The sequence below is a fragment of the Crenobacter sp. CS_VA4 genome (genome assembly GCF_055597485.1).
The window spans coordinates 1-41,968 of the sequence record NZ_JBVMAE010000030.1 but is presented as its reverse complement, the minus strand read 5'-3'; the positions used below and the strand labels follow the sequence as shown (position 1 = coordinate 41,968).

Here is a 41,968-nt window from a genome sequence, read left to right as displayed (position 1 = left end):
AAGGTCTGCGTTTCGCAATCCGCGAAGGTGGCCGTACCGTCGGCGCCGGCGTGGTTTCCAAGATCCTCGCCTAATCGGAATCGGAGAACGATATGCAAAGCCAGAAAATCCGCATCCGCCTGAAGGCGTTCGATTACAACCTGATCGACCGTTCCGCCCAGGAAATCGTTGAAACCGCCAAGCGCACCGGCGCCGTGGTCAAGGGTCCGGTGCCGCTGCCGACCAAGATCGAGCGTTTCGACGTCCTGCGTTCGCCGCACGTGAACAAGACTTCCCGCGACCAGCTGGAAATCCGTACTCACCTGCGTCTGATGGACATCGTTGACCCGACCGACAAGACCGTCGATGCGCTGATGAAGCTCGACCTGCCGGCTGGCGTGGACGTGGAAATCAAGCTGCAATAATCACACGGTTCAAGCGTCGTTCGCGCTAAGTGCTTGCGGCACTTGAATTTTCTGTGATACATTTGCGGACTTGCCATTTTGGCAAGTCCGCTTTTGTTTTAGATTGCTGGTCAATCGTAATCAGCACCTGCAAAAGGAAATAAACATGACTTTAGGTCTTGTCGGTCGCAAAGTCGGCATGACCCGCATTTTTGCTGAAGACGGCGCTTCCGTCCCGGTAACTGTGCTGGACATGTCCGCTAACCGCGTGACGCAAATTAAGAATGCCGACGTAGACGGCTACACTGCCGTTCAGGTGACCTTCGGTTCCCGCAAGGCTAATCGTGTGACCAAGGCTGAGGCCGGTCATTTTGGCAAGGCTGGCACTGAAGCCGGTCGTGGCCTGCACGAATTCGCCCTGTCGGCCGAAACCCTGGCCAACTACAAGGCTGGTGACGCCATCACCGTGGAAATCTTCACCGTAGGTCAACTGGTCGATGTGACCGGTACCTCCAAGGGTAAGGGTTTCTCGGGTGTGATCAAGCGCCACAACTTCTCTTCCAACCGCGCATCGCACGGTAACTCGCTGTCGCACAACACGCCGGGTTCCATCGGTCAGGCGCAGGATCCGGGTCGAGTTTTCCCGGGTAAGCGCATGGCGGGTCAGTACGGTAACGTCAAGAGCACGGTTCAGTGCCTTGAGGTCGTACGCATCGATGCCGAGCGTCAGCTGATTCTGGTCAAGGGCGCGGTCCCGGGCGCCAAGAACGGCGACGTGGTCGTTCGTCCTAGTGTGAAGGCGGGTGCGTGATGGAATTGAAAGTTATCAATGCACAAGGTCAGGCCGTAGAAGGTCTGCAAACGTCCGAAACCCTGTTCGGTCGTGAGTACAACGAGGCTCTGGTTCACCAGGTCGTTACCGCTTTCCTGGCAAATGCCCGTAGCGGTAACCGCGCCCAGCTGAACCGTCGCGACGTTAAGCACTCCACCAAGAAGCCGTGGCGCCAGAAGGGCACCGGTCGTGCTCGTTCCGGTATGACTTCGTCGCCGGTATGGCGTGGTGGTGGCCGTGCGTTCCCGAACAGCCCGGACGAGAACTTCGCCCAGAAAGTTAACCGTAAGATGTTCCGCGCTGGTATGGCCGCGATCCTGTCGCAGCTGGTCCGCGATGAACGTCTGATCGTTGTTGACGAGCTGTCCGTTGCATCCCCGAAAACCAAGGAATTCGCCGCGAAGGCGAAGGCCCTGGGCGTGGAGCAGGCTCTGTTCGTGACCAAAGAGATGGACGAAAATCTCTACCTCTCGTCCCGTAACCTGCCGAACGTGCTGGTGATCGAAGCCCAACAGGCTGACCCGTACAGCCTCTTGCGCTTCAAGAAAGTGGTCATCACCCGCGAAGCCGTGAAGCATCTCGAGGAGCAGTGGGCATGAATCAAGAACGTCTGATGCAAGTAATCCTTGCTCCGGTAGTCTCCGAGAAGAGCACGTTCGTTGCTGAAAAGCACCAGCAAGTTGTCTTCCGCGTGGTGACCGATGCCACCAAACCGGAAATCAAGGCAGCCGTGGAACTCCTGTTCAGCGTAAAAGTACAGGACGTGACCACTGTGAACGTCAAGGGCAAGGTCAAGCGCTTCGGCCAACGTTTTGGTCGTCGCAAGGACTGGAAGAAGGCTTATGTGAGCCTGGTTCCGGGTCAAGAACTTGACCTGAACGCCGCCGCTGCGGAGTGAGGAGATAGAGCATGCCTATCGTAAAAGTAAAGCCGACTTCAGCGGGCCGCCGTGCCATGGTCAAGGTGGTAACGCCTGACCTGCACAAGGGTGCCCCGTACGCGCCGCTGCTGGAGAAGAAGATCTCCACCGCCGGCCGCAACAACAACGGTCGTATCACCACCCGTCACATGGGCGGTGCGCACAAGAAGCACTACCGTGTGATCGATTTCCGTCGCAACAAGGACGGGATCCCGGCCAAGGTCGAGCGTCTGGAATACGACCCGAACCGTACCGCGCACATCGCGCTGCTGTGCTACGCCGACGGCGAGCGCCGCTACATCATCGCCCCGCGCGGTGTGAAGGCTGGTGCCGTGCTGCTGTCGGGCGCCGAAGCGCCGATCAAGGCCGGTAACACTCTGCCGATCCGCAACATCCCGGTCGGTACCACCATCCACTGCATCGAGATGCAGCCAGGCAAGGGCGCGCAAATCGCTCGTTCGGCCGGCGCTTCGGTAATGCTGCTGGCTCGTGATGGTTCCTACGCTCAGCTGCGTCTGCGCTCCGGCGAGATCCGCAAAGTGCACGTTGATTGCCGCGCCACCATCGGTGAAGTGGGCAACGAAGAGCACAACCTGCGCAAGATTGGTAAAGCTGGTGCCAACCGCTGGCGTGGTATTCGTCCGACCGTTCGCGGTGTGGCGATGAACCCGGTGGATCACCCGCACGGTGGTGGTGAAGGTCGTACTGGTGAAGGCCAGGTTCCGGTTAGCCCGTGGGGCACGCCGGCCAAGGGCTACCGTACCCGTCGCAACAAGCGTACGAACAATATGATCGTGCGCCGTCGCTATTCCACTAAAGGGTAATTGACATATGGCACGTTCGCAGAAAAAAGGCCCGTTTGTTGATCTGCACCTTCTGAAGAAGATCGACGCGGCGCGTGCAACCAGTGACAAACGTCCGATTAAGACCTGGTCGCGTCGTTCGACCGTCTTGCCGGACTTCATTGGCCTGACCATCGCTGTTCACAACGGTCGTACCCACGTTCCGGTTTATGTTTCCGAGAACATGGTGGGTCACAAACTGGGTGAATTCTCGCTGACCCGTACCTTCAAAGGCCACGCGGCCGACAAGAAGGCGAAGAAGAAATAAGGTGATGCAATGAGAGTCTCTGCACAACTTAACAATACGCGCCTTTCGGCACAAAAGTGCCGTCTGGTGGCGGATCTGATTCGCGGCCAGTCGGTTGAGCAAGCCCTGAACATCTTGACCTTCAGCCCGAAAAAAGGCGCTGAGCTGATCAAGAAAGTGCTGCTGTCGGCAATTGCCAACGCGGAGCACAACGAAGGCGCGGATATCGACACCCTCAAAGTGACGACCATCTACGTCGACAAGGGGCCGAGTCTGAAGCGTTTCACGGCGCGTGCAAAAGGCCGTGGCAATCGCATTGAAAAGCAGACTTGCCACATCACGTTGACCGTGGGCAATTGAGGGAATAGCAATGGGTCAGAAGATTCATCCGACGGGATTCCGTCTTGCCGTAACTAAGAACTGGGCGTCCAAGTGGTTCGCTAGCTCCCAGAACTTCCCGGGCATGCTGAAGCAGGACATCGAAGTCCGCGAGTTCCTGAAAAAGCGCCTGGCTCACGCGTCCGTTGGCCGTGTGATCATCGAGCGTCCGGCCAAGTCCGCCCGCATCACCATTCACAGCGCCCGTCCGGGTGTGGTGATTGGTAAAAAAGGCGAAGACATCGAGCTGCTCAAGAAAGAGCTGCAGGCTCGCCTTGGCGTGCCGGTGCATGTGAACATCGAAGAAGTCCGCAAGCCGGAAATCGACGCGCAGATCATCGCTGACGGCATCGCCGCCCAGCTGGAAAAGCGTGTGATGTTCCGCCGTGCGATGAAGCGCTCGATGCAGAACGCGATGCGCATGGGCGCCCAGGGCATCAAGATCATGTCCTCGGGTCGGCTGAACGGTATCGAAATCGCGCGTACCGAATGGTATCGCGAAGGCCGTGTGCCGTTGCATACCCTGCGCGCCGACGTGGACTACGCTACTTCCGAAGCGCACACCACCTACGGTGTCATCGGTATCAAGGTTTGGGTTTACAAGGGTGAGCTGAAGCCGGGTCAGGCTCCGGCCGCACCGGTAGCCCCTGAGAAGAAATCCAGAAAGGCAGGTGGTCGAAATGCTGCAGCCAACTAGACTCAAGTACCGCAAACAGCAGAAGGGCCGCAACACCGGTATCGCTACCCGTGGCAACAAGGTTAGCTTCGGTGAGTTCGGTCTGAAAGCGGTCGGTCGTGGTCGCCTGACTGCGCGTCAGATCGAAGCTGCCCGTCGTGCGATGACCCGTCACATCAAGCGTGGTGGTCGCATCTGGATCCGTGTATTCCCGGACAAGCCGATCACCTCCAAGCCGGCCGAAGTCCGGATGGGTAACGGTAAAGGTAGCCCGGAATTCTTCGTGGCGGAAATTCAGCCTGGCAAGATGCTGTATGAAATGGATGGCGTAAACGAAGAGCTGGCACGTGAAGCTTTCCGTTTGGCCGCAGCTAAATTGCCGATCCCGACTATGTTTGTGACTAGACAGGTAGGTCAGTAATGAAAGCGTCCGAACTGAGAGCAAAGAACGTGGACGAGCTGAAGGCCGAACTTTTGAGCCTTCTGAAGGCTCAGTTCGCGCTGCGCATGCAGCATGCTACGCAGCAGCTCGCGAAGAACAGTGAACTGAAGAAAGTGCGTCGCGACGTCGCTCGCGTTCGCACCGTTCTGAAAGAGAAGGCTGCTTAACATGAGCGAAACCAAAGTGGTACGTACGCTGACCGGCAAGGTTGTCAGCGACAAGATGGACAAAACCGTAACCGTCCTGGTCGAGCGCAAGGTTAAGCACCCGATCTACGGTAAAGTGATCCGTCGTTCCAAGAAGTTCCACGCTCACGATGAGCAAAACGAGTACCGCGAAGGCGACGTCGTTGTAATCAGCGAATCGCGTCCGCTCTCGAAGACCAAATCGTGGGTCGTGACTGCACTGGTCGAGAAAGCTCGTCAAGTGTAATGCTTGCAGAGGGGGTGACCCCTCTGTATAATGGCCACTTTCTCGCCTTTAGAAAAAGGCGAATCCGCCCGTACGGGTTCCAAGACTGGCCGTTAGATACGCCGCGCAAGCGGCGTTTCGCCTAGATATGGTTGCACCCTCGCAACCCGCTGTCGCAGCGAAAGTGACGGAATAAGTTGGAAAGAAAGGTAATCACACAATGATTCAAATGCAGACCATGCTGGAGGTCGCAGACAACACTGGTGCGCGCAGAGTAATGTGCATCAAGGTTCTCGGCGGTTCCAAGCGTCGCTACGCCAGCGTAGGCGACATCATCAAGGTGAGCATCAAGGACGCCGCTCCGCGCGGTCGCGTCAAGAAGGGTGACGTGTACAGCGCCGTGGTTGTGCGCACTGCCAAGGGCGTTCGTCGCCCGGACGGCTCGCTGATCAAGTTTGACAACAATGCGGCTGTGTTGCTCAACAACAAGCTTGAGCCGATTGGCACCCGTATCTTCGGGCCGGTGACTCGCGAATTGCGTACCGAGCGTTTCATGAAGATCGTGTCGCTCGCGCCGGAAGTGCTGTAAGGAGAGGTCGCATGCGTAAAATTCGCAAGGGTGATGAAGTCATCGTCACCACTGGTAAAGACAAAGGTAAGCGCGGCGCTGTGCTGCGCGTGCTGGACGAGAAAGTGATCGTGGAAGGCGTGAACATCGCCAAGAAGCACCAGAAGCCGAATCCGGTTCGCGGTGTTGCTGGCGGTGTAGTCGAAAAGACCATGCCGATTCACGTGTCTAACGTGGCGATTTTCAACCCGGCTACCCAGAAGGCTGATCGCGTAGCGATCAAGCAACTGGAAGATGGTCGCAAGGTTCGCGTGTTCAAATCGAACGGCGAAATCGTCGGCGCGTAAGGAGCAAACATGGCACGTCTTTACGATTTCTATAAGAGCGATGTTGTCGCCGAACTGATGAAACAGTTTGGTTACAAGTCGATCATGGAAGTGCCGCGCATCGAGAAGATCACCCTGAACATGGGTGTCGGCGAAGCGGTGGCAGACAAGAAGGTCATGGAACATGCCGTGGCCGATCTTCAGAAGATCGCAGGTCAGAAACCGGTCGTTACCGCGGCTAAGAAGTCGATTGCCGGCTTCAAGATTCGTGATGATTACCCGGTGGGCTGCAAGGTGACCCTGCGTCGCGAGCGCATGTACGAATTCCTGGATCGCCTGGTGACGATCGCGCTGCCGCGCGTCCGTGACTTCCGCGGTGTGTCCGGCAAATCGTTCGATGGTCGCGGCAACTACAACATGGGTGTGCGTGAGCAAATCATCTTCCCGGAGATCGAGTACGACAAGATCGATGCTCTGCGTGGTATGAACATCACGATCACCACCACGGCGAAGACTGACGAAGAAGCCCGCGCACTGCTGGCTCTGTTCAAGTTCCCGTTCAAGGGTTAAGCACATGGCAACACTTGCACTGATCAATCGTGAGAAGAAGCGCGCCAAGCTGGTGGCCAAGTTCGCCGGCAAGCGTGAGCAGCTTCTCGAGATCGCCAATAATCTGTCGCTCGCCGAAGAAGAGCGTTTCGAGGCTCGCCTGAAGCTCCAGGCCCTGCCGCGTAACGCTAGCCCGGTACGCCAGCGTCGTCGCTGCGCCATCACCGGTCGTCCGCGTGGCGTATTCCGCAAATTCGGTCTGGGTCGCAACAAGCTGCGTGAAATCGCCATGAAAGGCGAGATCCCGGGTGTTGTGAAGGCCAGCTGGTAATAGGAGATACCGAATGAGCATGCATGATCCTATTTCCGATATGTTGACCCGCGTCCGTAACGCACAGCGTGCAGCCAAAGTGTCGGTTTCGATGCCGTCCTCGAAGCTGAAACTGGCGATTGCCCAGGTGCTGAAAGACGAAGGTTATATCGAAGACTTCGCCGTTGCCGGCGAAGAAAAGAAGCCGGTTCTCGACATCCAGCTGAAGTACTACGCTGGCCGTCCGGTAATCGAACGCATCGAACGCGTTTCGCGCCCGGGCCTGCGTGTCTACAAAGGCACCGCCGAGATTCCGAAGGTGATGAACGGCCTGGGCGTGACCATCGTGTCCACCTCCAAGGGCGTCATGACCGATCGCAAGGCACGCGCAGCCGGTATCGGCGGCGAGCTGCTCTGCATCGTGGCTTAATGGAGAGTTTGAATGTCTCGCGTAGCTAAGAATCCTGTCGCGATCCCGGCTGGCGTTGAAGTGAAATTCAATGCAGCTGACGTGACCGTGAAAGGCAGCCTTGGCACCCTCAGCACGCCGCTGTGCGGGGATGTCGAAGTCAAGCTCGATAATAATGAGCTGACCTTCGCTGCCAAAAATGATAGTAAGTTCGCACGTTCCATGTCCGGTACGCTGCGTGCTCTCCTCAACAACATGGTGACGGGTGTCTCCAAAGGCTTCGAGAAGAAGCTGCAGCTGGTTGGCGTGGGTTACCGTGCCCAAGCTCAAGGCGATACCCTGAACCTGTCGCTTGGTTTCTCGCACCCGGTGGCGCACAAGATGCCGGAAGGTATCACCGTTGCGACCCCGACGCAGACCGAAATCCTGATCAAGGGCGCTAACAAGCAGCTCGTTGGCCAGGTGGCTGCCGAGATCCGCGCCTACCGCTCGCCGGAACCCTACAAAGGTAAGGGTGTTCGCTATGCGGATGAGGTCGTGGTTCTCAAAGAGACCAAGAAGAAGTAATTGAGGCGCTGAAATGGACAAGAAACAAGCTCGACTCCGCCGTGCACGCAAAACCCGTGCTCGGATTGCGGAGCTCAAGATGGTGCGGCTCAGCGTGCATCGCACGAATGGCCACATCTACGCTCAGATCATCGATGAGACTGGCAGTCGTGTGCTGGCCAGCGCTTCGACTCTTGAAGCTGAAGTGCGTGCGGATGCAGGCAACGGTGGCAACGTGAAAGCGGCTGTCGCTGTGGGCAAACGTATCGCCGAGAAGGCTAAAGCAGCTGGTATCGAGAAAGTGTCGTTTGACCGCGCCGGCTTCAAGTACCACGGCCGCGTCAAGGCGCTGGCTGATGCCGCTCGCGAGCACGGTCTCGTATTCTAATTCGGAGTGAAGAATGGCTAAGCACGAAATGGAAGATCGTGGCGACGGTCTGATCGAGAAGATGATCAGCGTCAACCGCGTCACCAAAGTGGTGAAGGGCGGTCGTATCATGGCCTTCTCCGCGCTCACCGTGGTGGGTGATGGTGATGGCGGTATCGGCATGGGCAAAGGCAAGTCGAAAGAAGTGCCGGTCGCCGTGCAAAAAGCGATGGAACAAGCTCGTCGCACCCTGGTGAAGATCCCGCTCAAGAACGGCACCCTGCATCACGCCGTGATGGGCAAGCACGGTGCTACCACCGTGTTCATGCAGCCGGCCAAAGAAGGTACCGGTGTGAAGGCCGGTGGCCCGATGCGTGTGATTTTCGACGCCATGGGCGTTCGTAACGTGTCCGCTAAGGTGCACGGTTCGACCAACCCGTACAACGTGGTTCGCGCTACGCTGGACGGTCTGGGCAAGATCTGCACTCCGTCGCAGATCGCTGCCAAGCGTGGTCTGACCGTCGAGGACATCCTGGGGGTGGAGCATGAGTAACGCTAAAACCGTGAAAGTGACGCTGGTGAAGAGCCTGATCGGCCGCCTTGAGTCGCACAAGGCGTGCGCTCGCGGCCTGGGCCTGAAGAAAATTCGCCAGACCGTCGAAGTGATCGACACGCCTGAGAACCGTGGCATGATCAACAAGATCAGCTACCTTCTGAAAATTGAGGGCTAAATCATGTTGCTGAACACGATTAAACCGGGCGCAGGTGCCAAGCACGCCAAGCGTCGCGTTGGTCGCGGCATCGGTAGCGGCCTGGGCAAAACTGCCGGTCGTGGTCACAAGGGCCAGAAGAGCCGTGCCGGTGGTTTCCACAAGGTCGGCTTCGAGGGCGGTCAGATGCCGCTGCAGCGTCGTCTGCCGAAACGCGGCTTCAAGTCGCTGACGGCTGGCAAGACTGCTGAAGTGCGTCTGTCCGAGCTGAACCTGCTGCCGGTTGACGATATCGACTTGCTGGCGCTGAAACAAGCTGGCCTGATCGCAGCCCAGTCGCTTTCGGCGAAAGTGATTCTGTCCGGTAAGGTTGAGCGCGCTGTGACGTTGCGTGGTGTACTGGCTACCGCCGGTGCCCGTGCTGCGATCGAAGCAGCTGGCGGCAGTATTGTTGAATAAGGCGCACGTCGGTGGCGAATACTTCTCTAGTGGCAAGCGCCAATAAATTTGGCGATCTGAAAAAGCGCATTTGGTTCTTGATCGGTGCGTTGATCGTGTACCGGATCGGGGCCCATATCCCTGTTCCGGGCATCAATCCTGCCGAACTAGCGAAGTTGTTCCACTCGTCGCAAACGGGCCTCCTGGACATGTTCAACATGTTCTCCGGGGGCGCCCTGTCGAGATTTACGGTATTTGCCATCGGCATCATGCCGTATATCTCGGCTTCCATCATTCTGCAGCTTGCGGCCGAGGTTGTACCTAGTCTCAAGCAGCTGAAGAAGGAAGGCGACGCGGGGCGGCGCAAGATCACTCAGTACACTCGCTACGCAACGGTGCTACTCGCGACTTTCCAAAGTTTCGGTATCGCTGTGATGCTGTTCAAGCAGCCGAATCTGGTGGTGACGGCGCAGTGGGAGTTCTATCTCACCACGGTTGTTACCCTGGTAACGGGTACGATGTTCTTGATGTGGCTGGGTGAACAGATCACCGAGCGCGGCATTGGTAACGGTATCTCGCTGATCATCTGCTCGGGTATCGCGGCCGGTGTGCCGGCAGCCATCGGCAAGACGCTGACTCTGACGAGTCAGGGCTCGCTGCCGATTCTGTTTGCGGTCGTCCTGTTCATCGGCGTGATTGCCGTCACCTACCTGGTCGTGTTCGTCGAACGCGGTCAGCGCAAGGTGTTGGTCAACTACGCCAAGCGTCAGGTGGGTAACCGAGTCATGCAGGGCCAGAGCACGCATTTGCCGCTCAAGCTCAATATGGCCGGCGTTATTCCGCCTATCTTTGCTTCGAGCATTATCCTGTTCCCGGCTACTTTGCTGGGCTGGTTTGGCAATACGCAAGGGTTTGGTTGGCTGAAGTCGGTGGCAGACAAGCTGCACCCGGGTCAGCCGATATACGTGCTGCTTTACGCGGCGGCCATCATCTTCTTCTGCTACTTCTATACGGCGTTGGTCTTCAACCCGAAAGAGACGGCGGATAACCTGAAGAAGAGTGGGGCGTTCGTTCCGGGTATTCGCCCGGGTGAACAGACTTCCCGGTATATCGAGAAGATCATCCTGCGGCTGACGCTGATTGGAGCGATTTACATCACGCTGGTCTGCTTGCTGCCAGAGTTCCTGATCCTGAAATGGAACGTTCCGTTCTACTTCGGGGGTACCTCGCTACTGATTATGGTAGTGGTGACCATGGACTTCATGGCGCAGGTCCAGTCCTACGTGCTGTCACACCAGTACGAGAGCTTGCTGAAGAAGGCTAACTTCAAAGGCAATGCGCTCACCCGCTGATTGACCGAGTTCACTGGGTTTATGGCTAAGGAAGATACGATCCAGATGCAAGGCGAGGTCCTGGAGACGCTGCCTAACGCAACCTTCAGGGTCAAGCTGGAAAATGGACACGTTGTTCTCGGGCATATTTCCGGGAAGATGCGGATGCACTACATCCGCATCCTGCCGGGAGACAAGGTGACGGTAGAAATGACGCCGTATGACCTGTCCCGTGCCCGAATCGTGTTCCGTGCGAAGTAAATTCGCGCACGCGTTTTGATAAGGAATTGACATGCGAGTACAGCCTTCGGTAAAGAAAATTTGCCGTAACTGCAAAATCATTCGTCGCAATCGCGTAGTTCGCGTGATCTGCACGGATCCGCGTCACAAGCAAAAGCAAGGCTAACATTTGTTAGGCCTCTCTTTGCGTGTTACAATCGCAAACTTTTCAAGGTCTTAAGGAAAGAGTATGGCCCGTATTGCAGGGGTAAACATCCCCAATCATGCGCACGCCGTAATCGGCCTGCAGGCCATCTATGGTATCGGTTCCACCCGTGCGAAAGCCATCTGCGCTGCCGCCGGTGTAAACACCTCCTCCAAGGTGAAGGATCTGACCGAAGCCGAGATGGAGACTCTGCGTGAAGAAGTGGCCAAGTTCACCGTTGAAGGTGACCTGCGTCGCGAAATCACCATGAGCATCAAACGTCTGATGGACATGGGTTCGTACCGTGGCATGCGTCATCGCCGTGGTCTGCCGTGCCGTGGTCAGCGCACCCGTACGAATGCTCGTACGCGTAAGGGTCCGCGCAAGGCTATCGCCGGCAAGAAGTAATTTAAGGAACACAGAGAATGGCTAAAGCAAACACAGCTGTCCGTGTACGCAAGAAGGTGCGCAAGTCTGTTAGCGAAGGCATCGTGCACGTGCACGCTTCGTTCAACAACACCATCATCACCATCACCGATCGTCAAGGGAATGCACTTTCTTGGGCTACCTCCGGCGGTGCTGGTTTCAAAGGCTCGCGTAAAAGTACACCCTTTGCTGCTCAGGTAGCAGCAGAGCATGCTGGTAAAGTTGCCCAAGAATACGGTGTGAAGAACCTGGAAGTTCGCATCAAGGGCCCAGGCCCGGGTCGCGAATCCTCCGTACGTGCTCTCAACGCGCTGGGCTTCAAGATCACCAGCATCTCCGACGTGACGCCGGTGCCGCACAACGGCTGCCGTCCGCCCAAAAAACGTCGTATCTAATTCGGAGAGTGTGAGAACATGGCACGTTACATCGGCCCAAAATGTAAACTCGCGCGTCGCGAAGGTACCGACCTGTTCCTGAAGAGCGCCCGTCGCTCGTTGGACTCCAAGTGCAAACTGGACAAAGCTCCGGGTCAGCACGGTGCCAAGAACACCCGTCTGTCGGACTACGGTGTTCAGCTGCGTGAGAAGCAAAAGATCCGCCGTATCTACGGCGTTCTGGAACGTCAGTTCCGCAAGTATTTCGCTGAAGCCGTTCGCCGCAAGGGTTCGACTGGTGAAAACCTGCTGCAAATCCTCGAGTCCCGTCTGGACAACGTGGTTTACCGCATGGGTTTCGGTTCCACCCGCGCTGAAGCACGTCAGCTGGTGAGCCACAAAGCCATTACGGTAAACGGCATCGTGGTCAACATCCCGTCGTACCAGGTTAAAGCTGGCGACGCGGTGGTGGTTCGCGAGAAGTCCCAGAAGCAGGTTCGTATCCAGGAAGCGCTGGCGCTGGCTGGCCAAGCCGGTTACCCGGCTTGGGTTTCGGTGGATGCCAAGAAAATGGAAGGCGTGTTCAAGAACATGCCGGAACGTTCCGAACTGTCTAGCGATATCAACGAACAGCTTGTTGTGGAATTCTACTCCAAGTAATCGCTAGCCTATAAGGAATGACTATGCAAAACAGCGCTTCGGAATTTCTGAAACCGCGCCTCATCGATGTTCAGCCGATTTCGGCCACGCATGCACGCGTGTCGATGGAGCCGTTCGAACGCGGCTACGCCCACACGCTGGGCAATGCGCTTCGTCGCATTCTGCTGTCGTCGATGCCCGGCTTTGCTCCGACCGAAGTGACTATCGCTGGCGTTTTGCATGAGTATTCCGCTCTGGACGGTGTTCAGGAAGATGTCGTCGACATCCTCCTGAACCTGAAAGGCGTGGTGCTTAAGCTGCATGGTCGTGACAGCGTGGTGCTCTCCCTCAAGAAAGAGGGTGAGGGCGCTGTCTTGGCTGGCGATATCGAGTTGCCGCACGACGTCGAGGTGATCAATCCGGATCATGTGATCGGTCACCTGGCCGCCGGCGGCAAGATCGAGATGGAAGTCAAGGTCGAGAAGGGCCGTGGCTACCAGCCGGTAGCAGCTCGCGTCAATCACGACGAGAACCGTACCATCGGTACCATCCAGATGGATGCGTCGTTCTCGCCGGTGCGTCGCGTGAGCTTTGCTGTGGAGTCGGCACGTGTTGAACAGCGTACCGACCTCGACCGCCTGGTGCTCGACATCGAGACCAACGGCGTGATCGAACCGGAAGAAGCGGTCCGCTCTGCGGCGCGCATTCTGGTCGACCAGCTGTCGATCTTCGCCGATCTGCAAGGCACAACGGTAGAGGAAGTGGTCGAGAAGGCTCCGCCGATCGATCCGATCCTGCTGCGCCCGGTCGACGATCTCGAACTGACGGTTCGTTCGGCCAACTGCCTGAAAGCTGAGAACATCTATTACATCGGTGATCTGATTCAGCGCACCGAGACTGAGCTCTTGAAGACCCCGAATCTGGGTCGCAAGTCGCTCAATGAAATTAAAGAAGTTCTCGCTTCCAAAGGTCTGACTCTCGGCATGAAGCTGGAGAACTGGCCGCCGGCAGGGCTGGAAAAGCCGTAAGGTTTGAGACTAAAGGACATTAAGAATGCGTCATCGTTACAGTAATCGTAAACTGAACCGCACGACCAGCCACCGCCTGGCGATGCTGCGCAACATGGCGAACTCGCTGCTGCGTCATGAAGTGATCGTGACCACGCTGCCGAAAGCCAAGGAACTGCGTCGTGTGGCCGAGCCGCTGATCACGCTCGGCAAAAAGCCGTCGCTGGCCAACCGCCGTCTGGCGTTTGACCGCACCCGCGACCGTGACATCGTCGTCAAGCTGTTCGACGAGCTGGGCCCGCGTTTCGCAGCCCGCAACGGTGGTTACGTGCGTATCCTGAAGTACGGTTTCCGCAAGGGCGACAACGCCCCGCTGGCTCTGGTTGAGCTGGTTGACCGTGCTGAAGGCGCGCCGGTTGAAGTAGACGAAGAAGCCGCTGCCTAATCGCAGCGCTTGTTCAGGAAGAGCCAGCCCTTGGGCTGGCTTTTTTGCGTCTGCAGCCGGGCGGGGCGGCTTATCTCTAGTGGCGGACGCCGTTACCGTCGTATCTTCGTCAGAAGAACTCCTTGTCGAATCAGTGGCTTGTGCGCGATAACGGGCGTCGAGGAGCGCTGCCGGGGTGCTCAACGCACCGGTATGCTTGTGCTAAACTCGCGCAACTTATTCATTTGCCTATGAAGAGCTCTGCTCTGAGCGGCCCGCTGATGTGGGACCGGGCGTGCCTATGTCGCGAAGACCAGGGCGCGCGAGGGCCGGCGTGGTGGTGTGGAGCAAGGGCCTTCAGGGCAGTATCCAACCGGATTGGGGGGCTGACTCGGGAGCGGTCAGCGCCTGCGCTGCATAACGGGAAGTGCCGCAATAATGAAGAAGGTCTACATCAAAACCTTCGGCTGTCAGATGAACGAGTACGACTCGGACAAGATGGTCGATGTGCTGGGCAGTAGCGAGCCGCTCGAGAAAACCGACAAGCCGGAAGAAGCCGACGTCATTCTGTTCAACACCTGTAGCGTGCGCGAAAAGGCTCAGGAGAAGGTGTTTTCCGACCTGGGGCGGATCCGCCACCTGAAGGAACAGAACCCGAACCTGGTGATCGGCGTGGGGGGCTGTGTCGCGTCGCAGGAAGGCGAGGCGATCGTCAAACGCGCGCCGTACGTCGACGTGGTGTTCGGCCCGCAGACGCTGCACCGCCTGCCGGAGCTGATTTCGGCCAAGCAGGCCACCGGCGCGTCGCAGGTGGACATCTCGTTCCCGGAAATCGAGAAGTTCGACCATATCCCGCCGGCCAAGGTGGAAGGCGGCGCGGCGTTCGTGTCGATCATGGAAGGCTGTTCGAAGTACTGCTCGTTCTGCGTGGTGCCGTATACCCGCGGAGAGGAGGTGTCGCGGCCGTTCGATGACGTGCTGACCGAGATCGCGGGTCTCGCGGTGCAGGGCGTGAAGGAGATCACCCTGCTCGGCCAGAACGTCAACGCCTACCGCGGCCTGATGGCCGACGGCGAGATCGCCGATTTCGCCTTGCTGCTCGAGTACGTACACGAGGTGCCCGGCATCGAACGGATTCGCTTCACCACCAGCCACCCGCGCGAATTTTCGCAGCGCATCATCGACTGCTACGCCAAGCTGCCGAAGCTGGTCTCGCATCTGCACCTGCCGGTGCAGTCCGGCTCGGACCGGGTGCTGATGGCGATGAAGCGCGGCTATACCGGGCTGGAGTACAAGTCGATCATCCGCAAGCTGCGCGCGATCCGCCCCGACCTGTGCCTGTCGAGCGACTTCATCGTCGGCTTCCCAGGTGAGACCGGGGCCGACTTCGAGGCGACGCTGAAACTGGTGAAGGACCTGGAGTTCGACTTCAGCTACGTGTTCATCTATAGCCCGCGGCCGGGCACGCCGGCGGCCAACCTGCCGGACGACACCCCGCACAGCGAAAAGGTGCGCCGTCTGGCGGCGCTGAACGAGGTGATCGAGGCGAAGGGCTACGCGATCAACCAGAGCATGGTCGGCACGGTGCAGCAGGTGCTGGTCGTGGGGATCTCGAAGAAGGACCCGGCTATGCTGGCCGCCCGCACGATGAACAACCGGGTGGTGAACTTCGTCGGTCATCCGCGGCTGATCAAGCAGATGATCGAGGTGGTGATCACCGAGGCCAATCCGCACTCGCTCGGTGGCGAGGCGGTGATCGCCGAAACGGTGTGAGGGTTCCGCCCGGCCGGCTCCGGGGGTATCCTATCCGGTCCGACCTCGCCACGCGCATCATGCCATGTTCATTGTATTGCTGACTTATACCGCCCCGCTCGAGCAGGTCGACGCCGTCTTAGCGTCGCACGTCGACTGGTTGAACGCCGGCTATGCTGTCGGGGTGTTTCTCGCCTCCGGCCGCAAGGTGCCGCGCGACGGTGGGGTGATTCTGGCGCGCGGCGAGCGTGCCGCGCTGGAGGCGAGGCTGGCCGACGACCCGTTCGCACGGGCGGGTCTGGCAAGTTACGAGATCATCGAATTCATTCCCACCATGACCGCTGACGACCTTGCTGCCGTGCGCGAGAGCCTGCCGGCCTGACCCGCGGAGTTGCCCTACTTGCACACCGAAAATCTCAGTTTCAACCCGATCGACAACGAGCGGCTGGCCCGGTTGTGCGGCCCGCTCGACGAAAACCTCAAGCAGATCGAAACCGCGCTCGACGTGACGATCCATCGCCGCGGTGAAGCGTTCCGCGTCAAGGGTGAGCTGGCACGCGAGGCGGTGACGGCCTTGACCCGCTTCTACCTGTTGGCCGAAAAGCAGGAGCTGGAGGTCGACGACATCCAGCTCGGTCTGGTCGAGGTACGCCGCCACCAGCCGGACGTCGCCGCCGACGAGGAGAACGCGCCGGTGCTGCAGATGCGTCGCGGCGAGCTGCGCGGCCGTACGCCGCGCCAGGCGGGCTATATCAAGGCGATCCTCGAGCACGATGTGACCTTCGGCCTCGGCCCGGCAGGCACCGGCAAGACCTACCTGGCGGTCGCCTGCGCGATCGACGCGATCGAGCGTGACGCGGTCAAGCGCATCGTGCTGGTGCGCCCGGCGGTGGAGGCGGGCGAGAAGCTCGGCTTCCTGCCCGGCGACCTGGCGCAGAAGGTCGACCCCTATCTGCGCCCGCTCTACGACGCGCTGTACGACCTGATGGGTTTCGACAAGGTGACGCGCTACTTCGAGAAGAACCTGATCGAGATCGCGCCGCTCGCGTATATGCGCGGCCGCACGCTGAACAGCGCCTTCATCATCCTCGACGAGGCCCAGAACACCACGCCCGAGCAGATGAAGATGTTCCTGACCCGGATCGGCTTCGGCTCCAAGGCGGTGATCACCGGCGACCAGAGCCAGGTCGACCTCGCGCGCCACCAGAAGAGCGGTCTTGCCGAAGTCGAGCGCATCCTCGGTCACGTGCGCGGCATCCATTTCCACCGTTTCCAGAGCGACGACGTAGTGCGCCACCCGCTGGTGCAGAAGATCGTCGACGCCTACGATAATTACCAGAACGAAACCGATGAAGATCGCCAAGCGTAACCCGCTGCGCCGGAGGTTGGCCGAACGGCTCAACCTGGCGCTAGATATCCGCAGCGCGGCGGCCGGCTTGCCGAGCGTTGCCGAACTGAACCGCTGGGCGCGCGCCGCGCTGCAGGCTGACGTGCGCCAGGCGGAGATCTCGCTCGTCATCGTCGACGCCGACGAGGGCCAGGCGCTCAACCGCGACTACCGCGGCAAGGACTACGCGACCAATGTGCTGAGCTTCGCGCTGAACGAGGGCGAGCCGGTGCCGGGGATGCCGCTGTTCGGCGACCTGGTGTTGTGCGCGCCGGTGGTCGAGCGCGAGGCGGCGGAGCAGGGCAAGGCGCTGGCCGCCCACTACGCCCACCTGACGGTGCACGGCATGCTGCACCTGCAGGGCTACGACCACGAAGACGACGCCGAGGCCGAGGCGATGGAAGCGCTTGAAACGCGTATTCTCGCCTGCTTAGGCTATCCCGACCCCTATCTTGAGGAAAAATCGTAATTCCACCATGGACGACCCCAGTAAGCCCCGATTGAACTGGTTCGAGCGCCTGCTCAACCGCCTGTCCCACGAGCCGGAAGACCGCGAAGATCTGGTCGCCCAGCTGCGCTCCGCCTTCGAACGCAACCTGATGGACGCCGATGCGCTGGCGATGATCGAGGGGGTGCTCAACTTCAGCGAGATGTCGGTGCGCGACGTGATGGTGCCGCGCAGCCAGATGGACGTGATCCGGGTCGATGACCCGATCGAGCGCTTCCTGCCGTTCGTGGTGGAGATGGCCCACTCGCGCTTCCCGGTGGTCGGTCACGACAAGGACGACGTGCTCGGCGTGCTGCTGGCCAAGGACCTGCTGCGCTACTTCACCAGTCCGACCACCTTCGACCTGCGCGCCAGCCTGCGCAAGCCGGTGTTCATCCCCGAGTCGAAACCGCTCAACACGCTGTTGAAGGACTTCCGCGCCGCGCGCAACCATATGGCGATCGTGGTCGACGAATACGGCGGCGTCTGCGGCCTGGTGACGATCGAGGACGTGATCGAGCAGATCGTCGGCGACATCGAGGACGAGTACGACTTCGACGACAGCGAAGACAATATCGTCGCGATGCGCAACGGCCGCTACCGCGTGAAGGCGCTCACCGAGGTCGGCGACTTCAACGAATTCTTCGACACCGACTTTTCCGACGCCGAGGTCGACACCGTCGGCGGTCTGGTGATCGGCGCGTTCGGCCTGATGCCCAAGCGTGGCGAAAAGGTCGACATCGGCCCCTTGACCTTCACCGTGGTGCGCGCCGACAGTCGCCGGCTGCACACGCTGATCGTCGAGCCGCGCCGCGAGCCGGAAACCACGGACTGACGGATGCTGCGTACCCTTTGCTACCTGTTGCTGGCGATCCTTGCCGGCACGCTGACGGTGTTCGCGTTCGCGCCGTACCGCTTGTTCTGGTTGATGCCCTTGTCACTGGCGGCGCTGGCGCTGCTGGCGCAACGCCGGCCTCGCCATGCGTTCGCGTTCGGCTATCTGTGGGGGCTGGCGACGTATACCAGCAACTTCCACTGGATCTACAACAGCCTGCACGACATCGCCGGCCTGCCGGCGTGGATCGCCGCGCCGCTGGTGCTGTTGCTGCCGGCGTATCTGGCGCTGTACCCGGGTCTGGCGACCTGGTTCGCGGTGCGCGTCGACGCGCGGCCGTGGCTGCGCTGGGCGGTGGCGTTCCCGGCCGCCTGGACGGTGACCGAATGGCTGCGCGGCTGGATGCTGACCGGCTTCCCGTGGGGCGCCGCCGGCTATTCGCAGATCACCGAGAGTCCGCTGGCCGGCCTGGCGCCGGTGACCGGCATCTTCGGCGTGACATTCGCCGTGGCGTTCAGCGCCGGCCTGATCGCGCTGTTGCCGCTGGTGAAGTGGCGCAGCCAGCTCGTCGCCGCCTTGCTCGGCCTTGCGCTGTGGAACGGCGGGCTGTGGCTGAAGACCCTGGAGTGGACCCGCCCGGTCGGCCAGCCGTTCAAGGTGGCGCTGGCGCAGGGCAATATCCCGCAGTCGCTGAAGTGGGATCCGGCCACCTTCGAGATCACGATGGCGCGCTACTACCAGCAGGTGGCGACCACCGAGGCCGACCTGATGATCCTGCCGGAGACGGCGCTGCCGGTGTTCCTCGGCGATCTGCCGTCCGGCTACCTGACCATGCTCAACGGCGCGGCGGCGAGCAAGCGCATGGCGCTGGCGACCGGCATCCCGCGGCGCACCCCGGACGGGCGCGGCTATCTGAACGCGGTGGTGGCGCTGAGCGAGCCTGGCCAGCCGTACTACGCCAAGGACCACCTGGTGCCGTTCGGCGAGTTCGTGCCGCTGCCGCTCTTGACCGGCTGGATCTACCAGTTCATGAACATGCCGCTGTCCGGCTTCAGTGGCGGCGGCGCCGATCAGGCGCCGCTGGCGCTGGCCGGCCAGCAGGTGGCGTTCAACGTCTGCTACGAGGACAGCTTCGGCGAGGAGCTGATCGGCCCGGCGGCGCGGGCGACCGTGCTCGCCAACGTCAGCAACCTCGCCTGGTTCGGCCAGAGCAACGCGATGAGCCAGCACCTGCAGCTGTCGCAGGCGCGGGCGCTGGAGATGGGCCGCTATATGGTGCGCGCCACCAACACCGGCATGACCGCGATCGTGCGCCCGAACGGCGAGATCGGCGCGGTGGCGGCGCCGGACACCCAGCAGGTGCTGGTCGGCACCATCACCGGCCGCACCGGCCTGACCCCGTATATGCACTACGGCGACTGGCCGGCGCTGCTGTTGTCCGGCGCCTTGATGCTGCTGACGCTGTTGGTCGGCTGGTGGCGCAACCGGCGCGGCTGATCCCGACCCTTAGACGACCCCGCCCGACGGCGGGGTTTTTGCTGTCCGGCGTTCGGCCAAGCCCAAGGTTGGCCGAACAGCGGGCGTAAAAAAGCCCGGCACGAGGCCGGGCTGTGAGGGAGTGGATCGCCGTCCTACCTGTAACTCATTTCATCGTCGGCATCGCGAACTCGGCGGTCAGCGTCTCCGGCCAGCGGCTGGTGACCGTCTTCAGCCGGGTGTAGAAGCGCACCCCTTCCGGGCCATGGATAGCATGGTCGCCGAACAGCGACGATTTCCAGCCGCCGAAGCTGTGGAATGCCATCGGCACCGGGATCGGCACGTTGATGCCGACCATGCCGACCTGGATGCGGCTGACGAACTCGCGCGCGGCGCGGCCGGAGGCGGTGAACAGGCTGACGCCGTTGGCGAACTGATGCTTGTTGATCAGCTCGACCGCGGCGTCGAAGTCCGGCACGCGCACCACCGACAGCACCGGGCCGAAGATCTCTTCCTGGTAGATGGTCATCTCGGTGCCGACGTGGTCGAACAGGCAGGGGCCGATGAAGAAGCCGTCCTCATGGCCGGCGACCGTCAGGCCGCGGCCGTCCAGTACCAGCTTCGCGCCTTCGCGCACGCCCGAGTCGACGTAGCCCGAGACTTTATCCAGATGCTGGCGGGTGACCAGCGGGCCCATTTCGGCGGCCGGGTCGTCGCCGGCGCCGACCTTCAGTGCGCGTGCGCGTTCGGCCAACTTGGCGACCAGCGCATCGGCGACGTCGCCGACCGCCACCGCCACCGAGATCGCCATGCAGCGCTCGCCGGCCGATCCGTAGGCGGCGCCCATCAGCGCCTCGACCGCCTGGTCGAGGTCGGCGTCCGGCGCGACTACCAAGTGGTTCTTCGCGCCGCCGAGCGCCTGCACGCGCTTGCCGTGCGCCGCGCCGGTCTCGTAGATGTGCTTGGCGATCGGGGTCGAGCCGACGAAGCTGATCGCCGCGACGTCCGGATGGGTCAGCAGGCCGTTCACCGCGTCCTTGTCGCCGTGCAGCACGTTGAACACGCCGTCCGGCAGGCCGGCCTGCTTCAGCAGATCGGCCAGAAACAGCCCGGCCGACGGGTCGCGTTCGGACGGCTTCAGGATGAAGGTGTTGCCGGTGGCGAGCGCGACCGGAATCATCCACAGCGGCACCATGGTCGGGAAGTTGAACGGGGTGATGCCGGCGACCACGCCGAGCGGCTGGCGCAGGCTGTAGCTGTCGACGCCGCTGCCGACCTGTTCGGAGAACTCGCCCTTCAGCAGCTGCGGGATGCCGCAGGCGAACTCGATCACCTCCATGCCGCGGGTGATCTCGCCGAGCGCGTCCGACACCACCTTACCGTGCTCGCTGGAGATCAGTTCGGCCAGCGCCTGCTGGTTCTGCTCGAGCAGCTCCTTGAACTTGAACATCACCCGGGCGCGGCGCAGCGGGGTGGTGGCGGCCCAGGCCGGGAAGGCGGCGCGGGCGGCGGCGACCGCAGCGTCGACCTCGTTACTCGAGGCGAGCGGTACCTTGCGGGCGGCCGCGCCGGTGGCCGGGTTGAACACGTCGCCGAAGCGGCCGCTCTGGCCGTCGACCAGCGTGCCGGCGATGAAGTGCTGAAGTGTCTGCATGATGGATTCCGTGGTTTCTTTAAATCTGTAAATCTGTGCGCGGGTCGTGCTCAGGCGGTCGCGTTGATCGCGTCGTCGATGATGCCGAACAGCTGCTGGATCTCGGCGTCGTTGATGATCAAGGGCGGCGAGACGGCAATGATGTCGCCGGTGAAGCGCACCAGCGCGCCCTTTTCCCAGCACTTCAGGAACACGTCGAAGCCGCGCTGCCCCGGTGCGCCCGGGCGGCTGTCCAGCTCGATGCCGGCGACGAGACCCAGGTTGCGGATGTCCTTGACGTTGCGGGTGCTGCGCAAGGCGTGCGCGGCGTTTTCGAACGCGGCCGATTTGTTCGCGGCGGCCTGGAACAGCTGCTCGTCCTGGTAGAGGTCGAGCGTGGCGATCGCCGCGGCGCAGGCGAGCGGGTGTGCCGAGTAGGTGTAGCCGTGCGGGAATTCGACCGTGCGTTCCGGCGCGGCGGCCATGAACGCGTCGTGGATTTCCGATTTCACCAGCACCGCGCCCATCGGCACCACGCCGTTGGTCAGGCCCTTGGCGCAGGTGAGGATGTCCGGCCTCACGTCGAACTTGTTGGCGGCCCAGTCGGCGCCGAGTCGGCCGAAACCGGTGATCACCTCGTCGAAGATCAACAGAATGCCGTACTTGTCGCAGATCTCGCGCAGCCGCTTCAGGTAGCCCTTCGGCGGGATCAGTACGCCGGTCGAACCGGCCATCGGCTCGACGATCACCGCGGCGATCGTCGACGGGTCGTGCAGCGTGACGATGCGCTGCTCCAGCTCGTCGGCCAGCTCCGCGCCGTGTTCCGGCTCGCCGCGGCTGAACGCGTTGCGCGCCAGGTCGTGGGTGTGCGACAGGTGGTCGACCGCAGGCAGCGACACCGGGAAGTGCTTGCGGTTGCCGGCCATACCGCCGACCGAGATGCCGCCGAAGTTGACACCGTGGTAGCCGCGCTCGCGGCCGATCAGCTTGACGCGCGCGGCGTCGCCGCGCACCCGGTGGTAGGCCAGCGCCATCTTCAGCGCGGTATCGGCCGCTTCCGAGCCGGAGTTGACGAAGAACACCTTGCCGAGGCCCTGCGGTGCCATCGCGGCCAGCTTCTCGGCCGCCTCGAACGCCTTCGGGTGGCCGATCTGGAACGGCGGCGCGTAGTCGAGTTCGCCGACCTGGCGCTGTACCGCCTCGACGATCGGCTTGCGGTTGTGGCCGGCGTTGACGCACCACAGGCCGGCGCAACCGTCGAGGATCTGCCGACCGGCGTCGTCGGTGTAGTACATGCCGTCCGCCTTCACCAGCATCCGCGGCGCGGACTTGAAGTGGCGGTTGGCGGTAAACGGCATCCAGTAGGCGTCCAGATTGGGGCGATTCATTGCGGTGTTCTCCTCAGGGTGGCCGGCCTGTCCCGGCGATGGCTCTGTTTAAGAATCTAGACAGAAAACCAGTACAATCACAGGTACAGTTAGGCGGAAATCCCGACAATCTGTACTGGCGATTCCATCAGTACAGCGGCGGGAGCCTCGATAAACCTGCTGCGCGGCACGGGTGTGCCGTTTGGGCGGTCCGCGCACGCATCGAGCATTGGGCGTGTCGTTATAGACGCGCACGTCGCGATACGCTCGGTGATCCGGGTCTGATGGACATCGAGTCCCCCGCTCGCGACGGTTGTGGTGGTTCCCTGGAGAGCACGATGCACGACAAGGAAGTGAACCTGGCGCCCGGCCAGACTCGGGTGGAGTGGCTGGTCGGCCACTTGATCGGTGCGATCGAGACGGGGCGCTACGCGCCGGGCAGCCGGGTGCCGTCGATCCGCCGCACCGCCGCCGACGTCGGCTTCAGCCCCTTCACCGTGGCCGACGCCTACGACCGGCTGGTGACGCGCGGCTATTTGTCGGCGCGCCGCGGCGCCGGCTACTACGTCGAGGTGTGTCCGGTGGTGGCGCCGCCGCGTCCGGCGGTGCTCGACGAGCTGCCGATCGATGACTCCTGGCTGTTGCGCAGCGTGTATGAGTCGCGCCAGCTCGGCGTGCGCGCCGGCTGCGGCTGGCTGCCGGCCGGCTGGTACGACGACGAGGCGCAGCAGCGCGCGCTGCGCGCGCTGGCGAGGAGCGGTATCGTCGGCGACCACTACGGCGAGCCGAAGGGCTTCGGCCCCTTGCGCCAGGAACTGTCCCGCCAGTTGGCCGAACGCGGCATCCCGGCAGGTCCCGAACAGCTGGTGCTGACCCAGGGTGCCAGCAAGGCGCTCGACATGGTCGCCTGCGCCTTGGCGCGGCCCGGCGACACCTTGCTGGTCGACGACCCGGGCTACTGCAACCTGATCTCCTGCCTGATCTTCCGCGGCTTCAAGCTGGTCGGCGTGCCGTGGACGGCGCACGGCCCGGACGTTGCCGCGCTCGAGGCGCTGCTCGCCGAGCACCGGCCGCGCGCCTACTTCACCAACCCGTGGTTGCACAATCCGACCGGCGCCAGCTACACGCTGCCGGTGGCGCACCGGGTGCTGAAGTTGGCCGAACAGCACGACTTCTGGGTCGTCGAGGACAATGTGTCGGCCGACCTGTGCGCCGAGCGCACCCCGACCTTGGCGGCGCTCGACGGGCTGGCCCGGGTGCTCTACATCGGCAGCTTCTCGAAGACGCTGTCGCCGGGGCTGCGGGTCGGCTTCATCGCCGCGCCGGCCGAGCCAGTCGAGCGGCTGGTGCGCTACAAGATGCTGTCCGGGCTGACCACGCCGGAGCTGAACGAGCGCCTCGCCCTGGCGCTGGTGTCGGACGGCCGCTACCGCCGCCAGGTCGACAAGCTGCGCCAGCGCCTGGCCGGCGCGCAGGCGCGGGTGGCGCGGCACTTGCAGGCGCTCGGCTGGACGCTGTTCGCGCAGCCGAGCGGCGGACTGTTCCTGCTCGCCCGGCCGCCCGTCGAGATCGACCCGCAGGCCCTGGCCGAAGCGGCGCAGGCCGAGGACATCCTGCTCGCGCCGGGGCGGCTGTTCCGCCCGCACGGCGCCGCCTCGCCGTGGCTGCGCTTCAACGTCGCGTACAGTGACGACGAGAAGCTGTGGCGTTTCCTCGAGCGTGCGATCGAGCAAGCGGCCGATTGAGGGCAGTATTCAAACGGAGTACGCTCGCAGGCTTCACGAGGGAGAGAACAATATGCAGTTGACCCAGCTTTACGTGCACCCGCTCAAATCCGGCCGCGGCATCGCCTACAGCCGTGCCTACGCCGGCCTGCAGGGCCTGCTGCACGACCGCGAGTGGCTGATCACGCTGCCGGACGGGCAGTTCATCACCGCGCGCGACGAGGCCAAGCTGGTGACGCTGCGCGTCACCCCGCTGCCGGGGGCTCTGCTGCTGCATGCGCCGGGCCGCGCGCCGATCGCCGCGCTGACCCCGGTCTATACCGAGCCGGTGGCCACCACGGTGTGGCGCGACAGCTTTACCGCGCTGCACGGCGAACCCGATGTCGATGCCTACCTGTCCGACTGGCTCGGCAAACCGTGTCGGCTGCTGTGGCTGGGCGCGAAGTCGACCCGGCCGCAGAAGACCATCGCCGCGCCGCTGTCGTTCGCCGACGGCTATCCGTATCTGCTGGTTAACAGCGCCTCGCTCGAGGCGCTGAACGAGACGCTGAAGCGGCCGGTAACCGAGCGGCACTTCCGCCCCAATCTGGTCATCGATGGCGCCTTGCCGTGGGAAGAGGACGACTGGCAGGTGCTGAAGATCGGCGACATCGTGTTCGACGTCGCCAAGCCGTGCACCCGCTGCGTGCTGACCACGGTCGATCCGGAGCTGGGCGAGCGCGACCCGGACGGCGAGCCGCTGAAGACGCTGATCCGTACCCGCCAGCTACCGGAAGGGATCTGCTTCGGCGTCAACCTGGTGCCGCGCAGCGAGGGCATCCTCGAGGTCGGCGCGCCAGTCGAGGTATTGGAGAGCAAGTACAGTTTCTGAAGCCTGAGCGTGGCCGAAACGATCTGCCGGAAGCGGGATGCTTCCGGCTTTTTTGTGCCCAGCCGGCCATGCTTGATCGGTGGTTATCCGCAGGCTGCGGCGCTTTCGCCACGCCGGGCGGGATGATGGGGAACAGTGGCACGGAAATGGTTGCTATACGCAACTATTGTCACTAGAGTGAGCAGATTGTTTCTGGCGGTACTATTTGGATGGCTAGTCAAAACGGGGCCGCGCTGCTGCGGCGGGTGATGCTCGGCTTCGTCACCGAGCAGCGCCAGCAGCTGACGCAGGCCAATATCGTCGGCAGTCATCGGCTGCTGCTGCCGTTGGCGCGGCACGAGCCGATGTCGCAGGCCGAGCTCGGCCGGATCGTGATGCTGGAAAAGAGCTGGATCAGCCGCGCGGTCGAGCGGCTGGTGGCACAGGGCTGGGTCAACAAGGCGCCCAGCCGCCGCGACGGCCGCGGCGTCGAACTGACGCTGACCGACGCCGGCCGTGTCGAGGCGGCACGCATCGAGACCCTGCTCGACGAGCACGCCGCCGCCGTGCTGGCCCGGCTACCCGCTGCCGAACGCCCGGCGATCCTGGCGGCGCTGCAGGCGTTGGCCGAAGCCGTCGTTCCCCCGCGCTCATTGTAATTGCGTCAAACCCTCTGTACGGATATCCCCATGGCTCCCCCCCCCGTTCCCGTTTCGAATCGCTGGCCGCGATGATCGGCATCTGCCTGGTGCTGATGCTGATCGCGCTCGACCAGACCGTGGTCGGCACCGCCTTGCCGCGCGTGGTCGCCGAGCTGCAGGGCTTCGCGCTCTACCCCTGGGTCGCGTCGGCTTACCTGATGACCAATGCGGTGACGATCCCGATCGCCGGCCGCCTCGGCGACCTGTACGGCCGCAAGCCGTTCGTGCTGGCGTCGATCGTCCTGTTCACGCTGGCCTCGGCGCTGTGCGGCATGGCGCAGAGCATGCCGCAGCTGGTGCTGGCGCGCGCGCTGCAGGGCCTCGGCGGCGGCATGCTGGCCGGCGCGGCGTTCGCCGCGGTCAGCGATCTGTTCCCCGATCCGATGCAGCGGGTGCGCTGGCAGGCGATGCTGTCGGCGGCGTTCGGCATCGCCACCACGGTCGGCCCGGTGCTGGGCGGCTGGTTGACCGAGCACCTGGGCTGGCGCAGCGTGTTCTACGTCAACCTGCCGATTGGCGTGCTGGCGTTCCCGATCGTCTTGAAGTACCTGCCGCGGGTGGTGCACCATCAGGGCGACCGGCGCATCGACTGGCTGGGGGCGCTGCTGTTGACGGTGGCGGTGTGCACCTTACTGTTCACCACCGAGCAGGGCGAGAAGCTCGGCTTCACCAGCGTGCTGTTCTGGGCCCTGGTGGCGCTGTCGCTGGCGCTGGGCGGGCTGTTCATCCGCCACCAGCAGCGTTCGGCCGCACCGATCATCCCGGCGCACCTGTTCTCGAATCGGACGGTGCGTCAGCTGTGTTCGCTCGGCGCGCTGACCGGGCTGGTGATGTTCGTGCTGGTGTTCTACGCGCCGCTGCTGCTGCAGGGCGGTTTCCACCTGTCGCCGAAACAGGCCGGCCTCTTGGTGACGCCGCTCTTGGTCAGCATCACCGTCGGCAGCATCATCAACGGCCGGCTGCTGCCCAGGCTGCCGCATCCGGAAAGGCTGATCTCGTGGGGGCTGCTCGGACTGAGCGCCGGCGCGGTGCTGCTGGCGACGTTGAGTCATGAGACCAGCCACTGGCTGATGGCGCTGATGTTCGGGCTGTGCGGGCTGAGCCTGGGTTTCCAGCTGCCCAACCTGACGCTGCAGATCCAGGCGGCGGTCGAAAAGCGCGACACCGGCATCGCCTCGGCGCTGATCCAGACCACCCGCACGCTGGGCAGCATGGTCGGCGCCAGCGTCGCCGGGTTGATCGTCAACGTGCAGTACGCCAAGACGGTGGAAGCGGCCTTGGGCCGCGCCAGGATCGGCAACGCCGAGGTGAGGGGGCTGTTCGGCACGCCGCAGCTCTTGGTGCGCCAGCAGGATCAGGACAGCCTGCTGCGCCTCGGTCAGCACCTCGGCTTCGACGCCGGCACCTTGCTCGAGCAGGCGCGGCTCGGCCTGGTCGACGGCATCCATCACGCCTTTATCGGCTGCGTGCTGGTGGCGCTGCTTAGCTACTTGATCGCACGCCGGTTGCCGCCGTTCGTTGCTAAACCGGCGCCGGGCAAGGTGTCGGCGAAGGATTGAGCCGCTTCGGCCAGACCCGTTCCAGACGGTCGGATCAGCGCACGGGCGCCGCTTGCGGCGCCCGTCGTCCGTTAGGAGCGTCCGCAACGGTCGTCGCGCCAATCTGCCCGGTGACGGTGCCGATTGATGAGGTTTGGGACACGACGCGGATTTTTAATGCAGTTGGCCTATAAATACATGGTCGATGACGTGCGCATGGCGTGCCGTGCCGCTCGACCGGAGGAGGCACACGACAACAGCGCGGCAGGCGGGCCGGTTCCGGAGCAGGCGCATTCCGAACCCACACTATTCCACGACCAGCTTTCCTGAACACGCGCGTTTCGGACGGGCCATCGGCCCGTCCCCACAGAGCGTCAGACCCGTTCAGGAGACCCCATGCTTGGCAATCTCACCATTACCCGCAAGCTTTACCTCGGCTTCGGCCTGCTCAACCTCTTGCTGATCCTGCTGGCCGGCTTCGTCGCCAGCAACCTGGACGGCCTGGACCGTTCCACCGAAGCGCGCGCGCAAAGCCTGCGCCAGATGACCGCGCTGGAGGGGCTGGAAGGCCGCGTCGGCGAAATGGCCGCCGGCCTGTGGAAATACGGTTTTTCCGGCAGCACCGATTCGCTCGGTCTCTACGATACAGCGCATCAAGCGCTGGCCGGCGACCTGGCGCTGGCGCGCCGCGAGTCGGCGGCTTCCCCGGAAATCGCCGCCAAGCTCGAACAGGCGGCCACGCTGATCGCTGCCTGGCAGCGTGACTACGCCGAGCCGCTGCTGAAACGCCGCGAGGAGGTCGCCGCCGGCACGCTGTCGCTCGACGCGTTCAGCCACTGGGCGAATGAACTCGAGACACGCAGCAGGATCCGGCCGATCATCGCTCTGCTCAGGCATAGTTCGGAAATGGCTCGCGCGCGCAACCTGGCGTTCAAGGCGGTCAATTTGGAGCTGCGCGAGCGCACCAAGCTCGGCCTGATCGTCGCTGCGGTGCTGGCGACGCTGCTCGGTGTGCTGGTGTCGGCCGGCATCGCGCGCAGCATTTCGCGCCGGCTGGCGCTGGCGGTGCAGGCGACCGATCAGATGGCCTCCGGCGACCTGACGCAGCGCGTCGAGGTGGCCGGGCGCGACGAGATCGCCACGCTGCTCGGTGCGCTGGCGGCGATGCAGCAGCGCTTGGTCGACATCATCGCCTCGATCCAGCAAGGCGCCGACCAGGTCGACACGCTGTCGCACGCCATCGTCGAGCAATCGGGGCAGATCGCCGAAGGGGTACGCGAACAGAGCCAGGCCGCCTCGACGATCGCCGCGGCGGTCGAACAGCTGACGGTCAGCATCCAGCACGTGTCGGCGAGCGCCCAGGAGGCGCATGCGCTGGCGGTCAACAGCGGCGGCAGCACCGAGCACGGTTACCAGGTGATCCGCGACACGGTCGACGACATCCGCGGCGTCGAGCAGGCGGTGCAGTCGGTCAACGTCGAAATGCGCAATCTCGAGGCAAGCGCGCAGAAGATCTCCGGCGTGGTCAGCGTGATCCGCGACATCTCCGACCAGACCAATCTGCTGGCGCTGAACGCGTCGATCGAGGCGGCGCGCGCCGGCGACTCGGGCCGCGGCTTCGCGGTGGTCGCCGATGAGGTGCGCAAGTTGGCCGAACGCACTGGCAACTCGACCCAGGAGATCGCCGGCATGATCGGCCAGATCCAGAGCCGCAGCAATCAGGTGTCCGAGCAACTGCAACTGAGCGTTAACCGGGTCGGCAGTGGTGTCGAACGCTCCGACCAGGCCGGCAGCGTGATGGGCGACATCAACCAGAGCAGCCGCCGGGTGGCGAGCCTGGTCACCGACATCTCGGCCGCGCTGGTGCAGCAGTCGCAGGCGAGCAACGCGGTCGCCAGCCGGGTCGAGACCATCGCGCAGATGGCCGAGGAGAGCAGTCACGCGGTCGACGAGGCGGTACGCCATGCCGGCCACCTCGAACAGCTGGCGGCCGGGCTGCGCCGCGAGGTGGCGTTCTTTCGCTTGTAAGGCGGCGGCCAGCTTGGCCGAAGCGCGGAAGGTGTCGGGCCGGGGTTAAACCCGGCCCGATGCTTTTTGCCTGGCCGGGGCCTGGCGGATGCCTGATGACGTTAGGCACAGCCTTGCGCTGCTCGAGGCGCGGTCAGGGCCGGTGACAATGTCGTCGACGATCAGCGAGCTTGGCCGATGGGAGAGGGGGCGCCGTTCAGGAGCGGCTGGCCAGCGCCAGCCGGCACGCCAGCGCGGCGAACACCGAGCCGAGCAGATACTGTGGCAGCTTGCGAAAGCGCTGGCCCGGCGTCACCAGCCGACGGAGCCGGCTCACGGTCAGGATCACCAGGCCGTTCACCAGCAGGCCGACGCCGTTCAGCACGGTGGCGAGCAGCAGCATTTGTACCACCAGCGAGCCGGCACCCGGTTTGACGAATTGCGGGAATAGCGCCAGCACGAACAGCGCCATCTTCGGATTGAGCAGATTGGTCAGCAGCCCCTGGCGGAATACCAGGGCGAGTGGCAATCGTGCGAGCGTGCCGTTGGGGTTGACCGCGGTGTTGTCGGCGCGGATGGTTTTCCAGGCGAGCAACAGCAGGTAGGCGGCACCGGCGAGGCGCACCACGTCGTAGGCGATGGGGACAAGCAGGAACAGTTGCGACAGGCCGAGCGCCGCGGCGAGCGCGTGGCAATAGGTGCCCAGCTGGATGCCGGCGAGTGAGGCAAAACCGGCGCCGCGGCCCTGGCTGACGCTACGCGAGGCGATCAGCAGCATGTCCGGACCGGGGGTGGCGGCCAGGACCAGGCAGGCGGAGGCGAACAGCAACAGGGTCGACTGGTCCGGCATGGCTGTATTCCTTCTTCATGAAAGGCGGAGTGTAGCATGGCGGGATAGCGGCTCGGCCGGGCAGGCAAGCGTGTCGCAAGCTGCATGCCGAGCTTGGCCGAACCGCATCATCCCCCTTCGGCCAGCCGCGCCCTGCCGGCCGTTCACGCCGCCTGTGGTGTCGCGGCCGTCCGCCCGCTCCAGTAGGCAAACAGCAGCCCCCCGCCCACGCCCAGGCAGACCACCATGCCGTACAGGTCCAGGAAGTCGGTCAGGCTCAGCCGCGACGCCAGCGGCCGGGCGATGCCGAGAAAGGCGGCGAACGCCCACGACGCCGCCGAGAAGCCGCCGATGCCGCACACCACAGCGGGCTGGGCGCCGGGGGCGGTAGCGGTCAAGCGCGGCAGCGCGATGTGATGCAGCAGCACGCCGTTGGCGGTCAGCCCGATGACCGCCAGCAGTTTGGTGGCCATCTTGGGCTTGGCGAGCAGCTCGGTCAGGCCGGGCAAGTGGCCGAAGTCGAGCAGGACGACGCCGAGGCCGGTGAGCCAGAGCACGGTTAACGCGATGACGACCAGCCGCGCCACTTCGCGGATCAAGGCGATGTCGTGTTCGAGCACCTGGCCACGGCTACGGATCAATCGCCAGTCGGTCAAGAAGGCGGCGCCGATCGCGACGCAGCAGGCGATCAGGTGAGGGTAGATCAGTGCCATTCGTGTGAGGTCGTGCATGATACGTTGCTCCATCCATTGCATAGGAATAATTATTGTTCGCGTATGCTAAGTAAAACTACGTAACATGTAAATGGTTCTCATTGAACTTTTTTGGAAAGCGGTAGTCGCCTGTGCGGTGGACAAAGAATCGAAGCCTTGGCACTGACGCTTCGGCCAACGTTGTCGGTGCGGCAGTGGGCGCTCGTTGCGCAAGCCTGTACTTGCCAGCCGCTTATGAGCTGGAGAGTGGCAGTCGGATAGGGCTGGGAGGGGGCAGGTTGTCCGAAGCGGTCCCGTCAACCTCCTACACGGCACTGATGACCCTGGCGCCGCGTAGCGGGGTGGGGGACGAGTGTGGAAACCCTATGCGCAGCTGGTGGTTCGGCGGGAAGGCGGGGGCTTTACTCAGGAGAAAGCCGGCTTCGGCGGGTGGAGTGTGACGAAGTGTGACGCGCCGCAACATCTGTAAACACTTCTAGACTGGTGCGTTTTCGAGGGAGCGATAGAATGGGCTCATACCGTCGTATCCTGATTTCTCAGGCGGTTTCGGTGGATGGCAGCATTCCCGGAGCCGAGGGTATGTGCAGTCTCTCTCCTTCTGTGTGTCCAAGCTTAGTGGCGGCCCTGTGGCCGCCATTTTTTTGCTCGTTTGAAGAGCGCGTCGGCTGTAGTCGCGTCGATTCGACACAGGCTAAAGAAACGACAAGCCAGACTTGGCACACCAGAGTCGAGGCGCTGATCACGTAACGCCCCTAAGTAAAGCTTGCTGTGGGAGGCGGTGGGCAAGACTGCCGGACACGGCTAACCTTGAACTGATGGGATGGACGGCTTGCCTATTGATTGCGGCGGTAGCGCTGAACGACGCATTGGTCGGTGAGATCCGTCATCGCCAGTGGTATCGAGCGTAATAGAACGTGCCGGTTTCGAATCGATCAATCTTGTGCCTATGCAACGCCTCCTTGTCATCGCGGGACTGCTCTTGGTGGTTGTCGGTGTTGCCTGGCCTTGGCTGTCAAAGATTCCATTTGGCCGCCTGCCGGGGGACATTCATATTGTCCGGGAAGGATTCAGCTTCCACTTCCCCATCGTGACGTGCATCGTCATCTCCTTGGTGGTGTCCCTTCTGTTCTGGATCCTGCGGCGCTGAAGTGGCACGCAGTGAACGACGAGAGAGGCGGCTGGCGATGCTTCAGTCATGTGATCAGAAGGCGAAAAAGGCCGCCACGCCCACCAGGATGCCGACCGCCGCCACCCCCATCGACAGCCTTTGCAGCCACCGCCTGCGCGTCAACAGTGTGATGGCTGCCAGCGCAATCGCGATTTGTATCAAGGTCGTGGCCTGAGCCCAGCGGTGATGCCGGTGCAATAGCGCCTCACTGTCCGCATTGTTCCGTTCGACCTCTTTTTCGATCGCTTCAGCCCGTGCGCGGATGGGCCCCTTTTGCTGCTTGTACTTCTCGACCTCGGCAAGGAAGGTGGCGCGTGCGCTCGTATTGGTCCCCGACAAGACGGCGCCCAGTTCGGCGAGATTTTGCTTCTCGCCTTTTGCTTGGTAGTACGCCCATTGATTCGCGGCTTCGGTCTTTTTGATGGCGGCTTCGTTCTTATAGAAGAGCGCGAGATTCTCGTCGGTGCCGCTTTGGTAGGAACAAATCGCACCGATCGTCGCCATGATCGCCGTCATCACGGCGATACGACCGGCCATCGGGTCGGTCTCGTGATGGTCGCCGTGCCCCTCGGCGACGTGTTCAACCGCGTGGTCGTGTGGGCCATGAACTTCGAATTCATCCGACATAGAGTCTCCGCAAGCAATTGGTGGGTTTCGAGCGCCGATCGGGCCGGTGAGCGTAGCCCACTTGCAGCTTAGTCTCATGGATGGATTCTGGCCGCTTACTGCCCGTCATCGCTCAATCGATCATGCTTGATGACGATCAACGCTTCACGCCTTCGGCTCTTAGTCCGCCTGGCGCCAAACGCTGGAAGCAAGAGCCTCAGCGACGGCCTGCCGACGTGCATCGGCGCTGACGGCGGGGGCCGGGAACGTCAGTCGCCGCCGCCGGCCGCGGCATTCCAGGTCGGCGCCATAGGCGTCAAGCCCCAGCCAGCGCCCGTCGAACAGTAGCGGGGCGAGCGCGGAGAGTTCCTGTGCTTCCTGCTCCGGCACGAGCACCGGGGCCTGTCTCAGCTCTTCGCCTTCTAGCCAGCCCATGCGGCCGAAACCGGCGATCAGCCGCAGACGTTTGGGTTCCAGCCGGTAAAAGGCGAAGTCGCCGAGTGCCAGATAGTTCGCCGCGTCGGGGTGGTAGCGCAGATAGCGCCCAAGCAGCGCATCGCTCGGTACGAACGGCAACACGTCCCCGACGAGTGTCAGCCGCACGCTGGCGAGCACATCGGTCACACCGGGCTCGGACAGCATCAGGCTGGCGCGCGGATCGGCAACGAGATTGCGGGTGTGTTCGGCCAGGGCGCTGACGAGGAACACCGGGCGGTGCCCTTCGTCGGGCACGAAGGGCAGCAGGGTGGCGAAGGGATAACCCGGCAGCTGCACCGAATGGGTGGCCAAGGTGCCGTGGGCGGCGCTGTGCAGCAGGTCGACGGCGTTGCTGAGTGGGATTTTCATGGCGTACTCCGGACGAAGGTCAGGGTGTCGACCTGTTAGTTTGTTCGCGGGATAAGGCAATGAGCGAAATGGCCAAAGCCATTGACCATATCAACGGTGCGATTCATGGCGCGCGGCGCTATCTACTCGTAGCCCTACAGACCCTGATGATCCCCGCACCTGAGAAAACCCCCAAGCACCGCTAAGTCAGCGGTGGCTGATCATTCCGGTTCAAGCGCGCCGTCGCTGCGCACCGTCAGCGCCTTCATGATTCGACCATCGCGGATAAATACGGCGCGATGCTGCATGCCGATGTAGGCACCGGAGCTGTTCTTGACGTTGACACTGTAATAGGCCAGATAGCCGTAGGTGATCACGTTGAGGTTGTGACGGCTCCAGCTCGGCGTCACCGAGGTCGGTGCCTTGAGCAGGTAAGAAGAGGGAGGGGTAAGCGTTTTGGCCAAGTGGGCCCGGATCAGGGCGGTAGCCTCTTTCGGCGTGGGCTTGCGGCCGTAGTCGGCCGCTGCCTGTTGCTCGGGAGTGGGGTCACGCATGCCGGCGCAACCGGACAGGCCGAGCGTGGCGGCGAGTACCACCACGGCAATTAGCGTTCTTGCCATGGAAATATCTTTATGAGTAGGCATTCGTGCTAGCGGTTCTACAATCGGTGGTTTCCTGCTCTGCCTTACAGCTGCTGTCGGCTTCATCACTCGCTACTCCTGCGACAGTTCCACCCCCGCCCTTAGGGGCGCAGGTTCATCGCCTTGTCGGCCCGTGGCAAGTTCGCGGCGGCAAAATCGATTCGGATTCTAGCAGGCCGGACACGAAATACACGTTGCACGCCTAGCGGCCTAACTGGCAATCAGCAGAGCAGTCCCGTGCGCTGGCGAGCACATCGGTCACCGGGACGGATCCCTCCGGACGTTTCGCCATGCACTTCATAGACGCACTCCGGCCAGTCGTTACGGCGGCGATGCTTCCTATCCGTGCTGCCGCTCAAGCCATCCGGCGCGTCTTACTCCTGCTAGCCGAACCCCGTGACTTGACGCCTTCGCCTTGGCCGCCTCCGTAGAAGTCCTTATTGAATGTGAGAATCAATATGCATACCACATATTGGTGGAAGGCGGCTCGGCTTTTCACAAGGTCATGACCCATCACCGGAGGAGACAGAATGAAAACAGCATCGTCAGCACCGAACTTCAACTACGGCTTCCCGACCCCGGGGCCGCAGACGCCGACCCCGCAGGACGTGATGAACCACGTGTTCTTCGCGTCGCACACCAACTGGAAGCAGATTCGCGAGGACCAGCAGTTCGACTACATCGTGATCGGCAGCGGCTTTTGCACGCTCGGCTTCGTCGAGCGCACGCTGAAGCACAACCCGCACGCGCGCATCCTGATCCTCGAGCGCGGTCCGTTCTTCCTGCCCGAACACTTCCAGAACCTGCCACTACCCTACCAGCAGACGCTAGGTGGCCTGTCCGAGACCTTCCCGTGGACGCGTCGGCCAAGACGCACAACGCGCGCTACATCAAGTGGCAGCACGGCATGGTGCCGTTCTTCGGCGGCCGCTCGATCATGTGGAGCTCGTGGTGCCCGCGCCCGACGCCGGAGGAGATGGCAGGTTGGCCGAAAGAGACGATAGCCGCCGCGCGCCGCTACTTCGAGTCGGCCGAAACGCTGCTGAACGTGATCTCGGCCGCCGACCTCGACAAGGGCGACAAGGCACCGCCGTGCGGTTCCCGGCCGATCTTCGGCGTGATGCAGGCGCAGCTGACCAAGCGACTCGAGCAGGGCCTCGGCGAGATCCCGTCGGCCACGCGGGTGATGGCCGCCCCGCTCGCGGTCAACGCCCCCCACCTCGAGTACGTCGACTTCCTGAAGTACTCGACGCCGGGGCCGCTGCTCGAGCTGGCCGACCGCCAGCAGAAACTCGCCGCCGCCGGCCGTGGCGCACCGCTGACGGTGGCGACCGAATGCATCGTCGAACGCATTGTCGAGCAGGACGGCACCGCGACCGCGCTCGAGACCAGCCGCGGTGTGGTCGCGCTCGGCAAGGCGCAGCTGATCCTGGCGATGGGCACCCTGCCGGCGACCACGCTGGTGCTCAACTCCTTCCCGCAGGCCAAGCTCGCCGGCGAGCGCTTCACCGCCCACTTCATCAGTTCGATCATCGCGCGCGTGCCGCGCGCCGACTACGACTTCGCGCCGGAGATCGGCGAATTGGAACTGGGGGCGATCTACCTCGCAGGCCAGAACAAGGAGACGCAGGGCCAGTACCACATCCAGCTGACCGCGCTGTCCGACCGCCATCCGATCAAGAACGCCCGGCCGCCGCACAGCACATGCCCGACGTGGTGGCCACCGCCACGATCGAACAGCTGCTCGAATCCGAGAACGACATCGTCTTCGTGTGCGCGGTGCTCGGCGAGATCGACAACAAGAACAAGGACAACTGGTTCCGCCGCAACGACGGCGCCGACCCGACCACCAACGTGACGCTGCAGGTGATCGAGAGCGAGAACGACGCTAAGGTGTGGAAGACGATGGAGGACGGTACCTTCGAGGCGCTCGAGCGCGTGCTCTCGCCCAAGGGCGCCTCGCGCGTCGAGTACTGGCATCCGATGCCGACGGCGGCGGCACGTGGAAGGCCGAACGGCCGTCGCAAGATGCGATCCGTGTGCCGGGCCTAGTGCACGAGGGCTCGACGATGTGGATCGGCGCCGGCGACGACGCGGTGGTCGGCCTCGACTACAAGCTCAACGGCGCGAGCAACGTCTACGTGACCGGCGCGTCGCTGTGGCCGGCGAGCGGTTCGTGGAACCCGACGATGACCATGGTCGCGCTGACGCAGGATCTCGCGGATCGACTGAGCGCTCGCTGACGCGGCGCACTTGCTTAAGGCCCCGGTATGGGGCCTTTTAACGGCTATGTCCCAACCTCGTGTTGCAAGGGCCGGCCGAGCGCCTTCGGTGCAAGGCTGAGGCCGGATGTGCTGGGTGATGGTTGGGTTGTGGGAGGGAAAGGTTGCCGCTTGGTCGGCACGTTTCTTATGAAATTCTCGTGGCGGTCATTTTACATGAGCCGAAATCTTCAATTTCTCCTGGATAATCAGTGCTGTGTAAATAGTCGAACTTAATCCCACTGGATTCAGCTCCCCAAGCATTGGCACTAATAGCAACTCGATATCCCGACTCAAGAGGCAAGGTCTTCATGGTCGCGTTTGGCTCTACAACCAGCATCTGCCGCTGCAGCACCGAACCCCAATTCAAGCGATGAAAGGCCAGCGGAAAACCGACCTGAGTTATTCATCAAACGCGTAACCAATTGTCCGGGACTGGACACGTACACGCCCTCGAGTGAACGACGCTATCGCTGTTTCGACGAGGCAAGCATCCCAATTGCGACGAGATGCACATGCCGACATCTGTATTGCTTGATCTTAGCGACTATAACTAACACTACTTAAGAGCCGCTAACAAAGCCCGCCCGGCGTTGTTGCCCTGTCTTGCCGTACTACTTGTGCTGTCTGCGGCAGGGCGGCGAGCAGGATCGTTGCACCGGGTTTTGTTAGCGACTCTAAACGTTGGAAAGATCAGCCATGCCTCGGCCTGCCGCTGAGTCGCAGTCTGGGATATGGAACGCGAAGGAATCGATCCTGCGTTCACCGTACCGGGTGCCCAAGTCCTTGTATGCCGCAATGAAGCGCCGCGGCAGCATCGCCCGCCGCGTCGAGGGCACCTGGCACATGGCTGGTATATCGCGAGTGCGTAGAGCAATCCTGCCGCCATCGGATGGCAGCGACAGTTAACCCGCCAGGAGGAATCCATGTCTCTTTCGCCTCTCATCGATGGTGAAGCGCCGGCCCCCGATCCTGACGAGTTCATCGCCGACGCCGACGAGCGCCTGTACAACCATGACCTGGCACCGGTGCCACACAAGAAGCGCACCTGGACCGGCTACAGCATCTTCGCGATGTGGATGTCGGACGTGCACAGCGTCGGCGGCTACACCTTCGCCGCCAGCCTGTTCCTGCTCGGCATCTCCGGCTGGCAGGTATTGATCGCGATGACCGTGGGCATCCTGTGTGTCTACGTGCTGATCAACTGGGTCGGCAAACCGAGCCTGGTGCACGGCATCCCGTTTCCGGTCATGGCGCGGGTCAGCATGGGTGTGATGGGCGCGAACCTGGCGGCGATGATCCGCGGCATCGTCGGCATCGTTTGGTACGGCGTGCAGACCTATTTCGCGTCGAAGGCGGTCGCCACCTTGCTGCTGCTGTTCGTGCCGTCCGCCGTAGCGCTGCGCGAGTTCAGTTTCGTGCGGCTCGATGGGCTGGGCTGGGTCTGTTTCTTGTTCATGTGGTTCTTCCAGCTGATCATCTTCCAGCAAGGGATGGAAACCATCCGCAAGTTCATCGACTTCTGCGGCCCGGCGGTCTACGTGGTGATGTTCGTGCTGATGGGCTGGATCCTGTCGCAGGCCGGTCTTAGCAGCCTCAACCTCACCCTGGGCGGCAAGGTCCTGTCCGGTGGCGATCAGCTGCTCGGCATGGGTAACGCGATGTTGCTGGTGGTGAGCTACTTCGCCGCGCTGCTGCTCAACTTCGGCGATTTCGCGCGCTTCGCGAAGACCGAGCGCCAGATGAAGATTGGCAACTTCCTCGGCCTGCCGGTCAACTTCATCGTGTTCGCGATCGTCACGGTGATCGTGACCGCGGGCAGCGCCAAGGTGTTCGGCTCGATGATCATGGACCCGGTGGAGATCGTCGCGCGGATCCAAAACAAGGTCGCCGTGGTGATCGGCAGCCTGACCTTCGTCATCGCCACGATGGGCATCAACATCGTCGCCAACTTCGTCTCGCCGGCGTATGACATCGCTAACCTGTTTCCGAAGCATGTCAACTTCAAGAGGGGCGGCCTGATCGCCTCCATCCTCGCAGTCGTCGTGTGCCCGTGGATCTTTGTCGACAGCCCGAAGGCGATCACCATCTTCGTCAGCATCTTCGGCGCCGTGCTGGCGCCGCTGTACGGCGTGATGATGGCCGACTTTTACCTGGTCAAGAAGCAGGTGGTGAACACGGCCGAGCTGTACACCATGTCGCCGACCGGGCGCTTCCACTACGACGGCGGCTGGAACAAGTACGGGCTGGTCTCGCTGCTGATCTCCGGCTTCATCTCGGTCGGCTGGGAAATCAGCACGCAACTCTTGAAGATCCTGCCCGCGAACAACTTTGGCTGGATCATCGGCGCGGCCTCCGGCGCGCTGATCTATACCGTGATGATGCGAAGCGTGAGGCGCACGTGAAGGTGGGTCCCGACCGGCCGCCTCATTCTCTTCCTGCATTTTCCGAGGCGCAATCGATGTCGGACAAACCATCCCGAAGCCCCGCGACCTGATCGGTTACCGCCGCGATGTTCCGCATGCCCGCTGGCCCAGCCGGGGGCGGTGTGTGCGAAATGAAGAAGAAGACCGCGAGACCAGCATTTGACTGACGGGCGAATTCATACCACAGGGGGTTAATCCAGGAGACATTGCAATGGCCAAGATGAGCGCCGCGGAAGCGGCAGTTCGGGTGATGGAGCGCGAAGGAGTCGTTCTGGCGTTTGGCATCCCGGGCGCCGCTATCAACCCCCTGTACGCCGCGATGAAAAAAGTCGGCAGCATCGACCACGTGCTGGCCCGCCACGTTGAAGGCGCCTCGCACATGGCGGAGGGCTATACCCGAGCCAAAGCCGGAAATATCGGTGTCTGCATCGGCACCTCCGGTCCAGCGGGCACCGACATGATCACCGGCCTGTATTCGGCGTCGGCCGACTCGATCCCTATCCTCTGTATCACCGGCCAGGCGCCGCGCGCGCGCCTGTACAAGGAGGATTTCCAGGCGGTCGACATCGAAGCCATCGCCAAGCCGGTGGCCAAGTGGGCGGTCACCGTGCGCGAACCGGCGCTGGTACCACGCGTGTTCCAACAAGCCTTCCATCTGATGCGCTCCGGTCGGCCCGGCCCGGTGCTGATCGACTTGCCGTTCGACGTGCAGATGGCGGAAATCGAGTTTGATATCGACACCTACTCGCCGCTGCCGCTGTACAAGCCGCAGGCCACGCGCGCCCAGATCGAGAAGGCGCTTAGCATGCTGAACGAGGCCGAGCGTCCGCTGATCGTCGCCGGTGGCGGCATCATCAACGCCGACGCGCCCGACCTCTTGGTCGAATTCGCCGAGATCACCGGCGTGCCGGTCATCCCCACCCTGATGGGCTGGGGCACGATACCAGACGATCATCCCTTGATGGTCGGCATGGTGGGGCTGCAGACCTCGCACCGCTACGGTAACGCCACGATGCTCGCCTCCGACTTCGTGCTGGGCATCGGCAATCGCTGGGCGAACCGCCATACCGGCTCGGTCGACGTCTACACCAAGGATCGGAAGTTCGTTCACGTCGATATCGAGCCTACCCAGATCGGCCGCGTCTTCGATCCCGACTACGGCATCGTCTCGGACGCCAAGGCGGCGCTGCAGCTGTTCGTCGAGGTGGCCCGCGAGTGGAAGGCAGCGGGCAAGCTCAAGGACCGAGCCGACTGGGTCGCGCAATGCCGCGAGCGCAAGCGCACGATGCTGCGCAAGACCAACTACGACAACGTGCCGATGAAGCCTCAACGCGTATATCAGTGCATGAACAACGCGTTCGGCAAGGACACCTGCTACGTCAGCACCATCGGCCTGTCGCAGATCGCCGCCGCCCAGTTCCTGCACGTCTACAAGCCGCGCCACTGGATCAACTGTGGGCAGGCCGGTCCGCTCGGCTGGACGATACCCGCCGCGCTCGGCGTGCGCGCCGCTGATCCGACCCGCAAGATCGTTGCACTGTCGGGCGACTACGACTTTCAGTTCATGATTGAGGAATTGGCCGTGGGTGCGCAGTTCAAGCTGCCTTATCTGCACATCGTCGTGAACAACTCCTACCTGGGACTCATCCGCCAGTCCCAGCGGGGCTTCGCGATGGACTATTGCGTGCAGCTCGCCTTCGACAACGTCAATGCACCCGAACTGGAAGGCTACGGTGTGGACCACGTCGCCGTGGTCGAAGGCTTAGGCTGCAAGGCCATCCGCGTTCGCAAGCAGGAGGAGATCGACCCGGCCATCGAGCAGGCGGAGAAGTGGATGGCGCAGTACCAGGTGCCGGTTGTGATCGAGATCATCCTCGAGCGCGTGACCAACATCTCCATGGGTACCGAGATCGACAATGTCGTCGAATTCGAGGAGCTGGCCATCAGCCCCGAAGACGCGCCCACGGCGATTGGCCTGCTGGACTGATCGGAACCTAGAAGAGGGACGCCATACCGAAGTTCAATGCCAATCTGAGCAGGCTGTTCAACGAGGTCGATTTCCCCGATCGCTTCGATGGGCTGACTTGAGGGGGATTTCTACCTTAAGTCAGCGTCCACCGAACCCGGGACAGACCACTTCGGGAAACGGGCTATCTGTATGGGTAGAGGTTGCGGTACAGAAGCACTCTTTAGAGATGGGGACTAGGCAGCAAGTGGTTTCCGAAATTGCCTGCTCAGTGCCTGTATGGAAATCTGAAGCGGAAATGGAAAAGGGGTTAGCCGTAGCTAACCCCTTTTAATCCTTGGTGGCGAATCAGGGACTCGAACCCCGGACCTGCGGATTATGATTCCTGGCCGTGGTCTTGTAGTTTGTTAATTATCAATGACTTGCATCGCTTGCCTGATGGCTGGTCAAATCTAAAACAACCTCAATCAATACCTTGTCTGCTGTAGCATGTCACAACTGCGGCACAGACTTATTAATCTGTCCCCCTGCTGGCTGGCTGCTAGAGGCTGTTTCAGCCTTACGTGCAGATCCCGGCGACTCTGGCCAGCTGTGCCGGTGGTATCTGTCCAGTTGCGCCCTCTAGGGTAGGTCCATGGACGCTACCATCACTCACTTGCCGACGACATGAAAGCCCTCCAAGTGGCGGCTTCTCGGCGAGGCTGTGTGAAAATGTCCCCAAGGCTATGATTTCCGTAATGCCATGCCGAGGACTGAGCAATGACACGGTTTGTTCAGGGGGATAACCGGTCACAGGCC

55 protein-coding genes are annotated in these 41,968 nt (G+C 62.4%); 48 read left to right on the top strand and 7 right to left on the bottom strand.

The window, feature by feature from the left end; translation table 11 throughout:
* From ACZ2IA_RS19590 to lnt, 36 genes are all read left to right on the top strand, one after another.
* On the top strand, positions 1 to 74 hold a 74-nt coding region (locus ACZ2IA_RS19590), incomplete at its 5' end, for an EF-Tu C-terminal domain-related protein (protein WP_470294271.1).
* Positions 75 to 92: 18 nt separating this feature from the next.
* The gene (gene rpsJ / locus ACZ2IA_RS19585) at positions 93 to 404 is read left to right on the top strand and encodes a 30S ribosomal protein S10 (RefSeq protein ID WP_470294268.1); all 312 of its coding nucleotides are present in this window, start codon (positions 93 to 95) and stop codon (positions 402 to 404) included.
* Positions 405 to 549: 145 nt separating this feature from the next.
* On the top strand, positions 550 to 1,194 hold the full coding sequence (gene rplC / locus ACZ2IA_RS19580) for a 50S ribosomal protein L3 (protein WP_470294267.1): 645 nt from the start codon (positions 550 to 552) through the stop codon (positions 1,192 to 1,194).
* Complete coding sequence (rplD, locus tag ACZ2IA_RS19575; protein ID WP_470294266.1) at positions 1,194 to 1,814, top strand: 50S ribosomal protein L4; 621 nt, start codon at positions 1,194 to 1,196, stop codon at positions 1,812 to 1,814. The genes rplC and rplD overlap by 1 nt, the downstream gene beginning before the upstream one ends.
* Positions 1,811 to 2,113: a 50S ribosomal protein L23 gene (gene rplW / locus ACZ2IA_RS19570; protein ID WP_470294265.1), complete on the top strand. Its 303-nt coding sequence runs from the start codon at positions 1,811 to 1,813 to the stop codon at positions 2,111 to 2,113. The genes rplD and rplW overlap by 4 nt, the downstream gene beginning before the upstream one ends.
* Before the next feature lie 11 nt (positions 2,114 to 2,124).
* Positions 2,125 to 2,958, top strand: a complete 834-nt coding sequence (rplB, locus tag ACZ2IA_RS19565) for a 50S ribosomal protein L2 (RefSeq protein ID WP_470294264.1) — start codon at positions 2,125 to 2,127, stop codon at positions 2,956 to 2,958.
* A gap of 7 nt (positions 2,959 to 2,965) precedes the next feature.
* Positions 2,966 to 3,244 (top strand): 30S ribosomal protein S19, encoded by a 279-nt coding sequence (gene rpsS / locus ACZ2IA_RS19560; protein ID WP_470294263.1) that lies wholly within the window; start codon positions 2,966 to 2,968, stop codon positions 3,242 to 3,244.
* A 9-nt stretch (positions 3,245 to 3,253) separates the two neighbouring features.
* Positions 3,254 to 3,583: a 50S ribosomal protein L22 gene (gene rplV, locus ACZ2IA_RS19555; protein ID WP_470294262.1), complete on the top strand. Its 330-nt coding sequence runs from the start codon at positions 3,254 to 3,256 to the stop codon at positions 3,581 to 3,583.
* Between the two features lie 10 nt (positions 3,584 to 3,593).
* The gene (gene rpsC, locus ACZ2IA_RS19550; RefSeq protein WP_470294261.1) at positions 3,594 to 4,298 is read left to right on the top strand and encodes a 30S ribosomal protein S3; all 705 of its coding nucleotides are present in this window, start codon (positions 3,594 to 3,596) and stop codon (positions 4,296 to 4,298) included.
* Positions 4,282 to 4,698: a 50S ribosomal protein L16 gene (rplP, locus tag ACZ2IA_RS19545; RefSeq protein WP_470294270.1), complete on the top strand. Its 417-nt coding sequence runs from the start codon at positions 4,282 to 4,284 to the stop codon at positions 4,696 to 4,698. Before rpsC ends, rplP begins: the two co-directional genes overlap by 17 nt.
* Positions 4,698 to 4,886, top strand: coding sequence for a 50S ribosomal protein L29 (gene rpmC, locus ACZ2IA_RS19540; RefSeq protein WP_470294260.1), 189 nt, complete (start codon positions 4,698 to 4,700; stop codon positions 4,884 to 4,886). Before rplP ends, rpmC begins: the two co-directional genes overlap by 1 nt.
* A 1-nt stretch (position 4,887) precedes the next feature.
* Entirely contained in the window at positions 4,888 to 5,151 is a 264-nt protein-coding gene (gene rpsQ / locus ACZ2IA_RS19535; RefSeq protein ID WP_470294259.1) for a 30S ribosomal protein S17, read from the top strand.
* Positions 5,152 to 5,350: 199 nt separating this feature from the next.
* On the top strand, positions 5,351 to 5,719 hold the full coding sequence (gene rplN / locus ACZ2IA_RS19530) for a 50S ribosomal protein L14 (RefSeq protein WP_470294258.1): 369 nt from the start codon (positions 5,351 to 5,353) through the stop codon (positions 5,717 to 5,719).
* 11 nt (positions 5,720 to 5,730) lie between these two features.
* Positions 5,731 to 6,045: a 50S ribosomal protein L24 gene (rplX, locus tag ACZ2IA_RS19525; RefSeq protein WP_470294257.1), complete on the top strand. Its 315-nt coding sequence runs from the start codon at positions 5,731 to 5,733 to the stop codon at positions 6,043 to 6,045.
* 9 nt (positions 6,046 to 6,054) lie between these two features.
* On the top strand, positions 6,055 to 6,594 hold the full coding sequence (rplE, locus tag ACZ2IA_RS19520; protein ID WP_470294256.1) for a 50S ribosomal protein L5: 540 nt from the start codon (positions 6,055 to 6,057) through the stop codon (positions 6,592 to 6,594).
* 4 nt (positions 6,595 to 6,598) lie between these two features.
* The gene (gene rpsN, locus ACZ2IA_RS19515) at positions 6,599 to 6,904 is read left to right on the top strand and encodes a 30S ribosomal protein S14 (protein WP_470294255.1); all 306 of its coding nucleotides are present in this window, start codon (positions 6,599 to 6,601) and stop codon (positions 6,902 to 6,904) included.
* Between the two features lie 13 nt (positions 6,905 to 6,917).
* Complete coding sequence (gene rpsH / locus ACZ2IA_RS19510) at positions 6,918 to 7,313, top strand: 30S ribosomal protein S8 (protein WP_470294254.1); 396 nt, start codon at positions 6,918 to 6,920, stop codon at positions 7,311 to 7,313.
* A gap of 12 nt (positions 7,314 to 7,325) precedes the next feature.
* Positions 7,326 to 7,859 carry a 50S ribosomal protein L6 gene (gene rplF / locus ACZ2IA_RS19505; RefSeq protein ID WP_470294253.1) on the top strand — a complete coding sequence of 178 codons (534 nt, stop codon included), beginning with the start codon at positions 7,326 to 7,328 and terminating at the stop codon, positions 7,857 to 7,859.
* A 13-nt stretch (positions 7,860 to 7,872) separates the two neighbouring features.
* Positions 7,873 to 8,226, top strand: coding sequence for a 50S ribosomal protein L18 (gene rplR / locus ACZ2IA_RS19500; protein WP_470294252.1), 354 nt, complete (start codon positions 7,873 to 7,875; stop codon positions 8,224 to 8,226).
* Between the two features lie 13 nt (positions 8,227 to 8,239).
* The gene (gene rpsE, locus ACZ2IA_RS19495; protein ID WP_470294251.1) at positions 8,240 to 8,758 is read left to right on the top strand and encodes a 30S ribosomal protein S5; all 519 of its coding nucleotides are present in this window, start codon (positions 8,240 to 8,242) and stop codon (positions 8,756 to 8,758) included.
* Positions 8,751 to 8,936, top strand: a complete 186-nt coding sequence (rpmD, locus tag ACZ2IA_RS19490) for a 50S ribosomal protein L30 (protein ID WP_289830525.1) — start codon at positions 8,751 to 8,753, stop codon at positions 8,934 to 8,936. Before rpsE ends, rpmD begins: the two co-directional genes overlap by 8 nt.
* Before the next feature lie 3 nt (positions 8,937 to 8,939).
* On the top strand, positions 8,940 to 9,374 hold the full coding sequence (rplO, locus tag ACZ2IA_RS19485; protein WP_470294250.1) for a 50S ribosomal protein L15: 435 nt from the start codon (positions 8,940 to 8,942) through the stop codon (positions 9,372 to 9,374).
* An 11-nt stretch (positions 9,375 to 9,385) separates the two neighbouring features.
* A complete protein-coding gene (secY, locus tag ACZ2IA_RS19480; RefSeq protein ID WP_470294249.1) occupies positions 9,386 to 10,705 on the top strand; it encodes a preprotein translocase subunit SecY in 1,320 nt (439 codons plus the stop codon).
* A gap of 21 nt (positions 10,706 to 10,726) precedes the next feature.
* Complete coding sequence (gene infA / locus ACZ2IA_RS19475; RefSeq protein ID WP_144372263.1) at positions 10,727 to 10,945, top strand: translation initiation factor IF-1; 219 nt, start codon at positions 10,727 to 10,729, stop codon at positions 10,943 to 10,945.
* 31 nt (positions 10,946 to 10,976) lie between these two features.
* Positions 10,977 to 11,090, top strand: a complete 114-nt coding sequence (gene rpmJ, locus ACZ2IA_RS19470; protein WP_011137711.1) for a 50S ribosomal protein L36 — start codon at positions 10,977 to 10,979, stop codon at positions 11,088 to 11,090.
* Between the two features lie 63 nt (positions 11,091 to 11,153).
* Entirely contained in the window at positions 11,154 to 11,516 is a 363-nt protein-coding gene (gene rpsM / locus ACZ2IA_RS19465) for a 30S ribosomal protein S13 (protein ID WP_470294248.1), read from the top strand.
* Between the two features lie 17 nt (positions 11,517 to 11,533).
* Positions 11,534 to 11,929, top strand: a complete 396-nt coding sequence (gene rpsK, locus ACZ2IA_RS19460; protein WP_289830531.1) for a 30S ribosomal protein S11 — start codon at positions 11,534 to 11,536, stop codon at positions 11,927 to 11,929.
* A gap of 18 nt (positions 11,930 to 11,947) precedes the next feature.
* Positions 11,948 to 12,568: a 30S ribosomal protein S4 gene (rpsD, locus tag ACZ2IA_RS19455; protein WP_470294247.1), complete on the top strand. Its 621-nt coding sequence runs from the start codon at positions 11,948 to 11,950 to the stop codon at positions 12,566 to 12,568.
* Between the two features lie 23 nt (positions 12,569 to 12,591).
* Entirely contained in the window at positions 12,592 to 13,575 is a 984-nt protein-coding gene (locus tag ACZ2IA_RS19450) for a DNA-directed RNA polymerase subunit alpha (RefSeq protein WP_470294246.1), read from the top strand.
* Between the two features lie 25 nt (positions 13,576 to 13,600).
* Positions 13,601 to 13,999: a 50S ribosomal protein L17 gene (rplQ, locus tag ACZ2IA_RS19445; RefSeq protein WP_470294245.1), complete on the top strand. Its 399-nt coding sequence runs from the start codon at positions 13,601 to 13,603 to the stop codon at positions 13,997 to 13,999.
* 417 nt (positions 14,000 to 14,416) lie between these two features.
* Positions 14,417 to 15,751: a tRNA (N6-isopentenyl adenosine(37)-C2)-methylthiotransferase MiaB gene (gene miaB, locus ACZ2IA_RS19440; RefSeq protein WP_470294244.1), complete on the top strand. Its 1,335-nt coding sequence runs from the start codon at positions 14,417 to 14,419 to the stop codon at positions 15,749 to 15,751.
* Between the two features lie 64 nt (positions 15,752 to 15,815).
* Positions 15,816 to 16,112, top strand: coding sequence for a YciI family protein (locus tag ACZ2IA_RS19435; protein WP_470294243.1), 297 nt, complete (start codon positions 15,816 to 15,818; stop codon positions 16,110 to 16,112).
* 18 nt (positions 16,113 to 16,130) lie between these two features.
* Positions 16,131 to 17,099, top strand: a complete 969-nt coding sequence (locus tag ACZ2IA_RS19430) for a PhoH family protein (RefSeq protein ID WP_470294242.1) — start codon at positions 16,131 to 16,133, stop codon at positions 17,097 to 17,099.
* Entirely contained in the window at positions 17,080 to 17,586 is a 507-nt protein-coding gene (ybeY, locus tag ACZ2IA_RS19425) for an rRNA maturation RNase YbeY (RefSeq protein WP_470294241.1), read from the top strand. Before ACZ2IA_RS19430 ends, ybeY begins: the two co-directional genes overlap by 20 nt.
* A gap of 7 nt (positions 17,587 to 17,593) precedes the next feature.
* On the top strand, positions 17,594 to 18,439 hold the full coding sequence (locus ACZ2IA_RS19420; protein WP_470294240.1) for a CorC family transporter: 846 nt from the start codon (positions 17,594 to 17,596) through the stop codon (positions 18,437 to 18,439).
* A gap of 3 nt (positions 18,440 to 18,442) precedes the next feature.
* A complete protein-coding gene (gene lnt / locus ACZ2IA_RS19415; protein ID WP_470294239.1) occupies positions 18,443 to 19,936 on the top strand; it encodes an apolipoprotein N-acyltransferase in 1,494 nt (497 codons plus the stop codon).
* 145 nt (positions 19,937 to 20,081) lie between these two features.
* Here the strand turns inward: lnt and ACZ2IA_RS19410 are convergent, their stop codons facing one another.
* Both ACZ2IA_RS19410 and aptA read right to left on the bottom strand, forming a co-directional pair.
* Positions 20,082 to 21,569 carry a CoA-acylating methylmalonate-semialdehyde dehydrogenase gene (locus ACZ2IA_RS19410; protein WP_470294238.1) on the bottom strand — a complete coding sequence of 496 codons (1,488 nt, stop codon included), beginning with the start codon at positions 21,567 to 21,569 and terminating at the stop codon, positions 20,082 to 20,084.
* A gap of 50 nt (positions 21,570 to 21,619) precedes the next feature.
* Positions 21,620 to 22,936 carry an omega-aminotransferase AptA gene (aptA, locus tag ACZ2IA_RS19405; RefSeq protein WP_470294237.1) on the bottom strand — a complete coding sequence of 439 codons (1,317 nt, stop codon included), beginning with the start codon at positions 22,934 to 22,936 and terminating at the stop codon, positions 21,620 to 21,622.
* 317 nt (positions 22,937 to 23,253) lie between these two features.
* Between aptA and ACZ2IA_RS19400 the strand changes: the two genes are divergently transcribed.
* The 5 genes from ACZ2IA_RS19400 to ACZ2IA_RS19380 all read left to right on the top strand — a co-directional run bounded on the left by ACZ2IA_RS19400 (position 23,254) and on the right by ACZ2IA_RS19380 (position 29,756).
* Positions 23,254 to 24,660, top strand: a complete 1,407-nt coding sequence (locus tag ACZ2IA_RS19400; protein WP_470294236.1) for an aminotransferase-like domain-containing protein — start codon at positions 23,254 to 23,256, stop codon at positions 24,658 to 24,660.
* A gap of 52 nt (positions 24,661 to 24,712) precedes the next feature.
* Positions 24,713 to 25,510, top strand: a complete 798-nt coding sequence (locus ACZ2IA_RS19395; RefSeq protein ID WP_470294235.1) for an MOSC domain-containing protein — start codon at positions 24,713 to 24,715, stop codon at positions 25,508 to 25,510.
* 209 nt (positions 25,511 to 25,719) lie between these two features.
* Positions 25,720 to 26,148: a MarR family winged helix-turn-helix transcriptional regulator gene (locus tag ACZ2IA_RS19390; RefSeq protein ID WP_470294234.1), complete on the top strand. Its 429-nt coding sequence runs from the start codon at positions 25,720 to 25,722 to the stop codon at positions 26,146 to 26,148.
* Positions 26,149 to 26,219: 71 nt separating this feature from the next.
* Entirely contained in the window at positions 26,220 to 27,749 is a 1,530-nt protein-coding gene (locus ACZ2IA_RS19385) for an MDR family MFS transporter (protein ID WP_470294233.1), read from the top strand.
* Positions 27,750 to 28,124: 375 nt separating this feature from the next.
* The gene (locus tag ACZ2IA_RS19380; RefSeq protein ID WP_470294232.1) at positions 28,125 to 29,756 is read left to right on the top strand and encodes a methyl-accepting chemotaxis protein; all 1,632 of its coding nucleotides are present in this window, start codon (positions 28,125 to 28,127) and stop codon (positions 29,754 to 29,756) included.
* A gap of 196 nt (positions 29,757 to 29,952) precedes the next feature.
* Here the strand turns inward: ACZ2IA_RS19380 and ACZ2IA_RS19375 are convergent, their stop codons facing one another.
* Together ACZ2IA_RS19375 and ACZ2IA_RS19370 are read right to left on the bottom strand one after the other, a co-directional pair.
* On the bottom strand, positions 29,953 to 30,585 hold the full coding sequence (locus ACZ2IA_RS19375) for a LysE family translocator (RefSeq protein ID WP_470294231.1): 633 nt from the start codon (positions 30,583 to 30,585) through the stop codon (positions 29,953 to 29,955).
* A 143-nt stretch (positions 30,586 to 30,728) separates the two neighbouring features.
* Positions 30,729 to 31,295 (bottom strand): hypothetical protein, encoded by a 567-nt coding sequence (locus tag ACZ2IA_RS19370; protein ID WP_470294230.1) that lies wholly within the window; start codon positions 31,293 to 31,295, stop codon positions 30,729 to 30,731.
* A gap of 928 nt (positions 31,296 to 32,223) precedes the next feature.
* Between ACZ2IA_RS19370 and ACZ2IA_RS19365 the strand changes: the two genes are divergently transcribed.
* Entirely contained in the window at positions 32,224 to 32,424 is a 201-nt protein-coding gene (locus ACZ2IA_RS19365) for a DUF2905 domain-containing protein (RefSeq protein WP_470294229.1), read from the top strand.
* 54 nt (positions 32,425 to 32,478) lie between these two features.
* Here ACZ2IA_RS19365 and ACZ2IA_RS19360 read toward each other — a convergent pair whose 3' ends face one another.
* Both ACZ2IA_RS19360 and ACZ2IA_RS19355 read right to left on the bottom strand, forming a co-directional pair.
* Positions 32,479 to 33,072, bottom strand: a complete 594-nt coding sequence (locus tag ACZ2IA_RS19360; RefSeq protein WP_470294228.1) for a DUF4337 domain-containing protein — start codon at positions 33,070 to 33,072, stop codon at positions 32,479 to 32,481.
* 159 nt (positions 33,073 to 33,231) lie between these two features.
* The gene (locus ACZ2IA_RS19355; RefSeq protein ID WP_470294227.1) at positions 33,232 to 33,897 is read right to left on the bottom strand and encodes a HugZ family pyridoxamine 5'-phosphate oxidase; all 666 of its coding nucleotides are present in this window, start codon (positions 33,895 to 33,897) and stop codon (positions 33,232 to 33,234) included.
* A gap of 59 nt (positions 33,898 to 33,956) precedes the next feature.
* Here ACZ2IA_RS19355 and ACZ2IA_RS19350 point away from each other — a divergent pair, with 59 nt between their 5' ends.
* Complete coding sequence (locus tag ACZ2IA_RS19350; RefSeq protein ID WP_470294226.1) at positions 33,957 to 34,082, top strand: hypothetical protein; 126 nt, start codon at positions 33,957 to 33,959, stop codon at positions 34,080 to 34,082.
* 15 nt (positions 34,083 to 34,097) lie between these two features.
* Here the strand turns inward: ACZ2IA_RS19350 and ACZ2IA_RS19345 are convergent, their stop codons facing one another.
* Positions 34,098 to 34,496 (bottom strand): hypothetical protein, encoded by a 399-nt coding sequence (locus tag ACZ2IA_RS19345; RefSeq protein WP_470294225.1) that lies wholly within the window; start codon positions 34,494 to 34,496, stop codon positions 34,098 to 34,100.
* Between the two features lie 874 nt (positions 34,497 to 35,370).
* On the opposite strand from ACZ2IA_RS19345, the gene ACZ2IA_RS19340 reads away from it, so the two are divergent.
* The 5 genes from ACZ2IA_RS19340 to gcl all read left to right on the top strand — a co-directional run bounded on the left by ACZ2IA_RS19340 (position 35,371) and on the right by gcl (position 41,191).
* The gene (locus tag ACZ2IA_RS19340) at positions 35,371 to 36,375 is read left to right on the top strand and encodes a hypothetical protein (RefSeq protein ID WP_470294224.1); all 1,005 of its coding nucleotides are present in this window, start codon (positions 35,371 to 35,373) and stop codon (positions 36,373 to 36,375) included.
* The gene (locus ACZ2IA_RS19335; protein ID WP_470294272.1) at positions 36,288 to 36,569 is read left to right on the top strand and encodes a hypothetical protein; all 282 of its coding nucleotides are present in this window, start codon (positions 36,288 to 36,290) and stop codon (positions 36,567 to 36,569) included. The genes ACZ2IA_RS19340 and ACZ2IA_RS19335 overlap by 88 nt, the downstream gene beginning before the upstream one ends.
* Positions 36,491 to 36,760 (top strand): GMC oxidoreductase, encoded by a 270-nt coding sequence (locus ACZ2IA_RS19330; RefSeq protein WP_470294269.1) that lies wholly within the window; start codon positions 36,491 to 36,493, stop codon positions 36,758 to 36,760. The genes ACZ2IA_RS19335 and ACZ2IA_RS19330 overlap by 79 nt, the downstream gene beginning before the upstream one ends.
* Before the next feature lie 944 nt (positions 36,761 to 37,704).
* Positions 37,705 to 39,183: an NCS1 family nucleobase:cation symporter-1 gene (locus ACZ2IA_RS19325; RefSeq protein ID WP_470294223.1), complete on the top strand. Its 1,479-nt coding sequence runs from the start codon at positions 37,705 to 37,707 to the stop codon at positions 39,181 to 39,183.
* A 232-nt stretch (positions 39,184 to 39,415) separates the two neighbouring features.
* Complete coding sequence (gene gcl / locus ACZ2IA_RS19320; RefSeq protein ID WP_470294222.1) at positions 39,416 to 41,191, top strand: glyoxylate carboligase; 1,776 nt, start codon at positions 39,416 to 39,418, stop codon at positions 41,189 to 41,191.
* The last annotated feature ends 777 nt before the right edge of the window (positions 41,192 to 41,968 follow it).

Excerpts from the sequence above, each read along its gene's own strand:
- rpsJ (WP_470294268.1), top strand. The coding sequence starts at position 93 with ATGCAAAGCCAGAAAATCCGCATCCGCCTGAAGGCGTTCGATTACAAC.
- rplC (WP_470294267.1), top strand. The coding sequence starts at position 550 with ATGACTTTAGGTCTTGTCGGTCGCAAAGTCGGCATGACCCGCATTTTT.
- rplD (WP_470294266.1), top strand. The coding sequence starts at position 1,194 with ATGGAATTGAAAGTTATCAATGCACAAGGTCAGGCCGTAGAAGGTCTG.
- rplW (WP_470294265.1), top strand. The coding sequence starts at position 1,811 with ATGAATCAAGAACGTCTGATGCAAGTAATCCTTGCTCCGGTAGTCTCC.
- rplB (WP_470294264.1), top strand. The coding sequence starts at position 2,125 with ATGCCTATCGTAAAAGTAAAGCCGACTTCAGCGGGCCGCCGTGCCATG.
- rpsS (WP_470294263.1), top strand. The coding sequence starts at position 2,966 with ATGGCACGTTCGCAGAAAAAAGGCCCGTTTGTTGATCTGCACCTTCTG.
- rplV (WP_470294262.1), top strand. The coding sequence starts at position 3,254 with ATGAGAGTCTCTGCACAACTTAACAATACGCGCCTTTCGGCACAAAAG.
- rpsC (WP_470294261.1), top strand. The coding sequence starts at position 3,594 with ATGGGTCAGAAGATTCATCCGACGGGATTCCGTCTTGCCGTAACTAAG.
- rplP (WP_470294270.1), top strand. The coding sequence starts at position 4,282 with ATGCTGCAGCCAACTAGACTCAAGTACCGCAAACAGCAGAAGGGCCGC.
- rpmC (WP_470294260.1), top strand. The coding sequence starts at position 4,698 with ATGAAAGCGTCCGAACTGAGAGCAAAGAACGTGGACGAGCTGAAGGCC.
- rpsQ (WP_470294259.1), top strand. The coding sequence starts at position 4,888 with ATGAGCGAAACCAAAGTGGTACGTACGCTGACCGGCAAGGTTGTCAGC.
- rplN (WP_470294258.1), top strand. The coding sequence starts at position 5,351 with ATGATTCAAATGCAGACCATGCTGGAGGTCGCAGACAACACTGGTGCG.
- rplX (WP_470294257.1), top strand. The coding sequence starts at position 5,731 with ATGCGTAAAATTCGCAAGGGTGATGAAGTCATCGTCACCACTGGTAAA.
- rplE (WP_470294256.1), top strand. The coding sequence starts at position 6,055 with ATGGCACGTCTTTACGATTTCTATAAGAGCGATGTTGTCGCCGAACTG.
- rpsN (WP_470294255.1), top strand. The coding sequence starts at position 6,599 with ATGGCAACACTTGCACTGATCAATCGTGAGAAGAAGCGCGCCAAGCTG.
- rpsH (WP_470294254.1), top strand. The coding sequence starts at position 6,918 with ATGAGCATGCATGATCCTATTTCCGATATGTTGACCCGCGTCCGTAAC.
- rplF (WP_470294253.1), top strand. The coding sequence starts at position 7,326 with ATGTCTCGCGTAGCTAAGAATCCTGTCGCGATCCCGGCTGGCGTTGAA.
- rplR (WP_470294252.1), top strand. The coding sequence starts at position 7,873 with ATGGACAAGAAACAAGCTCGACTCCGCCGTGCACGCAAAACCCGTGCT.
- rpsE (WP_470294251.1), top strand. The coding sequence starts at position 8,240 with ATGGCTAAGCACGAAATGGAAGATCGTGGCGACGGTCTGATCGAGAAG.
- rpmD (WP_289830525.1), top strand. The coding sequence starts at position 8,751 with ATGAGTAACGCTAAAACCGTGAAAGTGACGCTGGTGAAGAGCCTGATC.
- rplO (WP_470294250.1), top strand. The coding sequence starts at position 8,940 with ATGTTGCTGAACACGATTAAACCGGGCGCAGGTGCCAAGCACGCCAAG.
- infA (WP_144372263.1), top strand. The coding sequence starts at position 10,727 with ATGGCTAAGGAAGATACGATCCAGATGCAAGGCGAGGTCCTGGAGACG.
- rpmJ (WP_011137711.1), top strand. The coding sequence starts at position 10,977 with ATGCGAGTACAGCCTTCGGTAAAGAAAATTTGCCGTAACTGCAAAATC.
- rpsM (WP_470294248.1), top strand. The coding sequence starts at position 11,154 with ATGGCCCGTATTGCAGGGGTAAACATCCCCAATCATGCGCACGCCGTA.
- rpsK (WP_289830531.1), top strand. The coding sequence starts at position 11,534 with ATGGCTAAAGCAAACACAGCTGTCCGTGTACGCAAGAAGGTGCGCAAG.
- rpsD (WP_470294247.1), top strand. The coding sequence starts at position 11,948 with ATGGCACGTTACATCGGCCCAAAATGTAAACTCGCGCGTCGCGAAGGT.
- ACZ2IA_RS19450 (WP_470294246.1), top strand. The coding sequence starts at position 12,592 with ATGCAAAACAGCGCTTCGGAATTTCTGAAACCGCGCCTCATCGATGTT.
- rplQ (WP_470294245.1), top strand. The coding sequence starts at position 13,601 with ATGCGTCATCGTTACAGTAATCGTAAACTGAACCGCACGACCAGCCAC.
- miaB (WP_470294244.1), top strand. The coding sequence starts at position 14,417 with ATGAAGAAGGTCTACATCAAAACCTTCGGCTGTCAGATGAACGAGTAC.
- ACZ2IA_RS19435 (WP_470294243.1), top strand. The coding sequence starts at position 15,816 with ATGTTCATTGTATTGCTGACTTATACCGCCCCGCTCGAGCAGGTCGAC.
- ybeY (WP_470294241.1), top strand. The coding sequence starts at position 17,080 with ATGAAGATCGCCAAGCGTAACCCGCTGCGCCGGAGGTTGGCCGAACGG.
- ACZ2IA_RS19420 (WP_470294240.1), top strand. The coding sequence starts at position 17,594 with ATGGACGACCCCAGTAAGCCCCGATTGAACTGGTTCGAGCGCCTGCTC.
- lnt (WP_470294239.1), top strand. The coding sequence starts at position 18,443 with ATGCTGCGTACCCTTTGCTACCTGTTGCTGGCGATCCTTGCCGGCACG.
- ACZ2IA_RS19410 (WP_470294238.1), bottom strand. The coding sequence starts at position 21,569 with ATGCAGACACTTCAGCACTTCATCGCCGGCACGCTGGTCGACGGCCAG.
- aptA (WP_470294237.1), bottom strand. The coding sequence starts at position 22,936 with ATGAATCGCCCCAATCTGGACGCCTACTGGATGCCGTTTACCGCCAAC.
- ACZ2IA_RS19400 (WP_470294236.1), top strand. The coding sequence starts at position 23,254 with ATGCACGACAAGGAAGTGAACCTGGCGCCCGGCCAGACTCGGGTGGAG.
- ACZ2IA_RS19395 (WP_470294235.1), top strand. The coding sequence starts at position 24,713 with ATGCAGTTGACCCAGCTTTACGTGCACCCGCTCAAATCCGGCCGCGGC.
- ACZ2IA_RS19390 (WP_470294234.1), top strand. The coding sequence starts at position 25,720 with ATGGCTAGTCAAAACGGGGCCGCGCTGCTGCGGCGGGTGATGCTCGGC.
- ACZ2IA_RS19385 (WP_470294233.1), top strand. The coding sequence starts at position 26,220 with ATGATCGGCATCTGCCTGGTGCTGATGCTGATCGCGCTCGACCAGACC.
- ACZ2IA_RS19380 (WP_470294232.1), top strand. The coding sequence starts at position 28,125 with ATGCTTGGCAATCTCACCATTACCCGCAAGCTTTACCTCGGCTTCGGC.
- ACZ2IA_RS19375 (WP_470294231.1), bottom strand. The coding sequence starts at position 30,585 with ATGCCGGACCAGTCGACCCTGTTGCTGTTCGCCTCCGCCTGCCTGGTC.
- ACZ2IA_RS19370 (WP_470294230.1), bottom strand. The coding sequence starts at position 31,295 with ATGCACGACCTCACACGAATGGCACTGATCTACCCTCACCTGATCGCC.
- ACZ2IA_RS19365 (WP_470294229.1), top strand. The coding sequence starts at position 32,224 with ATGCAACGCCTCCTTGTCATCGCGGGACTGCTCTTGGTGGTTGTCGGT.
- ACZ2IA_RS19360 (WP_470294228.1), bottom strand. The coding sequence starts at position 33,072 with ATGTCGGATGAATTCGAAGTTCATGGCCCACACGACCACGCGGTTGAA.
- ACZ2IA_RS19355 (WP_470294227.1), bottom strand. The coding sequence starts at position 33,897 with ATGAAAATCCCACTCAGCAACGCCGTCGACCTGCTGCACAGCGCCGCC.
- ACZ2IA_RS19350 (WP_470294226.1), top strand. The coding sequence starts at position 33,957 with ATGAGCGAAATGGCCAAAGCCATTGACCATATCAACGGTGCGATTCAT.
- ACZ2IA_RS19345 (WP_470294225.1), bottom strand. The coding sequence starts at position 34,496 with ATGGCAAGAACGCTAATTGCCGTGGTGGTACTCGCCGCCACGCTCGGC.
- ACZ2IA_RS19325 (WP_470294223.1), top strand. The coding sequence starts at position 37,705 with ATGTCTCTTTCGCCTCTCATCGATGGTGAAGCGCCGGCCCCCGATCCT.
- gcl (WP_470294222.1), top strand. The coding sequence starts at position 39,416 with ATGGCCAAGATGAGCGCCGCGGAAGCGGCAGTTCGGGTGATGGAGCGC.